Source organism: Streptomyces sp. KM273126, from assembly GCF_004337435.2.
Taxonomy (GTDB): domain Bacteria; phylum Actinomycetota; class Actinomycetes; order Streptomycetales; family Streptomycetaceae; genus Streptomyces; species Streptomyces acidicola.
In genome coordinates this window covers 4015310-4072980 of record NZ_SJXB02000001.1, presented here as the reverse complement: position 1 = coordinate 4072980, position 57671 = coordinate 4015310, and the positions used below count along the sequence as shown (strand labels likewise).

Sequence of the window (57671 nt, the reverse complement as noted above, 5' to 3'; positions counted from 1 at the left end):
CAGGATCGGCGTCATCGCGGAGCGCAGGGCGTGCCGGGTGATGACGACGCGCTCACCGAGGCCCTTGGCGCGGGCGGTGCGGATGTAGTCCTCGCCGAGCACCTCCAGCATGGTGGCGCGGGTGAGGCGGGCGTACATCGCGGCGTTGAGCAGGGCGAGCACGATCCACGGCAGCAGCAGCGTCTCGAACCAGACGCCGACGGGGTCGTCGGTGCTCAGGTTGTCCGTGATCTTCACCCAGCCCAGGCTGTGCACGAAGATGCCCATCGCGACCATGCCGGTGAAGAAGATCGGCAGGGAGACACCGCCGAGCGCGGCGATCATCGCGCCGCGGTCCCAGATGGTGCCCCGCTTGAGCGCGGAGACCACACCGGTGGCGACACCTGCGGCCAGCCACAGGACGCAGGCGCCGGCAGCGAGCGCGCCGGTGACGGGCAGCGCGTCCTTGAGGGTGTTCCACACCGGCTCCTCCGTGACGAAGGAGTAGCCGAAGCAGGGGGCCGGGCACTGGGTCACGTCGTTGCCGTTGGCGAACTCGCGTCCCATGGGGATGCCCTTGACGAACTCCCAGAACTGGAGAAGCAGCGGATCGTCGAGGCCCAGCTTGGTGCGGATGCCCTCGACCTGCTCGGCTCCCGTGGCCTTGCCGGCGAAGAGGACGGCGATGTCCTGTCCCGCCCACCTGGGCAGCATGTAGAAGACGGTGAAGGTCGCGAGCAGTACGACCAGCACCATGATGACGACGGCGATCAGGCGCCGGATGAGATAAGCAAGCACTGTGCGCGGCCCGGCGGCGGCCGGAACTCCTCGTGGGAGTCCCGGCCGCCGCCCGGGGCCATCACCTGCCCTTCGGACTGGCGGGATTCGGCGGCAAGGAAACGGTCGGCTACGGCAGTTCGGCGGTTACTTCGTGACGCCGAGGCTGACGTAGTCGTAGCGGCCGTTGTACGCGGCGGACGAGTAGACGTTCGTCAGCCGCGGGCTGCGCCAGGAGATGTTCTTCTCGTAGATGAAGGGCATCCAGTCGGCGTTGTCGAGGAGGCGCTTGTTCATGTCCTCGTAGATCTTCTTGGCCTCGGCCGGGTCCGTCGACGCGATCGCGTCATCGAACATCTTGTCGATGGCCTTGTCCTTGATCTGCGACTCGTTGTAGTTGCCGTTCGGGAAGATGAAGCGGCTGTCGAACAGCGGCTGACCGTAGCCCTGGCCGGTCGGGAAGTCCGGGCCCCAGCCGGTCATGGTCATGCCGTAGCCGCGCTCCTTCACGACCTTCGGCGAGCCGGTGATGCTGGAGGACTGGGCGCCGTCGATCGGGTCGACCTCGACCTTGATGCCGACCTTGCCCAGCTGCTCCTGGAGCGCCTCGGCCGCGTCGACCTCGCCCGGGTTGTTGGTACGGGCGGTCAGCTTGGTGGAGAAGCCGTTCGGCTGGCCGCACTCCTTCAGCGCCTCCTTGGCCTTCGCGACGTCCGGCTTGCCCTTGCGGGCGAGGACGCCGTACGGGTCGTAGTCGGTGTAGCCCGGGATCGACTTCGGGAAGACCGAGTTGGCGATCTCACCACCGGCCACCTCGCCACCGCGCACCTGCTGCAGGCCCGCGAAGTCCGTGGCGTAGAAGACGGCCTTGCGGCAGTTGGCGTCGTCGAACGGCTTCGCCGTGTGGACGAGGGCCACGTAACGGACGAACGACGTCTGGATGTTGTCGACGCTTTCCTTGTGCTCCTGGACGGCGCTGACGCGGCCCGACTGGGTCATGCCGGTGCCGTTGACGTCGAGGTCGTAGTCGCCTTCCATCAGCCGCTTGTCGTTCTCCTCCAGGTTGGCGGAGATCGTCACGGTGATCTTGTCCGGGAGGGCCGGGCGGAGCGGGTCCGAGGCCTTCTTCCAGTTGGTGTTGCGGACCAGGGTCAGGCTCTTGCCCGCCTGGCGCGACTCGACCTTGTACGGACCGGAGGAGAAGGGCTTGTTGGTGTACTTGGCGCCGGTGTCCTCACTCTGCTTCACCGGGGCGCCGGTGGGCATCGCCAGGAACTGCTCGAAGTCACCGTTGGGCTTGGGCAGCTTGAAGACGATCGTCTGGTCGTCGGGCGTCTCGATGGCCTTCAGACCCAGCTTGTCCTTGGACTTGTCCTTGTACGGGCCGGGGTACTCGCCCTCGGGGTCCAGGGTCTGCTTGATGTAGGCGGGACCACCGGTGATGACGTCCGTCGCCCAGATGCGCTCGATGCCGTACTTGACGTCCTTGGAGGTCAGCGTCGAGCCGTCCTCCCAGGTCAGGCCGTCACGCAGCTTGTACGTGTAGGTCTTGCCGTCGGCGGAGACCTCGGCGGGGCCGGTGGCCAGGTCGCCGACCAGCTTGTTGGAGGCGTCGCCCGGCTTGGTGTCGTACGTGACCAGGGTGCGGGTGAAGAACCGCATGAAGTCCCAGGTCATGCCGTAGTACGTGCGCTGCGGGTCCAGGTTGTCGAAGTCCTGCTTGCCTATGAACTTCAGCGTCCCGCCCTTCTTGGTGGACGCGTTGACGACCTTGTCCAGCGCGGCGTTGTAACCCGCGCCCTTGTCGCTGCCGTTGTCGCTGTCGCTGTCGCCGCCGCCGCACGCCGTGGTGGTCACCAGCGCAGCGACTACGAGGGCCGCACCGGCAGCAAGCCGTCGCTTGGAAAGCATCTCTTCTCTAACCTCCGAGATTCGCGGTCCCGGTCCTGAGCCGGAGAACCATGGGATCAGCCACCTGACGGTGCGGCAGGGGCAAGTCGTGTGCGGGCTCTAGCGGGTGCCCTTGGGGTCCAGCGCATCGCGCAGACCGTCTCCGAAGAGGTTGAACGCGAGGACGGTGACGAAGATGGTCGCGCCTGGGAAGACCATGAACATCGGGTCGTGCTCGTAGGTCTCCAGCGCGTCGCGCAGCATGCCGCCCCAGGACGCCGTCGGCGGCCGCACACCCGCGCCGAGGAAGCTGAGCGCCGCCTCCGTGAGGATGTTGGTGGGGATCATCAGCGTGGCGTAGACGAGGATCGGGGCGACCAGGTTGGGCAGCAGCTCCCGGAAGAGGATGTGCCGCCGGCCGCCGCCGAGGCTGCGCGCGGCCTCGACGTACTCGCGCTCGCGCAGGCTCAGGGTCTGGCCGCGCACGATGCGGCCCACGTACGGCCAGCCGAAGAAGCCGATGACCAGGACGAGTACGGCGATCCGCACGCCCGAACCGGTCAGGCCCAGCAGGTCGTCGGGGAGCACCGAGACGAGGGAGATGATGAAGAGGAGCTGCGGGAAGGAGAGCAGCACGTCCATGGTGCGGCTGATCAGCGCGTCGATCCAGCCGCCGAAGTAGCCCGCGATGATGCCGAACAGGGTGCCGAGCGCCACGGCGACGACGGCGGCGAGGAACGCCACGAGCAGGGAGATCCGGGCGCCGTAGACGATGCGGCTGAACACGTCGCGGCCCTTGTTGGGCTCGACACCGAAGAGGAAGTCGCTGCTCACGCCGCCCCACGCGCCCTGCGGCAGGTTGGTCAGCGGGTCGAGCTTGTCCTGGTTGAACTGGTTCGGCGGGTGGCCGAGCAGACCGACGATCAGCGGGGCGAACACGGCGACCAGGGTCAGGAAGAGCACGAAGGCGCCACCGGCGAGCGCGACCTTGTCCTGCTTGAGACGGTTCCAGGCGATCTGTTTGAGGGACCGGCCCTCGACCTTCGTGGCGCCTGTCTCCGCCGGGTCGGCAGGAGCAGTCGGGGCCGCTTCCGCGGTCGTGTCGTGCAATGGCGCCGTCATCTGGCAGGGACCCCTCTCAACCGGCGGTGACCGGCCCGCGCTTGCCGCTGTAGCGGCCTGATCGTCCGTCGTGGTCAGGGGTTCGGACCCCTGCTCGTACCGAGGGGTATAGACCCCCTGGTGCGGGAGTCTTCAACGCTTCGCCGATCTGTTGCCAGCCTTGACGGCGAATGGATGCCTAAACGTGATGCTGCCCTCGGGTTTCCGTTATCCGGACGTCACACAACGTGAGTCGGACGCGGGGCAGTTGGGACATAAGATGTTGCGGCTTACATTTACCCGCGTAGATTCGGACATGTCCCGTAAAAAAGTCGGGAGCTTCTGTGGGTGTACTGTGAACGGCAGTTGAGGAGCTGTGAAGGGCGTCCGGGGTGCTCAGTACACGCCCGGGTATCCGTATCCGCCCGCCGCGGGAGCCTGGGCCGGGGCCGCGTGGGCCTCGCGGTCGTAGAAGGGGCGGGCGTTGGCACGCAGCCACATCGCCACCGGGTCGTACTCGTCGGACATCGCGACGGTCGAGACGGGCAGCCCGTCCGGGACCGCGCCGATGGACTGCTGCATCATCGCCCGTACGGAGTCCACGGCCGGGGGCGAGGTGTCGTACACGTCGAGCCCGATGGCGAGGTACGGCGCGCCGAGCGCGGGCTGCACCCAGGCGCGGCGCAGTGAGCGGACGGCCGGGGTGCGGTGGGCGTTCTGTGTGAGCAGGGCGTAGAACTGCGAAATCTCGATGCCCGGTTCGGAGAGCCGCAACGGGCCCGCGGGCTGGCGTTCGAGGCCGGTGGCGATCCGGCGCAGGTCCAGCCAGGGGATGCCGACGCCGCCGCCCGGCGCGTGCGGGTTCAGCCAGAGTCCGTAGTGGTCGGGGTACAGGGTGCGGGCCACGTCGAGGCCGTCGACCACTTCGTAACTGCGGTTCCAGCCGCTGGCCGAGAGCTCCTGGGCGGAGGTGACGCACGGGGCGTATCCGTGGCCCTCCACCTCCATGTTCCCGTACTGGGCGTCCGGGGAGCCGGCCTGGCCGTGCCACAGCAGCATCCAGACCTGGCCGGAGGACGGGGTCGCGAGCGCGCGCAGCAACGCCTCGTAGGCGTCGTAACGCCCGGGCGTCACCTGGCGCAGCATGTGGTCGACCTGGCCGGTCGCGGCGGTGCCGCTGGCGCTCACCTTTTACCGCCCCTTCAGTTGGACCCGCGGTATATGAAACCAGCTTAGGCGCTGGGCCGGGATAGCCGGTGGCAGCTCGGGGCCAGGTGTGATCTGTGGACTGCGGGCTCGTCGTGGCTTGTCGCGCCCACGCGGCGGAGCCGCACATCGATACAGCCCCACGCCCCTTACGGAACGCGCCCCTTTCAGGGGCGCGCCCTAGTAACCCTGCTGATGGAACGGCCGCACCTTCTCGCGCATCCACTCGCCCACCGGGTCCTGGGCCACGTCGAGGAAGACCATGTTCACGGCGTACCTGACGGGGGCCTTGGCCAGCGCGCGTCCCAGGGCGTCCAGGGGCAGGGCGCGGTCGGTCTCCCAGGAGGCCAGTTCGACGCCGATGAACATCACCGGGTCGGCGGTCTCGATGGCGGCCAGGCAGCGGCGGGCGCTGAGCACGACGCCGGTCCCGGCGAACTCGGCCGAGGCCGCGGTGAGGAAGTCCACGGGGTCGTCCTGCCAGTCCGGCTCGAACAGCCGTACCCTGGCGCCGCTCGCCGCCCCGTCCAGCGGGGTCCGCCCGGCCCGGCACAGCTCGGCCACGGCGGGCGGCGGCAGCGGTACACCGACCACGCCGTCCGGGTTCACCGCGATGCCGACGTGCGGGGGCAGCCCGCGCGCGAACTCGACGGCGGGCGCGATCGTGTACGACATGTGGTTGCCGACGACCTGGCGGAACTGCTCCTCGGAGCTGAAGACCGGCACATACGCCTGCCCCTCGATCTGCGTCGTCGGCAGGTCGAGGGGGCCACTGTGCGGGCCGCCGCCCTCGGGCAGGGGCACCCACAGGAAGCTGCGGGCGAGCACCTCCACGATCCGTCCGCCCGCGCTCGGCTGGCCGAGGGCCGCCGAGAGCACCTCCTCCAGCTCGTTGCCGGGCCATCCGCCGTGCGGGTGGGGGTGTGCCTGTGCCGGGAAGTCCGCCGGGATATCCATCTGCTGCCTACCGCTTGTTCTCCGAACCGCTGCTGTGACTGAACCCTAATGGGCGCCTCGGGGCCCGCGCCCCTGTGCAAGCCGCGAACAGCCCGAGGCGCGGGGCGCGGCCCCGGGCAGCGCGGCCCCTCACCCCGCGAAGTCGATCCGCTTCAACACGCCCGCCGCTGCCCGGTCCAGCAGCACCGCGCCCCCGCACCCCTCCGGCAGCCGCCCCTTCTCCACCGACCGCAGCAGCCGGGCCGTCGCCGCCCGATGCCGCGCGAAGGCGTAGTGCGACACCCCGCGGCCGCGCTCCCGCTGGCCCTCGCGGGCCTCGTCGGGGGTGACGTCGAGGAGCAGCAGATGCAGCGTGCCGCCCCGGCGGCGGGCCTCACGGGCGAGCCAGCCGCGCACCCAGGCCTGCGTGCCGCAGTCGTGCACGACGACACCGGCGCCGGAGCGCAGGGCGCGGTGCAGTCCGGCGTAGTGGGCGATCCGCACGAAGGGCCGGTAGAGCGCGTACGGCAGGACGCGGGCCAGGCGCGCGTCCCACCGGTCGCGGGTGTCCTGGGAGTCGATGCGCGGGCCGTACACCGTCCGCCGCATGAGGGTCGACTTGCCGCTGCCGGGGAGTCCCGTGACGGCGACGAGGTCTTTCGCACCGAAGGTCAGTCCGTGGGGGCTGCGGCCCGAGCGCTCCCGCAGGTCGCGGACGACCGCCGTCCGGAACGGCCCGCACGCCTCCCCGGCCGGGGCCGTCCGTCGCTCGGGCAGCGCGATGCCATAGGTCGTCGCGTACGCCGTGGTCCTGTTCACCGTGATCGTCCTCCCCATGGGTCTGGAGTCCCATCCCCCTAGAGTGTAAAGAGAAGGTAATGCCCGCTGCCTGCCTTTTCTGTTCTCGTACCGCCACAGCCCTGCTACAGAACGCTGTGCCTCGCCGTGAATCCTGTGCGTCGCCTGTGCGAGGCCTTCCGGCCACCCGTGCGGGCGCCCCTGCCGTGCCGGACCGATGCGTGCAATGATGTGCGCGCCAACTGCATACCGGCCGCTTGAATCCGCGCGGGAGAGTCCCCAGCCGAGTACGACGCGTACTTCTGGGGCGCCGAAGGAGCAAGTCCCTCCCTTGAATCTCTCAGGCCCAGTCACCGCGCGGGCGAGGCACATCTGGAAAGCGGGCCGCCCCGGACTCACGGGCGCGGCTCCACCCAAGGTGCAAGCCGTGACCAACCGGGGCATCCGTGGTCATGGCGAACCTCTCAGGTTCCGATGACAGATGGGGAGGAACGACCTCGCCTTCCCCCGTCTTCCTGGGAGCAGAACCGATGAGCAGCAGCCCTCTCCGCCGCACCGCGCTCGATGCCCTGCATCGCTCGCTCGGCGCGACGATGACCGACTTCGCCGGCTGGGACATGCCCCTGCGGTACGGCTCCGAGCGTGACGAGCACAACGCCGTCCGCACCAGGGCGGGCCTCTTCGACCTCTCGCACATGGGCGAGATCACCGTGACGGGACCACAGGCGGCGGCACTGCTGGACCACGCGCTGGTCGGCAACATCGGGGGCGTACGGGTCGGCCGCGCCCGCTACACCATGATCTGCCGCGAGGACGGCGGCATCCTCGACGACCTGATCGTCTACCGGCTGGCCGAGACCGAGGCCGGGGCCTCTCACTACATGGTCGTCGCCAACGCCTCGAACGCCCAGGTGGTGCTGGACGCGCTCATGGAGCGGTCCGCCGGCTTCGACGCCGAGGTGCGCGACGACCGGGACGCCTACGCCCTGATCGCCGTCCAGGGCCCCGAGTCCCCCGGCATCCTCGCCTCCCTCACCGACGCCGACCTGGAGGGCCTGAAGTACTACGCGGGCCTGCCCGGCACGGTCGCGGGAGTGCCCGCCCTCATCGCCCGCACCGGCTACACCGGTGAGGACGGCTTCGAGCTGTTCGTGAAGCCCGAGCACGCCGTCGAACTGTGGCAGGCGCTGACCAAGGCGGGCGAGGGCGCCGGCCTCGTCCCCTGCGGGCTGTCCTGCCGGGACACCCTGCGCCTGGAGGCGGGCATGCCGCTGTACGGGCACGAGCTGTCGACCTCGCTCACCCCCTTCGACGCGGGCCTCGGTCGGGTCGTGAAGTTCGAGAAGGAGGGCGACTTCGTGGGGCGCAAGGCGCTCACCGAGGCCGCCGCCAGGGCCGGGGCCAACCCGCCGCGCGTCCTCGTCGGCCTGGTCGCCGAGGGCCGTCGCGTCCCGCGTGCCGGGTACGCCGTGGTCGCCGACGGCACGGTGATCGGCGAGGTCACCTCCGGGGCGCCCTCCCCCACCCTCGGCAAGCCGATCGCGATGGCGTACGTCGACGCCGCGCACTCCGCGCCCGGCACGCCCGGTGTCGGCGTGGACATCCGGGGCACCCACGAGCCGTACGAGGTCGTGGCACTGCCGTTCTACAAGCGGCAGAAGTAGCAGAAGTAACAGAAGTAGAAGAAGAAGCGGAGACGCCGAGCGCCACCGCCCCGAGCGTGGCCCCGCGCACACTTCCGCTGTTCACCTACGTTTCCCGTAGTACCCCATTCATCACCGCTCCCCCGCGTACAGGAGAATTCAGGCCATGAGCAACCCCCAGCAGCTGCGCTACAGCAAGGAGCACGAGTGGCTGTCGGCCGCCGAGGACGGCGTCGCGACGGTCGGCATCACGGAGCACGCGGCCAACGCGCTCGGCGATGTCGTCTTCGTCCAGCTTCCCGACGTGGGCTCCGCGGTCGCCGCGGGCGAGACCTGCGGAGAGCTGGAGTCGACCAAGTCCGTCAGCGACCTGTACGCCCCGGTCACCGGTGAGGTCACCGAGATCAACGAGGACGTGGTCAACGACCCGTCACTGGTCAACTCCGCCCCGTTCGAGGGCGGCTGGCTGTTCAAGGTACGTCTCGCGGAGGAGCCGGCCGACCTGCTCTCCGCCGACGAGTACACCGCTTTTTCCGCCGGCTGAGGAGTCCTGCGCCTGATGTCCGTTCTGAACACGCCCCTGCACGAGCTCGACCCGGAGGTCGCCGCCGCGGTCGACGCCGAGCTCGACCGCCAGCAGTCCACCCTGGAGATGATCGCCTCCGAGAACTTCGCTCCGCTCGCGGTCATGGAGGCGCAGGGCTCGGTCCTGACCAACAAGTACGCCGAGGGCTACCCCGGCCGCCGCTACTACGGCGGCTGCGAGCACGTCGACGTCGCCGAGCAGATCGCGATCGACCGGGTCAAGGAGCTGTTCGGCGCCGAGTACGCGAACGTGCAGCCGCACTCGGGCGCCTCCGCGAACCAGGCCGCGCTGTTCGCGCTGGCCCAGCCCGGCGACACCATCCTCGGCCTGGACCTGGCCCACGGCGGCCACCTGACCCACGGGATGCGGCTGAACTTCTCCGGCAAGCAGTTCGACGTGGTCGCCTACCATGTCGACTCCGCGACCGGCCTGGTCGACATGGCCGAGCTGGAGAGGCTCGCCAAGGAGCACCGGCCGAAGGTGATCATCGCGGGCTGGTCGGCATATCCGCGACAGCTGGACTTCGCAGAGTTCCGGCGGATCGCCGACGAGGTCGAGGCCCACCTGTGGGTCGACATGGCGCACTTCGCGGGTCTGGTCGCGGCCGGTCTGCACCCGAACCCCGTTCCGTACGCGGACGTCGTCACGTCCACCACCCACAAGACGCTGGGCGGCCCGCGCGGCGGCATCATCCTCGCCCGCAAGGACTTCGCCAAGAAGCTCAACTCGTCCGTCTTCCCGGGCTTCCAGGGCGGTCCCCTGGAGCACGTGATCGCGGCCAAGGCGGTCTCCTTCAAGGTCGCGGCGAGCGAGGACTTCAAGGAGCGCCAGCGCCGCACGGTCGACGGCGCCAGGATCCTCGCCGAGCGCCTGACCGCCGCCGACGCCCGCGAGGCCGGCGTCGACGTCCTGTCCGGCGGCACGGACGTCCATCTGGTCCTGGTCGACCTGCGCGCCTCAGAGCTGGACGGGCGGCAGGCCGAGGACCGCCTCCACGAGGTCGGCATCACGGTCAACCGCAATGCCGTTCCGAACGACCCGCGCCCCCCGATGGTCACCTCGGGCCTGCGGATCGGCACGCCCGCCCTCGCCACCCGAGGCTTCACCGCCGAGGACTTCGCCGAGGTGGCGGACGTCATCGCGGAGGCGCTCAAGCCGTCCTGCGACACCGAGGCGCTCAAGGCCCGGGTCAAGGCGCTGGCGGACAAGCACCCGCTGTACCCCGGTCTGAACAAGTAGGCCCTGTTCAAGCAGGTCTTGTTCAAGTAGTTCCTTTCCGTGGGGTGTCGCGCGCTCGCAGGTGAGCGGGACACCCCACGGGCCCCCTGCACCACCCGTATTGAGGAGTCACCCGTGGCCATCTCGGTCTTCGACCTGTTCTCGATCGGCATCGGCCCGTCCAGCTCCCACACGGTCGGCCCGATGCGCGCGGCACGCATGTTCGCCCGCCGGCTGCGCAACGAGGAACTGCTCGGCGCGGTCTCCTCGGTCCGCTGCGAGCTGTACGGCTCCCTGGGCGCGACCGGCCACGGCCACGGCACGCCCAAGGCCGTGCTGCTGGGCCTGGAGGGCGCCTCACCACGCTCGGTGGACGTGGAAACGGCGGACGAACGGGTGGAGCAGATCAAGGAGGCGGGGCGGCTGCGTCTCCTCGGCGAGCACGACGTCCGGTTCTCGTTCGACGACGACCTGGTCCTGCACCGCCGCAAGGCACTCCCGTACCACGCCAACGGCATGACCCTGTGGGCGTACGACGCGTCGGGCGCCGAGCTGCTGACGAAGACGTACTACTCGGTGGGCGGCGGCTTCGTGGTCGACGAGGACGCGGTGGGCGCGGACCGCATCAAGCTCGACGACACGCCCCTCAAGTACCCCTTCCGCACGGGCGACGAGCTGCTGCGCCTGACCAAGGAGACGGGCCTGTCCATCTCGTCCCTGATGCTGGAGAACGAGCGGGCCTGGCGCACGGAGGAGGAGATCCGGGCCGGGCTGCTGGAGATCTGGCGGGTGATGCAGGCGTGCGTGGCGCGCGGCATGTCCCGTGAGGGCATCCTGCCGGGCGGCCTGCGGGTGCGCCGCCGCGCGGCGGTCTCGGCACGCCAGCTCCGGGCCGAGGGCGACCCGTCGGCCCGCTCCATGGAGTGGATCACGCTGTACGCGATGGCCGTGAACGAGGAGAACGCTGCGGGCGGGCGTGTGGTGACGGCCCCGACGAACGGTGCGGCCGGCATCATCCCCGCGGTCCTGCACTACTACGTCAACTTCGTGGCGGGTGCGTCCTCCGAGGGCGAGCGGGAGGACGGCGTCGTGCGCTTCCTGCTGGCCGCCGGCGCCATCGGCATGCTCTTCAAGGAGAACGCCTCCATCTCCGGCGCGGAGGTGGGCTGCCAGGGGGAGGTGGGTTCGGCCTGCTCGATGGCGGCGGGCGCCCTGGCGGAGGTCCTGGGCGGCACCCCCGAACAGGTCGAGAACGCCGCCGAGATCGGCATGGAGCACAACCTCGGCCTCACCTGCGACCCGGTGGGCGGTCTGGTCCAGATCCCCTGCATCGAGCGCAACGGCATGGCCGCGGTGAAGGCCGTCACGGCGGCCCGTATGGCGATGCGCGGCGACGGCTCGCACAAGGTGTCCCTGGACAAGGTCATCAAGACGATGAAGGACACCGGCGCGGACATGAGCGTGAAGTACAAGGAGACGGCGCGGGGCGGGCTGGCGGTGAACATCATCGAGTGCTGACAGTGTAGGCCCTGACCAGCGCGTTCGTTTCTTTCAGCACTGTCAGGGCCTCCCCTGTTTACGCGGCGGAAGGTCCCCGGAGTGTCCCTGGGACTGGCTTGAAAGTCCCCGAAAAGTCCCCGGGGTGTCCCCAGACGCAGGTCGCTCATCGAGGCTGGCGCGAACCGCCTTCAGGATCGGTTCGTCACCTTTGGGGCCCTCCCAGCGGGAGTGCAGTTGGTCCATGTCAGGTATTGAGACCTACGCACTACGAGACCGTGAGCGTTCGTGCTGCGTGGTGTCTGGTCGTGGTGCCGAGTTAAATTTTGCCTGATCAGAGCATGTGCGGCGGGTTGGTCTGTGCTACCTCGTGTTACATCATCCACAGGCGTCCGGCCGCCGGCTGGCCACCGGGAAGGGCATCGTCGGCGACAGGAAGCGGGTTCACCCGGGTGTCGGCCTCCCACAGACCTCCTACGATAACCCCGCACTCCCAACGGATCTCTACTACGTGTCGGCGGCCGTGCCACAGGAGCATGGGTGGGGGTTCTCGGCACTTCGGCGGGAGGGCCACATTTCATCGTCAGTCAGACGTAGTCCTTTTTGCCGTTTCGCTCCTCAATCGCAGGCGCCCGGCTGCCTCGACTTCCCCCGAGAATCTTCCCGATTTCAGCCAAATTCTCTTCGTCGAGCAACGAGGGATTCACCTCAAGCATCAGTGTGGCTCTATGCCCTTCGAGCGCGGCAACCAATTCCTGCGAAGCATCTGAAGATACTGATTCAATCAAGGTGGACGACTCAGTGGTGATGGCTTGACTGTCAGCCTTGCGAGTCCGGACAAACCTGGTGCGCGTCGACTTCACGAACGGGCGGGCCTGATAATTCCACCATCTCTTGAGGTGTGGAGCAGCCCTCTCCGCAGCCTTGACGAGAACAACCAGAGCCCCGATTATCTCCTCGGGTTCCAAGCGCTCCCGCGCTCGGGAGCCAGGAATCCCAGCCACCTTCTATAAGTTTCCGGCGAACAGACGGCAGACTCCGTCGCTGCTGAATTAACTACATGGCGGTCGACATCCGGCGATCGTCGCGCACGTGATCGCGCCCGAAGGGGTCCATCACAACGGAAAATGACCTGAAGGATGAGTCAAGCCGAGCCCATGGCGTCGCATGTAATTCAAAAGATGATTCAAAAAGGGGTGGACGTCCGCAGGCGCCCACCCCTCGACCGGCACTGGTCACATTCCGCGATCCGGCCCGTATCGCGTCTCGGGCCGTTCGCCCGGTGCCATGGGCAGGCCCTGCAGGGCCACGGGGCCAGGGTAGAAGGCGCTGCTATTAGGGCCCGCTACGTCTTCACCGACGAGCCATCGGTACAGCCACTCGGCGAATCCCATGGTGTACTCGAAAAACTCTCCCTCGCCGTCCTCGACGAACCACGAGCCGTTCCGCTGTGCGCCTCGTGGGGCATAGAAGAGAGTCTCTCCCCGATCAGTGCTGGCGAGCGGGATCAAGCCCTCTGATGTACCGAACGTCAACTCGTCCACGTCTAGGGAAACACGGGGGTCACCCTCGGGTTCTCCTTCTTCCCAGACCACTTTCGACCAGGATTCGGAGGTTCGCCGGATGGAATCTCCCAGGTTCCATCGCTCCGTGGCGGGATGGCTGAGGTAGAGGTGCCCGTTGACCAGGACAGGAGCGTAAGCATCGACGATTTTCTTGTAGTCCGCCGGCAGAACGACCCCCAGGTCCGCCTCCAGCGCGCTCCAGGCCGCCGCATCCCGATAACGAGCCTGGGGGTCACCGAGCATCTCCAGAACCCGCTGCAGATAGCTCTGGCTCATCTTCGCCATCTCCTCGGACAGCTTGCGCTGCCTGTCGTTGTCCCGCCGGTGGGCGACTGATGGATCACACAGTGTTTTACTGTGCTCTCTTCCGCGACTCCGTAGTTGTACTCGATCGAGGTCGGAATTCCACTGCCATAGTTCCCATAGTGCGGTATGACGGATATCGCCAAGCGCTTCCCCGACTTGATGGCATTCCTGATCTCCTTCTCAACGCCGTGGTTGAGATACGGCGTGTTCGTCTCCTGGTACTCCGCCACCAGGTTTCTCAGGTCAATGCCAGAACCACTCGCTGCCGCAGGAATGAGGTGGCCGTTGGCGGGCACATGTCCCTGGCTTTCGATCTCTCGCATGCCTGGCGGCTGAGTCGAGCTGTTGGTGTTCGTACCCGGGGCCTTTCGCCCCTTGTTGTAGTCACTGCTATCGAGCAGACCGTACACACCCGTGGCCCGGCACTGGTAACTCCGCTCAAAGGTGTCGTAGTAACGCTCACGTGGCAGGTACACGGCGTGCCCGGTCGGGCTCACGCCGGGGCCGTCGTCGCACTTCTCGTCGTCACGTGTGCGGCCGTCGTTCTTCCCGCCGGGGGTGTTCATCGGCACCGGCAGCGTCTCCAGGACGGTACCCGGCACGTGCTGACCGCCATCGGCGAGGTCGAGCATGTTCGCCGCGCCGACGACCATCTCCACGGAGTCGCCGAGCTTCCATGCCTCCTTCTTGGGGTCCCAGTCGACCCTGGGCTTGGAGCGGGCCGGGGCGGGGACCGGGTTCGGCCCGTTGTTGGGGTTCTGGTCGATGGGAGGCTTGGGCGGGATGGTGACGCAGCCGTACACGCAGCCGCCGCCAGGCCCTGTTCCCATGCCCGGACCGACACCCGGGCTCGTGGACGTGCGGGGTCCGGTGCGGACGAGCGCCGACGTACCGCGCGGCTGCTTGACGCTGCCACCGCCACCGCCACCGCCACCGCCGCCACCGCCCGGCGGGCGGCCGGTCGGCGCGTAGGCCGGGGTGTTCCATCCGAACACGTTGAGGAAGACCGCGCTCGGGAGACCCGCGTATCGGAATCCCCACCTGCCGATTCTCCCCAGGGACGAGAGTCCCGACGAGAGGGAGAACCATCCTCCGCCGCTGGGCCGGTACTCGACCTGCCGGTACGGGATGTCCCGCACCTTGACGTCACTGTGCCCCATCGGGTCGATCCCGTTCAGCGGGCTGGCGCTGCCGTAGGTGTACCGGTTGCCCTGTACCGACGGCATCGGGTTCAGCTGCCAGGTGTCGCGGGACTCGAAGGAACCCGTGCCCGGCTGGTACCAGCGCGCCGCCATATTGACGTCGGCGGAGGTGGGGTCGGTGTAGCCGGACTGGTAGCCGACGGCGGGGGTGGTGCCGCTGGTGGCCGTCTCCGTGCCGAAGGGGTCGTAGGCGGTGGAGCCGTTGACCGCGGTGCCGTCAGGGGTGAGGCCGGCGACCAGGTCGGAGTGCTGGTCGGTCAGGGCCCACTGCTTGGTGGTGCCGGTGGCGGTGGAGAGGGGGGAGCCCCCGGGGGTGCGGTTGTACTTACTGGTGCCGTCGGTGGCGAGGTTGTTGGAACCGCCGTCGTAGGCGAAAGTCGTCGAGCCACGCGTCTGGACACGGTCGAGTGAGTCGTAGGAGTAGGTGACGCCGCTGTCGGTGATCTTCCGCTCGAAGGCGTCGGACGTCAGGGTCCGCGTGGTGCCGCCGTCGGTCACGGAGGCGAGGGTGCCGCGCGGGGTGTAGGTGAACGTCTTCGCGCCGTTCGTCAGTTGGCGGTTGCGGGCGTCGAAGGTCGCGGAGATCGAGTCGGCCTTGGTGCGGTTGCCGGAGTCGTCCCACTCGTAGGCCGTGGCAGTGGAGCCGTTCGCCCAGGACGTCAGGCGGCCTGCGTCGTCGTAGCCGTAGGAGTTGGTGGCCGCACCAGCGGTACCGGTGGTCTTCTTGGTCTTCAGCTGGTCGTCGAGGTCGTAGGCGTATTCGATCGCAGCGATGGTGCCGGTGCCGTCCGGCTGGGTGACCTTGTCGCTCTTGAGACGGCCGAGGTCGTCGTACTCGTAGGTGCGGCGCGTCGACTCGGTCCAGGTCGTGGAGCCGGTGGGCTTGATCGCGTAGCGCTCCAGCTTCGGGCGTCCGGCGGGGTCGAAGTCGTACCAAATGTCGTTGCCGGTGAGGGAGTCCCAGGCCCAGTCGAGGCGTCCGGCGCTGTCGTAGCCGTAGTCGGTGCTGCCGGCGGCGGTCTCGCGGTACGTCATGTTGCCGTCGGTGTCGTAGCGGAAGGTGGAGGACCCGCCGACGCCGGCAGCGGTGAGCAGTTGGCCCCGGTCGTTGTAGGTGTACGTGTTCTGCACGGCACCGCCGGCCGTGCCGACGAGCACGATCCGCCCGGCCAGGTTGTACTCCAGGGTGCGGGAGGTGGTGGCCGACTCCGCACCGGTGCCGGTCTCACCGGTCAGCCTGCCCAGGCCGTCGTAGGTGCTCTCCCGCTTGGCCCCGCCCGGCAGCAACTCGGTCACGGGCTGTCCGGCCTTGTCGTAGACCGTGGTCCAGGTGCGGTCCGCCGCGTTCGGGGTGGCCGTCGTGGCGGGTTCGATCGTGGACTCGGGCAGGCCCCAGCTGTTGAAGGTGTAGATCGTCGCGTTGGTGCGGCCGTCGGTGAGACGGGTGCGATTGCCCGCCGCGTCGTGGCCGAACGTCGTGGTGATCGACTTGGTGGACGTGACCGGCTCCACCTGCTTGGTCATCCGGCCGAGCGCGTCGTACGTGAACGTCGTACGCGTCTGCTTCTCGGCGGAGACCAGCGCGGTGCGGTTGCCGTCGGCGTCATACTCCTGGCCGACCGTGCGCAGGGCGGCGCTGCCCGTGCTGTAGTCGGTGGTGGCGGTGACGGCGCCGAGGGCGTTGTACGCGGTTGCCGTCCGGCGCTGGGTGGCGTCGGTGAACTCGGTCTGCCGGCCGAGGCCGTCGTAGCCGAAGGACGAGGTGCCCACCGCATTGGTCACGGTCCTGATCTCGCCCGCCGCGTTGTACGTCGCGGTCGTGGTCCGGCCCTCAGGGGTCCGGTACATGGTCGGGTTGCCGGCGTCGTCCCAGGTGTATTGGGTGGTCAGGTACTGCGTATCGGGATAGCGCTCGACGGTCGTCGCGGTCAGTTGCCGGCCGAGTTCGTCGTATGTGGCCTCGGTGCGGGCGCCGGTCGGGTCGGTCGCCGACAGCTGAAGGCCTGTGGGCGACCAGGTGTAGGCGGTGATCCCACCGCCGTTGGCGGCGGTCTGCGGGCCTACCAAGATCTCGGGGTTGTCCTGGTCCAGCAGTGCGGCGGTGGCGTTGGCCGGTGGGTCGGTCTTGCTGATCAGCTGACCGAATTGGTCGTACGCGTAGCTGGTGACACGGCCCAGCGGATCGGTGACCGACTCCTCGAGGCCGAGCGGGTTGTACGTGGTGCGGGTGGTCGCGGTGAGCTTCGTGCCGCCCGGCGGGGTGTAGTCGGGCAGTGTGACCGCGGTTGTACGGCCGAGCCGGTCGACCTCGGAGCGCGTGACCTGGCTCCGGGCGTCCTTAACCTCGGTAGCCTCGCCGAAGGCGTTGTAGCCGGTGCGTGTCACCGGCTGCACCGCCGTGGCGGAGCCACCATTCTCCTCGGCCTGGACCTGCGGCGCGGTCTCCTGGACCAGGCGGCCCAGCTCGTCGTACCGGTAGGTGGTCGTGTACGCGGAAGCGGTCGCACCGGACACGTTGCCGCGCGGGCTGACCGAGGCCAGCGGCAGACCCCGCCTGTCATACGTGTGGGTGGTGGTGTGGGTACTCGTGCCGTCGGTGACGGTCTGCTTCTTCACGTTGCCGGCCGGGTCGTACTCGGCCGTCGTCGTGAGCTTGTTGTCCCCGCCGATGGTCTGCGTCTGCTGCTCGACCCGGCCGTCATCGTCATAGGCGAGGGTCGTGACGCGGTCCAGGCCGCCGGGGTCCAGCACACTGCGCTCGGTCCGGCCCAGCGCGTCGACGGTGAAGGTCTGCGTGGTCTTGCCGCTGCCGGTGACCTGCTTGGTCAGGTTGCCCGCTGGGTCGTAGGCGTTGCTCTCCAGGACGATGTCGTGCTTGGTGCCGTCGGTCTGGGTGATCTGCTTGGCCGTGGTGGTGGCCGCCAGGCCGTCGTCGTAGTAGGTGTACGCGGTGGTCGCGCCCATCGCGTCCGTGGTGGAGGCGAGGCGGCCGGCCGGGTCGTACGCGTTGGAGACCACAACAAGGTCGCGGACAGTGCCGGAAGGGTCACCCCGCCAGTCGTCAAGGATCGTCTCGGCGTGCTGGCCGCGCGGAGTGTAGGTGTAGGTGAAGTGCGAGTAGGCGGCGTCGGTCATGCCGTCGACGCGGCCCAGTTCGTCGTGCTCGAACAGGGTCGTGTTCTGCTCGGCGTCGGTGACGCTGTCGTTCAGACCGTGCTCGTCGTAGTGGTATGCGGTGGCGCGTTCGGTGTCGCCGCCGGTGGTGTCCTTGGTCGTCTCGGACAGCAGGTTGCCGTCCTCGTCGTAGGAGCGGGTGATCTGCGCGCTGTGGGTGGTGTCGGTGATCTCGTTCTTCACGCCCGCGCCGGTCTCTGTGACGACGTGGGATGCCTTGTCATAGGCGTAGGTGGTGGTCACCCCGCTCGGGTAGGTGTCGGAGACCTGGGTCTCGGACAGCTTCCGGCCCAGTCCGTCGTACGTGTACTTGGTGACCAGCCCGGACGGGGAGGTCACCTCGGCCAGGTCGCCGCCTGCGTAGTAGCGGTTGGAGGTGACCGCGCCGCCGGGGGTGGTCTGCTTGTCGACCAGGCCCGCCGGGACGGTGCCGCCGCCGACCGCGGTCTCGGTACCGGCCGTGTAGGTCGTCGAGGAGCTGCTGCTGTCGGGGCGGACCGTGCTGGTGGGCAGGCCCAGGGAGTTGTAGGTGTACGAGGTGCGGTAGCGGTCGTCCTTGCGGTCCTTGGACCGCTGGTCGCGGACGGTCAGCGGCTTGTCGTTGCGCAGGTCGAGCGGGTTGGCCTCGTCGACGTAGTACGAGCGGAACGACGTCCAGCAGGAGCCGGCGTCCCGGCAGGTGGTGGTCGAGACGGCGTTGCCGCGCTTGTCGTGCCCGGTGACCGTGACGTGGCCGTTCGGGTCGGTGACGGTGTGCAGGTTGCCGCCGGTGTCGTAGGCGTAACTGGTCACCGCTCCGGTCGCATCGGTCCGCGAGATCACGCGCTGGCCACGCAGCGCGTCATAGATGGCCGTGCTGGTCTTCTGCTTCGGGTCGGTCACCTTCACCGTGGTGGCCAGCGCGGAGTCGGCCGGTTCTGCCTGCGCCCGGTAGTGGGCGGAGACCTGCTCGGCGGTGAGCGGGTGGCGGTACAGGGCGATCTCGTCGAGCTTGCCCTGGTAGTAGTACGGGTCCGGGTCCACGCCCATCCAGCTGTCGCTGGCGTATCCAGCCCCCAGGTAGGCGTACGGACGCGACTGATCGGAGACCGCGCCGGTGATCGAACCGACCTTGACGCCGTCCAGGTACAGGGTCTGGGCGGTGGCGTCCGCGCTGAGCACCACGTGGTGCCACTGGCCGTCCGTCACCGCCTGGGTAGAGGTGACGGGCCCGGTCGCGCCGGTCACGCCCGCCTTGCGGAACTCGCCGCGCAGCTTTCCGGCCTCGTCGATGTTGAGGACCGGGCGCCACGAGGTGGGGACCTGGTTGATCGGAGCGTCCTGGAAGCCGAGCAGGACGCCGGTGGGCGTGGACGTGTTGAACCACAGTTCCACGGCGAGCTCGGTGGTGCCCGCGAGAAGCGATCCGGGCAGTTCGGTGTAGGTCGTGCCGTCGGCGCTCAGCGCGCCGTCGCCGGACGGGCCGAAGACGCCGTCCACGTCCAGCCCCGTGTCCACCGCAGTGGTGTCCGGGTTGAAGGTCGCGGTCGCGTCGGACCCGCCGAGCTCGCTGGCAAGCGCGGTCCCGGACGTCTCACCCAGCCGCCAGTAGGCGGCGGGGGTGTCGGCGGTGGCCACGCCCTGGTACTGGGTGTCGCTTCCGCTTGCCAGGTCCTTACGGGCCTGGAAGTGCGCGGCGGGGGCGGTCGATCGCGAGCTGCTCGGGACCCAGTTGCTCCCGGACAGGGTGAACGTGACGATCGCCTTGTCGTAGAAGGCGACTTCGTCGATCTGCCCGGTGAAGTTGCGGTACCCGCTCGCCTGACCGTCCCAGCCGGTCGACGCGTAGCCACCGCCGACGAGGACGTGGGGGTGGCGCAGCGTCGGCACACCGAACTGGTTGTACGCCTGCCGCTTTCCGTCCAGATAGAGGCCCTGGGCCCCGGAGTTCCCAGTCAGGGTGACGTGGTGCCACTGGCCGTCGGTGACAGTTTTCGTGGAGATCAGACTGGTGGCGTCGGGGGAGAACTTGCCCCGCAGCTTGCCGTCGGCGTCGATCAGCAGCATGGGCCGCCAACCGGTGGGCATCTCGCCGAGCTCAGCGTTCTGCATGGTAGCCAGGACGCCCGGTTCGGCAGTCTTGAACCACAGTTCCACCGACATCGCGGTCTCGGTGCCCAGCGACTCAGTGGGCACCTCCACGGCGCCGCTGCCGTCGAACTCTGCGGACGTGTCGTCACCGTTGGTGAAGATGCCTGGGCTGCCGGGTCGTGCGCCGTCGAGATAGCTGCCGTTGAGTTCTTCGCTGAGCGGGCTGGTGGCCTCGGCGCCGCTGCGCTCGCCGAGCCGCCAGTAGCCGGTCGCTCCAGAGCTCTGGATGGTCTGCGCGTAGGAGGACGAGGTGTTGGAGTACGAGGGTGCCGAGACCGTCCAGGTGCCGCCGTTGGCATCGGTGTGCTTGCTCAGGCGTCCGGTGACCGGGTCGTACGTGGCCGTCGCGTGGATACGTCCCGACGGCAGGGTGACCTTCGTGACCTGGCCGACGACGGTGCGGGCCGCGTAGTGCTCGGCAACCGTCGCGGCGTTCAAGGAGTGTGCGTAAAAGGCGACTTCGTCCATCTGCCCGGTGAAGCGGTACTCACCCGTGGCCACGCCCATCCAGCTGTCGCTGGCGTATCCGGCACCCAGGTAGGCGTAGTCGCGGGACTGATCGGCGACGGCGCCAGTGATCGAACCGACCTTCTTGCCGTCCAGGTACATCGTCTGCGCGGTCGCGGAGGCGGTGAGCACGACGTGGTGCCAGGCATTGTCGGTGACGGCGGCGGAAGTGGTGATCGGTCCGCTTGCGCCGGTGACGCCGACCCGGCGGAACTCGCCGCGCAGCTTTCCGGCCGCGTCGATGTTGAGGACCGGACGGTAGGAGGTCGGCTTGTCACCGAGTTCCTCATTCTGGAAGCCGACCAGCACGCCGTTGGCCGTGGCCGTCTTGAACCACAGCTCGATCGTCGGGTACGCCGTCGACTTCAGGGAGTCGGCGGGCAGTTCGACTGCGGAGTCGATGCCGTCGAAGCCTCCGGAGGTGTCCGAGGTACCGGCAACAGCCGATGCGCCGCCGAACTGGACGTCCCGGTACGCCGCGTTGTTGATCCCGGTGCGTGACGGTGCCTCACTGACCGCCTCGGAACCCTCGCTCTCACCCAGCCGCCAGTACGAGGTCGGGGTCGCGTCCAGGACGCCGCTGCGGTACACCGAGCCGTCACCGTAGGCGTACTGCGTGCACTTGGTGGTCGAGGACGGAGGGCACACCTTGGTCAGACGGTCCCCGTCGTAGGAGTACGACCAGGTCAGGCCGGGCGTGCCGGGGCCGATCGCGCTCGTCGTCACGGAGTCGACGTGCTTGCCGGACCAAGTGAAGTCCAGGGAACGCCCGGAGAGCTCGTCGACCACCTTGGTCACCGGGCCGCCGTCCTCGGACTGGTGCTGCACCTTCTGGCCGCGCCCGGCGGAGTCCACGATCCGGGCGAGGACGCCGCTGGGCATGAAGTGGTAGACGGTCCCCGACTTCTCGCGCAGCTGCCACGCCTCGTTCTGGTGCTGGAGGGTGAGTGCGCCCCCGGGCGGGCCCGCGTACGTGCCGTCGGCGTTCTTGCCGAACCGCACCTGGGAGCCACCGGCGAGCGTGACCAGGACCATCCCGGTCTCGGTCTCCTCGCGCAGCACCATGTCCCAGCGGGTGGACCAGCCCGACCCGAACGCCCCGCCGGAGCGCGGGTCGAGGGAGTTGTAGGTACGGGTGACGGCCAGCTCCGGGCCCACGGTCGTGATCGCCGCGTCCGTGGCGGCGGTGACATAGTTGCCTGCTCGGGTGCCGATCTCCTTGCCACTGTCGGCACCGCCCAGATGGCTGGTCACCGCCGGCTGCGGTACCTCGGTCACCAGCAGGGCGGCACCCGGCCGGGCCGAGGTCTCGTCCCCGTCGTACACATACGCGTACCAGGCGTAGGTCTTGCCCCAGGACAGCCAGCCGGACGGCACCGTCCACTGAGTCTCGTCGCTGCGCGTCCCCTTCTTACAGTTCTTGCGGACGTCACTGCCCTCCACCTCACACACCTCGAAGGTGTACTGCAGCGTGGCCTTGGGGTAGCCGTCGGTGTCACTGCCCTTCGCCCACAGTGTCGGCGTCAAGGTATCCACGACCGCGCCGCTGCCCGGCGACTCGGCGGTCAGCTGCGGCGGGATGTTCACCGCAGAGAACTTGACGGCAGGGCCAGGGACACCTGCAGTGGTGAAACGGCTGACCCCGTAGTCGGTCATCGTCCACTGCAGGGTGTACGTGGCGGGCGCCAAGGGCGCAATCTTCGCGTCGACGGTCACACTCTCGCCGGGCGAGACCGCCTTCGGCATCTCCGTGTACGCGATCTTGTCGCTGTCGGTGATCTCTGCGCCCTTGGAGTCGTACAGGTTGTAGCGCAGCTTGTAGTCGCCGCCCGCGGGCCACGTCTCCTGGCCCTGGTTCTTGATCGTGAGCTTCTGCACGCCCTGGGAGGTGGCCGTCACCGGAGCCGTGAAGTCGCCCATCGTGTACGTGGCGCCGTACTTCGTCCACGTCACGTCCAGGCTGGGCTTGCCGTTCGGGTAGTCGTCGGAGCCGAACTGCTTCCAGCCCTTGGAGTCACTGGTGGACGCCTTGACGGCGAGGCCGTAGTTCTTCCTGCGGGCGTGCGTCCAGTCATCGACCAGCTTGCGGCCGGCCGAACCGAGCTTGATGGTCTCCCAAGCCGGGCCGCACGACCATGACTCCGTGCCCGTCGGCCGCCAGCCGTGCGCGAAACTCTTCGATGCCAGCGACGAACCCGTCGACGGGCCCGGGTACTTGGTGGTCGTGGACTCCGACCAGTTCGAGGTGATGGGGTGCACCGTCACCGGCCGCGCCGTGCACGACTGCGACCAGGTGTTGTAGAGCGCGAGATTGGCATTGAGCACCCAGGCGTTCTTCAGCGTGCTCTCCACACCGGTGAACCGCATGAACGCTGCGGCCTTGTGGTCGCCACCGTCGTATGTGCCGACCTTGAGCACGGTGTCGCTGGAGAAGTTCTGGTTGTACGGGGACTGCACGTAAGTGCCGGAGGTGGAGTCGAACGACTTGACCGACGGGTCGACACGGACGGGGAAGACCCGCTCCGGGGCCGTCAGCCAGTCCTCGTCAAGCTTCACGACGAGGACCTGACGGCCCCTCTCCTCGTCCAGACCGTAGGTGACACCTGAGGATATGGCGCCCTCGTTGGCGTCCTTCGCCAGGTTCGAGTCCTGCATCCATCCGGCGGGCGTCCAGGCATGCTGGTTGCCGTCGGCGTCGGCGAACACCACACTGCCGTGATCGTCGATCCGTGCGGTCAGTCCCTGGAGTTCTAGTGGGAAGCGCCAGGTAGTGGGCGCCGTCGCGTCCTTGAGGACCAGGGTCTCCTTCACCGAGTCGCTGCCCGCTATGAGCTCCAGGTCGGAGTCACCACGTACATGCGGGTAGGTGATGACACTGCCGTCGACCTGTCCAACAGAGGCGCTCGCCCCCTCGACGGCATACCCGATGGACAGACCGTCACCGACCTGCATGCGCACCAGGGGATCGGCGTCGGCCGAGCCGGCGAACTCGATTGGCGCCTTGGTGGAGTGGGTCTCCCAGTCCACCTCCTCGGCGCTCATCGTCCGCGCGCCCGACTCCTCCTGGGGCACCAGCGTGGTGTCTACGGTCTTCCAGCCGCCGTTCTCTGCACGGAAATTGACGGGCTCGTTGTAGAAGCGGGTGGTGTAGCTGCCGTCCTCGTTCAAGAACGTGCGCTCCCGCTCCTTGCGCTTGCCCTTGACCTCCTTGCTGCGCTCGGCATCGAAGCCGACGACCGCAGGTGCGCTGGGTGCCGCCGCCTCACGGACCGGCCCCGGCTCAGGCAGCTTCGGCGTACCGCCCAGCACAGTCGTACCGGGCTCATCCTCGACCGAAAGTTCGCCGCGCCCCCTCAGCGGACCGTCGTTCCCTCCCTTGGCGGCAGCATCCGTCGCCTTCGTGGACGCGGTGTGCCCAAGCCCGTTCGCGGATCCCCACCGCTGGTCCGGGGCGTCTCCGGTGGAACCGCCCGTCAAACGGTCGTCGGCCAGGGCGACATGTTCGGTCCCGGCCAGCACGGCCAGCACGAAGGCGACAGCAACGACAAACGGACGTGCCGGGCGCACGGGACCCCCCACCTCAATGATCAAAAGTAGAAGGCTTTATAGACATGTCCACAGAGCACACACAAGAGGATCACTCGGCACCCCAAGCGCGAAGTGATAATGAACACGTCACAAATCGGGCAAGGCGGTACGCCGGGCACTCGATGCTTCCGTTGGCCACCCGCATCCGCCCCTCAGCCCAGGACACCCAGGTAGCGGCCATCCGCGTGGGCCGGGCCTGTGAACTTGCTCCGCGGGGATCGTGATCGCCGCCCCAGCCGGGTGCTCGCAATGGCCTTTCCCAAGGCGTCAGCGCGCTTGGGTTGACCGCCGAAGGCCCGCCCCCTTCGACGGGCGAGAGGTGCTGAGGGTCCGCCAGGACTTCGGCCGGGGGAAGTCGCTCTGGTCCAGGTACGCCTGGAAAGCGGTCGATGGTCGGGTTGAGCTGACTTCGTCCGCAGGGTCCCGGCCACTGAGCCCTGATCCACAGGTCGGCGATCGCGGGTGGTCGGGGGCCGGAACGCAGAAGTGCCTTGTGACCTGGATGATGGGAGTTCTTGAGGCTTCCGGCACACACGATCAGCACGGCACTTCCGAGATGCAAGTGCGACACAAGGTCGCGTCGTTCGAGTGGACATCATCGAGAGGGGGTCGGCGGATGCCAACGTGATGGCCCGGGTCAGTGTCCGATGGCCTGTCCCCGCTCTGACGTACATCGCTGGTAACGGCGGGTGCGGAGCTCGGAGAAGAAGCCCAAGAGCACCCGTTCCATCCGGGAGCCCACAGGCAAGGGGAAGACTGGATGGGTGAACGCGAGTGAACCCTTGATGACGCCCCGTGACGCGAAAGCCCCGTCGATGGGATGTGGGAGTGGAGTGCAGGGCAGGCCGCTGCGATGCGGCAGGTGCCGTGCGGATGTTGCATGCCGCGCGGGAGGACACCACCGCCCCGGGGTAATTGAAGTACAAGGAGACGGCCCGCGGCGGGCTGGCGGTGAACATCATCGAGTGCTGAGAGACGACTGAGGGTGGGCCCTGACCAGTGCGCTCGTGTCTTTCAGCGCTGTCGGGGCCTCCCCCGTTCACGCGCTGGAGTGTCCCTGGAGACCCGCTGGGACTCAACTTCCCGCAAGGCCGGAGATGTTGCGGGCATGTCAATGCGTACCTAAAGTTTACGCGCGTCAACCCATGTTGTACGCGGAGGAGTTGCCGCCAGGCCCTCGCCTGCCGACCGCTCCACCGCGACCGGCTCTCACCCACGGCTCGCTGTTCCAACCCCCCACTGCCGACCGCCGATCGCCGCACCACGGCGGCCCTGGTTTACGCGCGTAGCAGCATCCCTCCACACACCTCTGGGAGCACCATGCCTGCAGCCACCCTCTCGCGGTTCAGAACCGGTGACACCCGTACCGGATCCGGCCGGACGCTCGCATGGACGGCCGGGCTGCTGTCCGCCGTCCTGACTCTGCTGCTCATGCCCGGCGCCGGCACGGCGACGGCCGACGACGGCCGCGGGATCCCGGTGCGCATGACGCACCCGGAGCAGGACCACGCCGGAGCGGGACTCCAGCGCCTGCGCGCGGGATCATCGTCGGCGACGGCGGCGCCGCTCGCCATCAGCACGGGCCCGGCCGGCCTCGACGTCAGCAGCCACCAGGGCAACGTCGACTGGACGTCCGTCAAGAACAAGGGCGCCGCCTTCGCCTACGTCAAGGCGACCGAAGGCACCACGTACAAGAACCCGAACTACTCCCAGCAGTACAACGGCGCCTACAACGTAGGGCTGATCCGCGGCGCCTACCACTTCGCGCTGCCGAGCAATTCGAGCGGTACCACGCAGGCCGACTACTTCGTCAACAACGGCGGCGGCTGGACCGGCGACGGCAAGACGCTGCCGCCCGCCCTGGACATCGAGTACAACCCCTACGGCGCCACCTGCTACGGGATGAGCCAGAGCGCGATGGTCTCGTGGATCCGGGAGTTCAGTAACCGGGTCCAGGCCAGGACCGGGCGCTACCCGACGATCTACACCACCACCGACTGGTGGAGCGCCTGCACCGGCAACAACAGCAGCTTCGGGGCCACCAACCCGCTGTGGATCGCCCGTTACGCCAGCAGCCCCGGCACGCTGCCCGCCGGCTGGTCGGCCCAGACGATCTGGCAGTACTCCGACTCCGGAACCTTCCCCGGCGACCAGAACACCTTCAACGGCACCCTCGCCGACCTCCAGGCCTTCGCCAAGGGAAGCTACAACCCGCCGCCGACCAGCAGTTGGCCCACCGTGCAGCAGGGAGCGAGCGGGGAGCGGGTCAAGACCCTCCAGTACCTGCTCAAGGCACACGGTTCCACGCTGACGGTGGACGGCGCGTTCGGGCCCGGGACCGACTCCGCGGTGCGTTCGTTCCAGTCCGCGAACGGCCTCGCCGTGGACGGCATCGTCGGACCCGCCACCTGGCAGGCCCTCATCGTCACCGTGCGACAGGGATCGTCGGGCCCCTCGGTCCAAGCGGTGCAGAGCCAGCTCAACTCGCGCGGTTACGCGTTGACGGTGGACGGCGCGTTCGGGCCAGCGACCGACTCCGCGGTGCGTTCGTTCCAGTCCGCGCGCCGCCTCACCGTGGACGGCATCGTCGGTTCCAACACCTGGCAGGCCCTGGTCGCCTGACGTTCGGCGCGTCATCCCCATAACGCCTCATCCTCATAACGCCTCATCCCCAGAAGAGGAGACTTCCATGAAACCGGCACGACACTCGGGTTCCGGTATCGACCGCCGCGGCCTGTTCCGGGGAGCGGCGGGGGTCACGGCCGCGCTCGGCCTGGCGGCGACCGTCAACCTCACCACGGCGGGCAGGGCCTCGGCCTACAGCTGGACCCGCACCCTTCAGCAGGGTGTCTCCGGCGCCGACGTGGTGGAACTGCAGATCCGGGTCGGCGGCTGGGCCGCGTCCAGCGCCCAGCAGACCTACGTCGCCTGGGACGGCGCCTTCGGCCCGGGCACGGCCGCCGCCGTCAAGCGCTTCCAGTCCGCCTACGGCCTGGCCGCGGACGGCGTCGTCGGCCCGGCGACCCAGAGCGTGCTCAACAGCCTGGAGAGCGGCGACGGTTCGACCGCGCACTTCGAGTGGAGCGAGTTCCACTCCAAGGACGGCGCCGGTTTCGGCGGCGGCAAGGTCGGGGCCACGACGGTCAAGGAGAACGTGCGCCGGACGATGTACAAGCTGGAAGCCCTGCGCAAGAAGGCCGGGAACAGCGCGATCACGGTCAACTCCGGCTTCCGCAGCGTCTCCCACAACGCCTCGGTGGGCGGCGCGTCCAACAGCATGCACGTCTACGGCGTCGCCGCGGACATCGTGGTGTCAGGGCACAGCACGCTCCAGGTGTACCGGATCGCCGAGACCTGCGGCTTCTCCGGGCTTGAGGCGTACACCAACTCCTGGCAGCACGTCGACAGCCGCGTCCAGTACCCCTCGTACGGCTCCGGCTCGTGGTGGTGGGAGAGCGGCGTGGTGTGATCCGCGCCCGCTCCGGCACACCGGGCCCGTCCGCGCCGCCTTGGCACGGACGGGCCCACGCCGTCCCCGCGACGCCCACGAAACCATGGGGGAGCCGCAGGGCCCGGGGCGGTCGAAGACCGATTCACGTACAACGCCTGGCTGACAGCCCATCACCTTTCGCGCAGCCAGGTCGACCAGTACTGCATTCTGTATACTGTTCACCACCAATGGCCCCGGCTCGGAGGCGACATGGAAGATCTGGATCCCGAGGTGGTGCTGGGAATGGCCGCCCAGGCGCCCGACGGCATAATGATCATCGACGGCGAAGGACTGATCCGCTATTGGAACCGGGGTGCGGAGCGCATCTTCGGGTTCTCGGCGGCCGACGTGGCCGGTCGCAGTCTGGACGTCATCATCCCCGAGAAGCACAGGAAGCGTCACTGGGACGGCTTCCGTGAGGCCATGGACCGAGGGAGTACCAAGTACGGAGAAGCGGACCTCCTGGCTGTTCCCGCGCTGGCCGCGGACGGCAGGAAGCTGTCCATCGAGTTCAGCGTGGTTCTGCTGCCCGCTCCCGACGGCGGCCCCTACGTGGGGGCGGTGGTCCGGGATGTCACCGCGCGACGGGCGAAGGAGCGGGAGATGATGCGGCGGCGGGCCGAAACCGCCGCGGACCGTACAACGGTCTGAGACGCGCTGTACGCCGGAGGCGGTCGCGGCCCTCGGGCCGCGACCGCCTCCGGCGTACAGCGGCACGTCAGGGACGCAACCGTGCCCCGCGCACGAGGACCGTACGCGGGGCGCCCTGGGCCGTACGGGTCAGGCGACGACCTTGCCGTCGTGCAACTTGCGGATGGCGTCCGCGTCGTAGCCGAGGTCCGCGAGTACGTCGTCGGTGTGCTCGCCGAGCAGCGGCGCACCCTGGATGTCGGGCTTCCAGCCGGAGAACTTGATCGGGCTGCCCACGGTCAGGTAGGTGCCGCGCTCCTTCTGCTCGACCTCGACGATCGTGCCGCTCGCGCGCATGTCGGGGTCCTCGGCGAGCTCCTTCATGCTGAGCACGGGGGCGCAGGGCACCTCCCACTCGCGCAGGATGTCGACCGCCTCGTACTTGGTCTTGTCGGCCAGCCACTTCTCGATCTCGCCGAAGATCTCCATGATGCGCGGCTGGCGGGCCCTGGCGGTGGTGTAGTCCGGGTCCTCCTTCCACTCGGGGTGGCCGATGGCCTCGCAGGTGCGGGCCCAGTTCTGCTCCTGGACCGTGAAGTAGATGTAGGCGTTGGGGTCGGTCTCCCAGCCCTTGCACTTCAGGATCCAGCCCGGCTGGCCGCCGCCACCGGCGTTGCCGCCGCGGGGCACCGCGTCCCCGAACTCGCCGTGCGGGTACTGCGGGTACTCCTCCAGGTAGCCGACCTTGTCCAGGCGCTGCTGGTCACGGAGCTTGACGCGGGTCAGGTTGAGGCAGGCGTCCTGCATGGACACCGAGACCTTCTGGCCCACACCGGTCTGGTCGCGCTGGATGATCGCCGTGAGGAGGCCGATCATCAGGTGCATACCGGTGTTGCTGTCACCGAGGGCCGAGCCGCTGATGGTGGGCGGGCCGTCCCAGAAGCCGGTCGTCGACGCGGCGCCGCCGGCGGCCTGGGCGACGTTCTCGTAGACCTTGAGGTCGTTCCACTTGGAATGGTCGTTGAAGCCCTTGACGGAACCGAAGATCAGACGCGGGTTCAGCTCGTGGATGTAGTCCCACCCGAGACCCATGCGGTCCATGGCGCCCGGCGCGAAGTTCTCGACCAGGATGTCCGACTCACGGATCAGCTTCTCCATGACCTCCTTGCCCTCGGGGGTCTTGGTGTTGATGGCCAACGAGCGCTTGTTGCTGTTCAGCATGGTGAAGTAGAGGGCGTCGAGGTCCTCGATGTCCCGCAGTTGCTGGCGGGTCACATCGCCGCCGTTGATGCGCTCGACCTTGATGACGTCGGCGCCGAACCAGGCGAGCATCTGGGTGCACGCGGGACCGGCCTGGACCCCGGTGAAGTCGATCACCTTGATTCCGGCGAGCGGCTTTTCACTCATGTTGGCTTCCTTTTCGTGAATGATCGTGTGCGAGGCGGCAGTTCGGGGGGGCGTGGAGGCGCTCACTTCTTCGCCGGCGTGATGTTGCCGACGGTGATGCCCTTGGGGTTGAGGTGTGAGATGTGGCCGCTCTCGGTACCGGCCGAGGGGTCGATCACGCAGTCGATGAGCGCCGGGCCGCCCGAGGCCAGTGCCTCGGTGAGGGCCGCGGTGACCTCGGCGGGCGTGGTGGCGCGGTATCCCTTGCCGCCGAACGCCTCGATCAGCAGGTCATGGCGGGCCGCCGACATGAGGGTTGTGGGAGAGGGTGCGTCGTCGTACGGGTTGACGTCGTCGCCGCGGTAGACACCGCCGTTGTTCATGATCACCGTGACGACAGGCAGCTTGTAGCGGCAGATCGTCTCGATCTCGATGCCGCTGAACCCGAACGCGCTGTCGCCTTCGATGGCCACGACCGGAGCGCCGCTCTCGACGGCGGCGGCGATCGCGTAGCCCATGCCGATGCCCATGACGCCCCAGGTACCGCTGTCGAGGCGGTGGCGCGGCACATGCATGTCGATCACGTTGCGCGCGATGTCCAGAGCGTTGGCGCCCTCGTTGACGATGTACGTCTCGGGGTGCTCGTGCACGACGTCGCGTACGGCCTTCAGGGCGCCCATGAACTGCATGGGGTGCGGGTCGGCCTCAAGGCGCTTCGCCATCTTGGCGACGTTCTGCGCCGAGCGCGCCTTCAGCTCGTCCCGCCAGGCAGCGGGGGTCGCGATCTGGCCGGGCTTGGTCCGCTCGGCGAGCGCGTCGAGCACCGACTCCATGTCACCGACGAGCGGGGCGGCAATCGGCTGGTTGCTGTCCATCTCCTTGGGCTCGATGTCCACCTGGATGAACTTGGCGTCGGGGTTCCACTGCGGTGCCTCGCCGTGGCCCAGCAGCCAGTTGAGGCGGGCACCGACGAGCATCACGACGTCGGCCTTCTTCAGCGCCAGGGAACGGGCGGTGGCCGCCGACTGCGGGTGGTCGTCGGGCAGCAGGCCCTTCGCCATCGACATCGGTACGTACGGGATGCCGGTGGACTCGATGAACTCGCGGATCTTCGCGTCCGCCTGCGCGTACGCGGCGCCCTTGCCGAGCACCACCAACGGCCGCTCGGCGCCCGCCAGGAGCTCGATCGCCCGGTCCACCGCCTCGGGTGCGGGCAGCTGACGCGGGGCGGGGTCGACGAGACGGCTCAGCGTCCTGGCGCCCGCCTCCTTGTCCATGATGGCGCCGAGCACCGCGGCGGGGATGTCGAGGTAGACCCCGCCGGGGCGCCCGGAGATCGCGGTGCGCAGCGCACGGGCGATGCCCCGGCCGATGTCCTCCACGCGGCTCACCCGGTACGCGGCCTTGACGAACGGCTGCGCGGCGGCGAGCTGGTCCATCTCCTCGTAGTCGCCCTGCTTGAGGTCGACGAGGTGGCGCTCGCTGGAGCCGGAGATCTGGACCATCGGGAAGCAGTTCGTGGTCGCGTTCGCCAGCGCGACCAGGCCGTTGAGGAAGCCCGGGGCCGACACCGTCAGCGCCACGCCCGGCTTCTTGTTGAGGTAGCCGGCGATGGCCGCCGCGTGTCCGGCGTTGCTCTCGTGCCGGAAGCCGACGTAGCGGATGCCCTGTGCCTGGGCGAGGCGGGCCAGGTCGGTGATCGGGATGCCGACCACCCCGTAGATGGTGTCGACGTCATTCATCTTGAGCGCGTCGACGACCAGGTGGTACCCGTCGGTGAGCTCGGTCGGAACGTCGGGTGCTGCCGCGGTCTCCATTGGCGAGGGGTCGGTCATGGTCCGAGATCCTCCTTGGGCAGGTCCTGCCGGAGCGGCTGTTCCTCTCACCATCCGCAGCACGCGCCCCCACGTCCAAGACCCATCGGCGACCAGCCGATAAACAACATCTATCGACCGAGTGCGGAGGCCCCTGACCTGGCCCTGCAACTCCCTTGATAGACGCCCGCTATTGGTCGTTCGCCAGTGCGTATTGGACGCGAACCCAGGACCGTCGCAGGCTCGCAGAGGACTGCTTCATCAGACTCGGTACGGGGAGGCGGAGTCATGGCCGTTCCGGCCGCAGCATCCGTGCGCGACAGGGACCAGTACCGGCCCCCGGGAATCACGGGCCTCGTCGGCCTCCTCGACCGGCCGGTGCGCGATCGTCCCCGCGCCAGAGCCCTCGTCGTCACCGGGGACCGGATACACCTGTCCTACCGCGCCCTCGCCGCCCTGGTCGACGACATCGCCACCCGCCTCGGCTCCACGGCGTTGCGCCGCGGCGACGCGGTGGGTCTCGTCTGCGCCAACACCGCCGAGTTCGTCGTCGCCCTGCTGGGCGCGGCGCGAGCCGGCCTCGTGGTCGCTCCGATCGATCCGGCCCTGCCCGAGCCCCAGCTGTCCGCCCGGCTCGAAGCGCTGGGCGCGCAGGCGGTCCTGGTCGGGCCCTGTGCGGCCGGCGCCCCGCCGGTCCCGCACCTCCGTGTTCCGGCCTGGCCGCTGCGCGTGCACGCCTCCCCTGCCGGTACGGCGACAGCGACACTCGATACCGGCGTGCGCGCGGTACGGGACGCCCGGGGCGCGGCACACGAGCTGTCGAGCCACGACGCCCTCGTCATGTTCACGGCTGGAACCACCGACCGGGCCAAGATGGTTCCGCTGACCCATGCCAATGTGGCCGCCTCCGTGCAGGGCATCTGCGCCACCTACGAGCTGGGCCCCGGCGACGCGACCGTCGCGGTGATGCCCTTCTTCCACAGCCACGGGCTGTTGGCGGCGCTGCTGGCGTCCCTGGCCAGCGGGGGATGCGTACTGCTGCCCGAACAGGGACGGTTCTCGGCGCACACGTTCTGGGACGACATGCGAGCCGCGGCCGCCACCTGGTTCACGGCGTCCCCGGCCATCCACGAGATCCTCCTGAACCGGTCGGCCACCGAGTACCCGGGCCCGCAAGCCCCGCCCCTGAAGTTCGTACGCAGCTGCAGTGCCCCCCTCAACCCGGCCACGCAACGGGCACTGGAGCGCACGCTCGGTGCACCGCTGCTCTCCGCGTACGGGATGACCGAGGCCACGCACCAGGCGACCAGCGAACCGCTGCCGCAGCAGGAGCCCCTGAAGCAAGGGTCCGTGGGCCGACCGACCGGGGTGGAGCTGCGGGTCGTCGACCAGAACGGGCGCCCGTGCCCGATCGGCACCGAGGGCGAGGTGTGGGTGCACGGTCCCACCGTCGCACGCGGCTATCTCGGCAACCCGGCCGAGACGGCGCACAGCTTCGCCGACGGCTGGCTCCGCACCGGTGACCTCGGCTCACTGGACAAGAACGGATACCTGACCCTCACCGGGCGTCTCAAGAACCTCATCAACCGCGGCGGCGAGAAGATCTCGCCCGAGCACGTCGAGGACATCCTCGCCGGCTGTCCCGGAGTCGCCGAAGCGGCCGTGTTCGCCATCCCCGACGCGACGTACGGTCAACGGGTCGGCGCCGCCGTGGTCGTGAGCGACGGCATCGGGTCCGAGGAGATCCTGGAGTACGCCCGTGACCGGCTTGCCCCCTTCGAAGTGCCCGACCGGCTCGTACTCGTCACCGATCTGCCGCACACCGCCAAGGGAGGGCTGGACCGGCCGGCGGTGGAGGCCCGGTACGTGCCGTGACGGCCCGTCTCACCGCACGCGATGCTCGGTCGTCAGCGGCTGGTCGAAGAAGTCGTCGAGCGACAGGCCCGTTGCCGCCTTCACGAACGCCCGGGCGGCGATCGAACCGGGAGTCGCCGCGTGGATCGCCACCGAGACCCCGGCCCTGACGTCCGGGTCGACCAGGCGCACGGCTCTGGTCCTGCCGATGACCGGCATCGCTCGCAACCACGAGTGCGGCACGATGCTCGCCCACTCGCCGCCGCCGACGTGCGCGTAGAGGGAGGCGATCGAGTCCGTCTCCACCTGCGGGGTCACGACGACCCCCTTCTCCGCGAACACGCTGTCGATGAGCTCCCGGATCCGGTGGTCGGGCGTCAGCAGCGCGAGCGGCAGCTGGGCCGCCTCCGTCCAGGTCATGGTGCTGGTCTGTGGCATCAGCTGGTCGCCCGAGACCAGCAGCACATATCGCTCCTCGTACAGCGGCATCACCTGTAGGTTCTCCCGGTCGCCGGGGGCGAAGTGGGCGATCGCGGCATCCAGTTCGAACTCACGCAGCTGACGGAGGAGTTCCTTCGTGGACAGCCGGGAGCGGACCTGCACCTTGGCCAGGGGGTGCTCCGAGCAGAACGCGGCCACGGGAAGCGCCAGGGTCGTCGAGGCCGTGGGTTCCGTTCCCAGCCGCAGCGTCCCCGTGATGCCCGACTGCATGGCGGCCACCTCGGCCTTGAACGCGTCCTGCTCGGCGAGGATCCTCTTGGCCCACACGACGAGCCGTTCGCCCTCCGGGGTGAGGCCCTGGTAGTTGTGCCCGCGGTTGATCAGCGTGACGTTCAGCTCCCGCTCCAGCTTGGCGATCGCCGCCGAGAGCGCGGGCTGGGACACGTAGCAGGATTCCGCCGCCCTGGCGAAGTGCCGCTCCCGCGCCACCGCCACGAAGTACTCCAGCTGCCGGAACAGCATGAACGACTCCTCTCTCCCCGGGGCCGCGCCGGCAGTGCAGACGGTCGAGCCGGATGCCGTGTGATCCGCCAGAGCCTATCGAGCACGGCAAGCCGGGCACTTGCCGGCCGGGGAGGAGGTCGGAGAGTAAGGCAGTACCCCAGGGCTCCAGGGCCTGTGTCGAAGAGTTCCGGACAGGGCGGCGGCGCGTGTGCGGGTGCCCGCACGCCCGGAGACGGGTGCCCCCGCGCGAGCTCGGGTTCGAGCGTGGAAGACCCGGCAGGCGCCGCTTTCGGCACGGGCTCCGCGACCGCTGCGCATGGTGCACGTCGCGCAGCGGTCGGGTACGCGGGTCAGCGCATGAGCTTCACGGCTGCGACCACCAAGGGGTCCAGCCCGTTCGCTCCGGCGTCGACGAACTCGTACAGCCGCGTGCGCATGCGCGGGTCCCAGAACCTGCCGATGTGTCCCGCGACCGCCTCGGCGGCCTGCTCCCCCGGCAGGTGTCCGAGGTTCGCGGCGATGTCGTTCGCCATCCTGCGTTCCGGTGGCACGGTGGCTGTCATCTCAGTCCACCACCGTGACCAGATCGTCCTCGGCGCGTTCCGTGTCGTCGTGCCTGAGCGGACGCGCGAGCCCGACCTGCACGGCGGTCACCTTGTACTCCGGGCAGTTGGTCGCCCAGTCGGAGTTCTCCGTGGTCACCACGTTGGCACCGGTCACAGGGTGGTGGAAGGTGGTGTACACGACGCCGGTCGGCATACGGTCGGAGATCTCCGCGCGCAGCGTCGTCTGCCCGACGCGGCTGGCCAGGGTGACCATGTCACCGTCGGTGATGCCACGGACCTCGGCGTCGTGGGGGTGCAGTTCCAGTATGTCCTCGGGGTGCCAGGCGACGTTGCCGGTACGGCGGGTCTGCGCGCCGACGTTGTACTGGCTGAGGATCCGCCCCGTGGTCAGGACCAGCGGGAAGCGCCGGGTGCTGCGCTCGTTCGTGGGGACGTAGGAGGTGACCACGAACTTGCCCTTGCCGCGGACGAACTCGTCCACGTGCATGATGGGCGTTCCCTCCGGAGCCGACTCGTTGCACGGCCACTGGACGCTGCCGAGCTTGTCCAGCACCTCGAAGGACACACCCGTGAAGGTCGGTGTGACCGAGGCGATCTCGTCCATGATCTGGCTCGGGTGGTCGTACGACATCGGGTACCCCATGGCGGTGGCGATCTCGCTCACGATCTGCCACTCGTGCTTGCCCGTCTTCGGCTTCATCACCGCGCGCACCCGGTTGATCCGGCGTTCGGCGTTGGTGAACGTGCCGTCCTTCTCCAGGAACGACGCCCCGGGCAGGAAGACATGTGCGAACTTGGCCGTCTCGTTGAGGAACAGGTCCTGTACGACCACCAGTTCCATGGCTTCGAGCGCGGCGGTGACATGCCCCAGGTTCGGGTCGGACTGGGCGATGTCCTCGCCGTGGACGAACAGGCCGCGGAAGGTCCCGTCGATCGCCGCGTCGAACATGTTCGGGATGCGCAGTCCGGGCTCGGCGAGGAGGGTGCCGCCCCAGAGGTTCTCGAACACGGTGCGCACCGCGTCGTCGGAGACGTGCCGGTAGCCGGGCAGTTCGTGCGGGAACGAGCCCATGTCGCACGAGCCCTGCACGTTGTTCTGACCGCGCAGCGGGTTCACGCCGACGCCGTCACGGCCGATGTTGCCGCACGCCATCGCGAGGTTGGCCATCCCCATGACCATGGTCGAACCCTGGCTGTGCTCGGTGACGCCTAGCCCGTAGTAGATGGCCCCGTTCGGGGCGGTCGCGTACAGCCGTGCGGCGGCCCGCAGCTCCTCGGCCGGCACACCGGTGATCGGTTCGGCGGCCTCCGGGCTGTTCTCCGGGCGGGCGATGAACTCGGCCCACTCGTCGAACCCCTCGCACCGCTGGTCCACGAAGGACCGGTCGACCAGGCCCTCGGTGACCACCACGTGCGCCATGGCGTTGACCACGGCGACGTTGGTGCTCGGCCTGAGCTGGAGGTGGTGCTGGGCCTCGATGTGCGGCGAGCGCACCAGATCGATACGGCGCGGGTCGACGACGATGAGCTTCGCGCCCTCGCGCAGCCGGCGCTTCATCCGGGAGGCGAACACCGGGTGCCCGTCCGTGGGGTTCGCTCCGATCACCACGATCACATCGGCCTGCGCCACCGAGCGGAAGTCCTGGGTGCCGGCCGACTCGCCGAAGGTCTGCTTGAGCCCGTAGCCCGTCGGGGAGTGGCAGACCCGCGCGCAGGTGTCCACGTTGTTGTTGCCGAAGGCCGCGCGCACCATCTTCTGTACGACGTAGACCTCTTCGTTGGTGCACCTCGACGAGGTGATGCCGCCGACCGCACTCGAACCGTACCGGTCCTGGATCTCCCGCATCCGCCGGGCGACCGTGCCGATCGCCTCGTCCCACTCGACCTCGCGCCACGGATCGGTGATCCTGTCCCGCACCATGGGCTTCAGCACGCGGTCGGGGTGGGTGGCGTAGCCGAAGGCGAACCGGCCCTTCACACAGGAGTGGCCCTCGTTCGCCCCACCGTCCTTGTGGGGAACCATGCGCACCAGCTCGTCGCCGCGCAGCTCGGCCTTGAACGAGCAGCCGACACCACAGTACGCGCAGGTGGTGACCACCGACCGGGTCGGCATCCCGAGTTCGACGACCGAGCGCTCCTGCAGCGTCGACGTCGGGCAGGCCTGCACGCAGGCCCCGCAGGAGACGCACTCGGAATCCATGAAGGTCTCGCCGGCGCCCGGCGAGACCTTGGACTCAAAGCCACGCCCCTCGATGGTGAGCGCGAACGTGCCCTGCACCTCACCGCAGGCCCGCACGCAGCGGGAGCAGGCGATGCACTTGGACGGGTCGAAGTCGAAGTAGGGGTTGGACGTGTCCTTCTCGGCGTCGAGGTGGTTCTCGCCCTCGTAGCCGTAGCGGACCTGCCTGAGCCCCACCACACCGGCCATGTCCTGCAGTTCGCAGTCGCCGTTGGCCGGGCAGGTGAGGCAGTCCAGCGGATGGTCGGAGATGTAGAGCTCCATGACGCCCTGGCGGAGCTTCTCCACCTTCGGCGTCTGTGTGCTCACCTTCATCCCGTCGGCGCACGGTGTGGTGCAGGACGCCGGGGTGCCGCGCCGGCCGTCGATCTCCACCACACACAGCCGGCAGGAGCCGAACGCCTCCAGGCTGTCGGTGGCGCACAGTTTGGGTATGTCGACGCCGGCCTGCGCGGCGGCGCGCATCACCGAGGTGCCCTCCGGGACGGTCACGGGCAGGCCGTCCACCTCCACCGACACCGTCGCCGGGCCGGGCCTTTCCGGGGTTCCGAAGTCGGGTTCCTTGAGGAGTGTCATGCCGTGCCCTCCGTCCTCACACCAGTCGCTCGTACGGGTTGGATCTCCAGGAGCCGACGGCCGCCCAGGAAGTCGTCGGGGAAGTGCGTGAGGGCGCTGCGTACGGGCATCGGGGTCAGCCCGCCCATCGCGCACAGCGAACCGTCGGTCATCAGGTCGCACAGATCTTCCAGCAGGGCCAGGTTCTCGTCCCGGTGCTGACCGGCGACGATCTTGTCGATCACCTCGACGCCCCGCACCGCACCGACCCGGCACGGTGTGCACTTGCCGCAGGACTCCTCGGCGCAGAACTCCATGGCGAAGCGCGCCTGGGCGGCCATGTCGACGGTGTCGTCGAACACCACGATGCCGCCGTGTCCGATCAGCGCGCCGGCCGCCGCGAACCCTTCGTAGTCCATCGGCAGGTCGAACATCGACGTCGGCAGATAGGCGCCGAGCGGGCCGCCGACCTGCACCGTACGCACCGGGCGCCCGGAGAAGGTTCCGCCGCCGTAATCCTCGACCAGTTCGCGCAGGGTGATGCCGAAGGCGGTCTCCACGATGCCGCCGTGGGCGATGTTGCCGCCGAGCTGGAACACCTGGGTGCCGCGGGAGCGTTCTACGCCGAGCTCCTGGTACGCCTTCGCCCCCTCGGCGAGGACGACGGGGACGGTGGCCAGCGTGAGGACGTTGTTCACCACGGTGGGTTTGCCGAACAGGCCCTCGATCGCCGGGATCGGCGGCTTCGCACGGACCATGCCCCGCTTGCCCTCCAGGCTCTCCAGCATGGAGGTCTCCTCGCCGCAGATGTACGCGCCCGCTCCGACGCGTACATGCAGGTCGAAGTCGAGCGCGGAACCGAGGATGCCCTTGCCGAGCCAGCCGTGCTCGCGCGCGATCGCGATCGCCGAGCGCATCGTGGCCACCGCGTCGGGGTATTCGGAGCGGATGTATATGTAGCCCTCGCTCGCGCCGACCGCGTGTGCGGCGATGGTCATGCCCTCGATGAGCATGAACGGGTCGCCTTCCATGACCATGCGGTCGGCGAAGGTCCCGCTGTCGCCCTCGTCGGCGTTGCAGCAGACGAACTTCAGCTCGTCGGCGCAGTCGAGCACGGTCTTCCACTTGATGCCGGCCGGGAATCCGGCGCCGCCGCGGCCACGCAGCCCGGATGCGGTGACCTCCGCGACCACGTCCGCGGGGGCGAGCTCCAGGGCGGCGCGCAGCCCGGCGAGGCCGCCGTGCGCCACGTAGTCCTCCGTCGACAGGGGGTCGGTCACCCCGACTCTGGCGAAGGTGACGCGGTTCTGGCGTGCCAGCCAGGGCAGTTCGTCCACGATGCCGAGCCGCAGCGGATGGTCCGCCCCGTCGAGCAGGCCGGCGGCCAGGAGCCCGTCCACGTCCGAGGGGGCCACGGGCCCGTAGCCGACGCGGCCCTGCGAGGTCACCACCTCGACCATCGGCTCCAGCCACAGCATGCCGCGCGATCCGTTGCGTACGACTTCGATGGCGAAGTCCCCGCGATCGGCGGCACGTTGCAGGGCGCCCGCAACCTCGTCCGCGCCGACGGACCTGGCCGCCGAGTCGCGGGGGACGTAGACCGTCGCCGCGGAGTGCGAAGAGTTGTTCATGAAGAGACCGTCCCGTTGAGGATCGAGCCCAGCTGGGCGGGGCCCACTCGTCCGTACAGCCGGCCGTTCGCCTCCACCGACGGCCCGAGTGCGCAGTTGCCGAGGCAGAAGACCTGCTCGACGGTCACCGAACCGTCCGCCGTCGTCTCCCCCAGGGTCAGTCCGGCCTCGCGCGCATAGCCCACCAGGCTGTCGGCGCCCAGGGCCTGGCATGCCTCGGCGCGGCAGATGCGCACCGTGGTGCGGCCTGCGGGCTCGCGGCGGAAGTCGTGGTAGAAGGTCACCACTCCGTGGACGTCCGCCCGGGAGAGGTTGAGTTCGTCGGCGAGGACCGGAATCGCCTCTTGCGGCACATGGCCCAACTCGGCCTGAACGGCGTGCAGTACAGGCAGCAGCGCACCGCGCTGGCCCCGGTGACCGGCCACCACCCTCCGGACCACGCTCTCGACCGTCACGTCACTCCCGCTGGTCGTCATGATCGCTCCGCCTTCCGTCACACGGGTCCCCGGCGAGGATGCAGGAGACTCAGACGATACCCCATACAGGCTTCTGTATACAGAAGCCCAGCAAAGAATGTGGCCCAACCTCGGTCGCGAGGGCGCCGGAAGCCGCGCGACCACGGGACCCGCCGACCAGGACTCCGGCCGTGCTCCGTCAGTGCTCCGACAGAGCTCCGACCAGGGCTGCACCACCCACAGCTCACACCATCTTGCATACCAAAACCTGTACGCTGAAGCCGTCGTCGGCAACCCTTTCGGCGGCCACCACTTGGCAAAGCCGTCGGCCCCCGCGGGCCTTCTCGTCAGAACGGGGCAACCATGCGCGAGGCACTCACGGCCGCGGCGTCCCGGCGCGTCTCCCGCCCGGCACCGCTGCGCCAGGCCGTGTACGACGCCCTGACCGAACTGATCGTCAGCGGCTCCCTCAAGCCCGGCCAGCACCTCGTCGAGGCCGAACTCGCCGAACACCTCGGTGTCAGCCGTCAACCGGTCCGCGAGGCCCTGCAGCGGATGCAGAGCGCCGGGTGGGTCGACCTGCGCCCCGCCCAGGGTGCCTTCGTCCACTCCCCCACGGAAGAAGAGGCCGCCCAGCTCCTCGGGGTCCGCTCGGTACTGGAAACCTATTCGGCCCAGCTCGCGGCCCAGCACGCGAAGCCCCAGGACATCGAACGCCTCTGGGAGTTGCAGCAGGAGGGGATCGACGCACTCGCCGAGGGCGACGTCGAACGCCTGGTCACGGCCAACAGCGCCCTGCACACCTTCATCACCGCCGTGGCCGACAATGCCGTACTGGCCGAACTGATCTCACAGGTCGGCCAGAAGGTGCGCTGGTACTACACGCCCATCGCCAAACCCCGCGGCAAGGCGGCCTGGAACGAGCACGCGCTGCTCATCAAGGCCATCGCCAAGGGCGACGCGGACCGCGCCGGCGAGGTCATGCGCAAGCACACCGAGCGCACAACCGACTTCTACCGCAAGCAGATCGCCGCCGGAACGGGCCAGGAATGACCGAGGGCGCCGCCCGGAGAGGTCAGGACGACGCGAGGGAACCGGCGGGGCGGCGAGCGGAGCTGAGGGAGACGTCGACGGCCGCGGAGCAAAAGGTCTCGGCGCCGGCGGCGGCCCGCAGTTCGAGCAGCCAGGGCAGGACGGTACGCAGCACGATGTCGAGCCCGCCGCCGTCCGCGCCGAGCATCGCGTCGGCGGGAACGAGAACCGGGTCGGCGAACACCGTGGACGTCGCGCTGCCGTGCGGCTCCACTCCGCCGGGCCGGGCCGGAACGAACAGGTCCGGGGCGTGCGCCGGCACCATCCACAGGCTCAGGCCCTCCGGCGCGCCGAGCGGCCGGGAGGACCAGACGTAACTGTCAGCCTCCCCCGCCGCGACCACCTGGTGCTTACGGGCACGCAGCGCGACCACGCCACCGGAGCGGGCGGCAGCGGTGCGCGGCGTGCCGAGTTGAGCCTCCACCCCCTGCTCGCCGGTGCCGTCCTCCGACAGAGCGAGGCTGCCGAGGTGTCGTCCCGCGGCGACCTCGCCGCGCACCCAGGGGCTTCCGTACGACTCGATGACGGCGACCGCCGTGTAGTGAGACTGGAGCACGGCCGCCGTGGCCGGGCAGACGCGCGCGGTCCGCGCCACCACCTCGACGGCTTCCGGCAGCCCCATACCGCCGCCGCCGAACTCAGTGGAGACGGTGAGTCCCAGCAGTCCGGCACGGCCGAGAGCCGTCACGGCACGGCGGGGGAATCTGCCCTCCAGGGCGGTCTCTTCGGCGGAGAGCGCGATGACGCTGTTCAGGACCTCTGAGAGAGCGGCGCGGTACGGCACAGGGTGACCCCCTCGGGGCGGTTTCTGGTCCACTGTCAGGCAGCGGGATGATTGCATACAGTATTCTTCATCCCGTTCCAGACGCCAGAGGTGGGGCCGATCAATTTCCGCAACTTCGCAACACAACCGCACCCAGGACTGGCTATTGCATACTAAACTCAGTATCCCGGGACTCCAGTGGTTTGGCGTCAGCAGTCGAACAAGGGAGAGGGCCATGCCTGAGACACCCACCGCGACAGTCCGCGGCCCCATCAGACGGCCCGCCCCGCTACGCCAGGCCGTCTACGAGGCCCTCACCGAAATGATCATCAACGGCTCCCTCAAGCCCGGCCAGCACCTCGTCGAGGCCGAACTCGCCGAAAGCCTCGGCGTCAGCCGCCAGCCGATACGCGAGGCCCTGCAGCGGCTGCAGACCGCCGGCTGGGTCGACCTGCGCCCCGCCCAGGGAGCCTTCGTCCACTCCCCCACCAAGGAGGAATGCGCCCAGCTCCTCAGCGTCCGGGCCCTCCTCGAAACCCACTCCGCACACGGCGCCGCCCAGCACGCCACTCCCCACGACGTCGCCCGGCTGTGGGAACTGCAGCAGACCGGCCTCACCGCCCTCGCGGCCGGCGACGCCCGGGCCATCGTGGAGGCCAACGCCGCTCTCCACGCCCACATCACCCATCTCTCCCGCAACGCGGTCCTCGCCGAACTCATACCTCAGGTCGACCGACGCGTGCGCTGGTACTACATGCCCATCGCCAAACCCCGCGGCAAGGACGCCTGGAGCGAGCACGCCCGGATCATCGAGGCCATCGCCGACCGCGATGCCGACCGCGCCGAGGAGCTCATGCGCCGGCACACGCGGAACACCACGGACTTCTACTGCAAGCAGATCGCCGCTGTCGCCGACCACAGCGCCTGACGGCAGGGCGGGGCAACGGGGCAGAGGCGAGGCGGGGGGCCGGACAGAGTACTCAGGACCGCGGGTCGATCTCCCGCAGCAGCCCCGTCGACACGTCGAAGACGAAGCCCCGGACGTCATCGGTGTGCGGCAGGAACGGCGAGGTGCGCACCCGTTGCATCGACTGCCGTACGTCCTGGTCGACGTCCCGGAACGCCTCCACCGCCCAGGCCGGCCGCTGCCCGACCTCCATCTCCAGGTCGTGCCGGAACTCCTCGGTCAGGCTCTGCAGACCGCAGCCGGTGTGGTGGATGAGTATGACGCTGCGGGTGCCCAGCGCACGCTGACTGATCGTCAGGGAGCGGATCGTGTCGTCGGTGACCACACCGCCCGCGTTGCGGACGGTGTGGCAGTCGCCGAGCTCCAGGCCGAGCGCGGCGTGCAGGTCGATGCGAGCATCCATGCAGGCCACGACGGCCACGCGCAGGACCGGCCGGGCATCCATACCGGGGTCGACGAATCCGGCGGCGTAGGCACGGTTGGACTCCACGAGCCGGTCGATGACCGTCTCGGTGCCGGATGCGCTGCGGGTGGGCCGGGCGAAACGGGGTGCTGATGTCGACACGCTGGGCTACCTCACTCACGTCGGGTTCGAATAGTGCAGGGCGAGGGCCGTCCCGGGCGCGGCGGTGGACGCCTGGGGCCTGTCCCGCGGATCAGGTCGCGATCCGCCGGACAAGCCCTGGGCCGGGACGGAGGGGAAGTGCAGGCGCGGCATCAGCCGTCGTCGATCAGATCACTCCGTTCGCCTTGAGGAGCGGCAGCTCCTCGTGGTCGAGGCCGAGTTCGGCGATGTAGATCTCTTCGTTGTGCTCGCCGAGCAGCGGCGAACTGGTCACGTCCACGGGGGAGTCGGAGAGCTTCAGCGGGTTGCCCACGGTCAGGTACTCGCCTCGCTCGGGGTGCGGGACCTTGACGACCATCTCGTTGTCGGCCAGTGACGGGTCCTCGATGATCTCCTTGGTGGACAGGACAGGGCCGCAGGGGATGTTGTGGGCGTTGAGCTTCTCCAGCACCTGCCACTTGGGGAGGGTGCTGGTCCATTCCTCGATGAGCTGGAACATCTTGTTCAGCTTCGGCAGCCGGGCCTCGGGGGTCGACCACTCGGGGTCGTCGGCCAGTTCGGGCCGGCCGATGAGCTCGGTGACCGGCTTCCAGCCGACGGGCTGCACGATGACGTACACGTAGTCGTTCGGGCCGCCCGGCGCGCACTTGACCGCCCAGCCGGGCTGGCCGCCACCGGAGGCGTTTCCCGAGCGGGGTACTTCCGTGCCGAAGTCCTCGTTGGGATATTCAGCGAGCGGGCCATGGGCCAGGCGCTGCTGATCGCGCAGCTTCACCCGGCAGAGGTTGAGCACGGCGTGCTGCATGGCCACATTGACCCGCTGACCCCGCCCGGTGTTCTCCCGCTGGAACAGCGCCGCGAGAATCCCCGCCACGGCGTGGATGCCCGTGCCCGAGTCCCCGATCTGGGCCCCTGTCGCCAGCGGCGGCCCGTCCTCGAACCCGGTGGTCGACATCGACCCGCCCATGGCCTGCGCGACGACCTCGTACGCCTTGAAGTTGGTGTACGGGCCTTCACCGAACCCCTTGATGGAGGCATAGACGATCCGCGGATTGATCTCCTGGATGCGGTCCCAGGTGAACCCCATGCGGTCGACCGCGCCCGGTCCGAAGTTCTCGACCATGACGTCGGAACGCCGGATCAGCTCGGTGAGGAGTTCCTTGCCGCGCTCGGTCTTGGTGTTGAGGGTGATGCTCCGCTTGTTGGAGTTGAGCATCGTGAAGTAGAGGGAGTCGACGTCCGGGAGGTCACGCAGCTGCTTGCGCGTGATGTCACCGGTCGGCGCTTCCAGCTTCACGACGTCCGCGCCGAGCCACGCGAGCAGCTGGGTCGCGGACGGCCCGGACTGGACATGCGTCATGTCCAGGACACGGATGCCCTCAAGAGCTTTCGTCATGATCGCCACCTCACTTGTACGTCGTCGTGTGTACGTCGCCATCCATCGAGCCCCCGTCGGGCAGCGCCCCGATTCGGGCGCCGCCCGACCGCACCTCACGGCATGAGGTGGTGTTCCGGGAAGTTCCCGGGCAGCCGCTCCCCCGCCGGCCCCTGCGTCACCGCACGTATCAGCAGTTCCCCGCCCACGAACGCACCGCGCCAGGACGCGCCGAACCCGCCGAACAGCTCGTCACGGTCGCCCCGGGAGCGGGGCTTGCCGTGGCCGACCTTGAACGCGCGGATCTGCGGGGCTAGTCGGTCAAAGGTCGCCTGGTCGTCCGTGGACAGTGTGGCGACCAGGGCGCCGTTCGACGCGTTCATGGCGGCGAGCAACTCGGCCTCGGTGTCGACCAGGACGATGGTGTCGACCGGGCCGAAGGGCTCGGCATGGTGCAGTGGCGAGGACGGCGGCGGGTTGAGGAGCGTGACCGGCTGGACATACGCCGCCATGTCCTGGCCGGACAGGAAGCGGGCTTCGCTCAGCTCGCCGCGGTGCAGCGGGACGGCCCCTCGGTCGATGGCCTCGGCGACCTGGTCGCGCAGCTCCTTGGCCTTCGCCGCGTTGATCAGCGGCCCGAAGTCGAGTGTCGGGTACGGGTCGTCGGGGTGCTCGACCGCGAGCGGGTGGCCGACCCGAAGGGAGCGGACCGCCGGCAGGTACGCGGCCAGGAACTCGTCGAACAGCGAGCGCTGGACGACGAAGCGCGGGTAGGCCGTGCAGCGCTGCTTGCCGTAGTCGAAGAGCTTGGGGATGACTGCCGTCAGGGCGTCCCAGTCGGTGTGGTTCCAGATGCCCCAGGTATTGAGCCCTTCTTGTTCGAGTACATGCCGCTTACCCAGGTCGGCGACGGCTGTGGCCACCGCCGCGCCGGTGTCGCGGCCCCCGACGAAGGAGACGCAGCCGATCTCGGGTGCCCGCACCAGCGCCTCGGACAGCTCGCCTCCGCTGCCGCTGACGAGGGTGACGGGGACCCCCTCACGCGCGGCGAGCGCGCAGGCCAGGGTGAGGCAGGCGACACCGCCGTCGGTCGGGGTCTTGGCGATGACCGCGTTGCCGGCCAGCGCCTGCACCAGCATCGCGTGGACGAGCACGCTCATCGGGTAGTTCCAGCTCGCGATGTTGGACACGGGTCCGTCGAGCGGAGCCCTGCCTTCCACCATGGGCTCGACGCCGTCGACGTACCAGCGCACGCCGTCGATCGCCCGGTCCACGTCGGCCTGCGCGAGCCGCCAGGGCTTGCCGATCTCCCAGACCAGAAGGAGGGCGAGCAGTTCGCGGTGCTCGGTGAGCGCGTCCAGGGTCGCCGCCACACGCGCACGGCGTTCCTCCAGGGGCAGATGGCGCCAGGCGCGGTGCTGGTCGAGCGAGGCCCGCACCGCCTGCTGAGCCGTGGCACCGTCCAGGCGGGGCGGGCCCGCGATCGGGCTGCCGTCGACCGGGCTGGTCGCGGGCAGGGCCCGGCCGTCCGCCTGCCAGGCAGCGCCCCAGAGGTTCAGGACACGGTCTTCGCGGAACGCCTCAGGAGCAGCGGTGAGGCATCGCTGCCATGCGTCGTTCCAGGACGTGCCGGACTTCAGCACGAGTGGGGTGGGGTTGAGGGTGGTTGCCATTCGGTGTCTCCGCTCTCGGTGCACAGTCGGGGGCGGGAGGCCTGGCATCTGCTGAACCGCAGAATGCGTGCCGGCGCGACCAAGGGCCGCGTACACAGGGAGGAGCGAGGTGAGGCTGGACTGTTTGCAGCAGTCACGCCGCGTCAACCCTGCGACGTCACGTTCCGGTCCCGGCTGATGAGTTGGTAGGCGAGCGTGCCGGATGTGGAGACCTGTGCTCGCACAGGCCCAGGATTCGGCTCCCCGTCTTAAAAGTGCTGCACGCCCCCTGGACATCCACCCATCGGATGCGGGATAACCATCTTCATACAGTATTCGTCGACTGTATGCAATGTGTCAGGGCCCACGCACAGCACCGCCAGAACGTTCAGAGCAACGGACAAGTGAGGTGAGCCCGGTGACATCCGAGTTCGTGGGCACCCCGCTGAAACTGTCCGACTCCCCTGCCGAGATCGAGCGGTCCCCGCTGCTCGGCGACCGGCGAGACCTGCTATCAGCCGGTGAACTCGGCTTCCACAGCGAGGAGTTGCCGCTCCTCAAAGGCAAGAGAGTGATCTGACTCAACGACAGAGGAGCGGGCGAGGAGCCGACGACCGGCGAGACCTGCCACTACCCGGCGAACGAGGGGTCGTGGCTTGCCCGTACAGGACCGAGAAGCCAGTGGCCGGGCTCGGCGCGCAGTACCGCCGGACCCGTGCCGCAGGGCTGTTGGGCGGTGCTTCATGAGATGAGTGGGTGAGGAGTCGGCCGACGGTGCGCGTCGGCCGGCCCCGGGACCCGCGTGCGCACGAAAGGCATGGGACAGGGGGCGCTGGCCAGATCTTTCGACGCAAGGAGTTGCAACACAACATGACAACGACCGACCTCCCCACATCAGTTCCCTACCGTGAGGTGACCGACGCGAACGGACGCGTCTTCCGCGTCGGTGAGACCGACATCGACATCATGGGGCGCAAACGCAAGTGGATGGTCATCCTGCCGTGGGTCGGCATGATGGGCATCAGCTCGGCCGAGTACGCGTTCGCGTCGGCCGAGGACACGCTGCATACGGCGCACAGCTGGAGCAGCGCGCACATCTTCTGGATGCTGGGCGTCTGGGTCTTCTTCCAGGCGGCGGTGGCCTTCCCCGCGGGCAAGCTGCGCGAGAGCGGCAAACTTCCGGCCCGCTGGGCGATGATGTTCGGCGCGCTCGGCACGCTACTGGGTTACCTCTCGCTGGCGTACGCGCCGCATGTGGTCGTCGCGTACATCGGCTTCGGCATGTTCAGCGGCATGGGCGCGGGCATGGTCTACGCGACCTGCGTGAACATGGTCGCCAAGTGGTATCCGGAGCGCAAGGGCGGCAAGACGGGCTTCGTGAACGGCGGTTTCGCCTACGGCTCCGTACCCTTCGTCTTCCTCTTCACCGGTTACATGGACCTCACCAACTTCCGCTGGGTGCTGGTCTCCGTGGGCCTCTTCCTGGCCGCGGTCGTCGCGGTGGCGGGCCACTTCTTCCAGGACCCGCCGAAGAACTGGTGGCCGGCCGACGTCGACCCGCTGAAGAAGCCCGACGACGCACGTGCCCGGCGCGCGCTGGAGAAGAACCCGCCGGCCGTGCACCAGTACACCCCCAAGGAGGCGTGGCAGACCGGCCGCGTGGCCCTCATGTGGTTCTGCCTGCTCTGTACCTCGGGTGTGAACATCTTCGGCATAGCCTTCCAGGTGCCCTTCGGGGACGAGGCGGGCTTCGCGGGCGGCATCGTGGCGACCGCGATGTCCCTGAAGGCGATCGTGAACGGCACGGGCCGCGGCGTGATCGGCTGGCTCTCCGACCGCTACGGCCGCAAGCAGTGCCTGATCTTCGTCTGCATCGTCCTCGGACTGTCGCAGTACGGCATCCTGTTCTCCGGGAACATCGGCAACCTGCCTCTCTTCCTGCTCTTCTCGTCGATCTCCGGCTTCGGCGGCGGCGCCATCTTCCCCATGTTCGCCGCCATGACCGCCGACTACTTCGGTGAGAACAACAACGCCTCCAACTACGGCCTGGTGTACTCGTCGAAGCTGGTCTCCGGCCTGCTCGGCTCCGGCATGGGCGCCGTCGTGGTCGGTGCCTGGGACTACTCCGGCGCGTTCATCCTGGCCGGCTCGATCTCCCTCTTCGCCGGCTTCGTCGCCCTGTTCCTGCACCCGCCCGGACGTCCCAAGGCACAGCGCATCGCGACCGACCAGCACAAGCCAGGCGAGGAGATGGCGTGACATGACGGCTGCCCCCGTCGTGCAGAACAGCTCGACAGCACCCCGACGCCGCGAACCGTCCCCACCGTGAAGTGACCGACTCCCGCGGCCGCGTCCACCGCGTCGGCGAGACCGACCGGGACATCTTCGGTCACCCCCGCAAGCTCATGGTGTATCTGCCGTGTACGTCGGCGGGGTCATGTGCATCGCCGGGTTCCTCGCCCTGTCGCATCTGAGCAACGTATGGCTCGCAATCCTCGGATTCGGCGTCGTCGGCGGCGTCGGGGCCGGCCTCGTCTACACGACCTGCATCAACATGGTCGGCAAGTGGTTCCCCGAGCGGCGCGGCGCCAAGACCGGCTTCGTCAACGGCGGGTTCGCCTACGGATCGCTGCCGTTCATCGCACGGCTGCTGCGGCAGCCGGGGCGGCCCCGAGGCGCCACGTCGGTACCGCAGCAGCAAGCGGCCTGAGCAAGGGAGCCCGGACATCGGGCGGCCTTTCCCCACGACGGGCGTCGTGGGGAAAGGCCGCCCGATCCGTGGCGCACGTGGTGAAGGCCAGGAGGACAGTACAACCCGTGGTTTCCCACGCGCCCGCGGCGTTCTGGCGACCTGTCACCGAGTGCTGGAACGTGTTCTCGTGAGCGAGCCCGGCCGCCCTCCTACTTCTCGCGCTCGTGGTACATCTTCCGCGTGTGTTCCGTGTGGGCACGCATGATCGCCGTGGCGCGCCGCTCGTCGCGGGCCGCGATCGCCGCGATCAGCTCACGGTGTTCGGTCCAGGACTGCTGTCCGCGCTGCCGGGCGACCGGCGTGTAGTACCAGCGGACACGCCGGTCGACGCGCGCGGCCAACTCGGCGAGGACCTCGTTGCCCGCGAGTTCCATGATCTTCGCGTGGAGCCGGGCATTCATCGCGACCGCGCCGTCCACGTCGTCGGCGGCGACCGCGCGCTCGCCCTCCGTGCACAACTCCTCCAGCGCGATGACGGCCTCGGCCCTCGCATGGGCGGCGGCGAGCCGGGCGGCCTCGGCCTCCAGGAGGGTACGCACCGTGAGGAGCTGGTCCGCCTCCGCCTCGGTCGGTTCGTGCACGAACGCGCCCTGGGCGGGCCGCAGATCGACCCAGTTCTCGGTACTGAGGCGCTGCAGCGCCTCACGCACAGGCTGCCGGGACACCCCGAGATGCCCGGCGAGTTCGCTCTCGACAAGGTGCTGGCCCGGCTGGAGGGCGCGGGTGGTGATGAGTTCGAGCAGAGCCTCGTAGACACGGTCGCGCAGCGGACCGGGCCGTTCGAGCTTGGGCACCGCACCCTGCGGCAGTCCTGTCGTCGGCAACATCGCGGTCCCTCCTGGGCAGCGTCGCTGCAAGATGAAGGCCAATTATGATGTGTCTTTTGCCTACAGTCCACGGCGCACAAAACACCAGGAGACGCGGGAGCCGGACTCGTCACGCCGGGGCGTACGGGCAGCTCACGGACAGCGGAGGACCCGTCCCGCGCACGACCGCCCGTCCGCGTTTCTCTCACGCAAGGCGTTCGAGTGCTGTCCTAACTCTTGCTGGCCGCATCTCCATCCTGTAGACAATATTCCGTCGACAAGAGTTCGGCAGTTCCTCGGTACCCTCGACCGAACGGAGCTCCACACAGTGAAAGTTGCAGTTCTCGGCGCCGGTGCGATCGGCGCCTACGTCGGCGCCGCTCTCCACCGCGCAGGCGCGGATGTGCATCTCGTCGCCCGTGGACCGCATCTGGCGGCCATGAGGCAGCACGGCGTCAGAGTCCTCAGCCCGCGCGGCGACTTCACCGCGCGCGCCCATGCCACCGACGACCCGGCTGAGATCGGCCCGGTCGACTTCGTCTTCCTGGGCCTGAAGGCCAACTCGTACGCGGCGTGCGGGCCGCTGATCGAGCCCCTGCTCCATGAGACGACGGCGGTCGTGGCCGCCCAGAACGGCATCCCCTGGTGGTACTTCCACCGGCACGGCGGCCCCCACGACGGGCACCGTGTCGAGAGCGTGGACCCGGACGGCGCGGTCAGTGCGGTGCTCGCGCCCGAACGGGCCATCGGGTGTGTCGTCTACGCCGCAACCGAGCTGGAGGGCCCGGGGGTCGTACGACACCTCGAAGGCACGCGGTTCTCCATCGGCGAGCCCGACCGCAGTGTCTCGACCCGCTGTCTGGCACTCAGCGAGGCCATGCAGGCAGGCGGGCTCAAGTGTCCGGTCGAGCCCGACCTGCGCAACGACATCTGGCTCAAGCTGCTCGGCAACATCTCCTTCAACCCGATCAGCGCGCTGGCCCGCGCCACCATGCGGCAGATGTGCCTGCACGGCGGCACCCGCCAGGTCATCGAGATCATGATGAAAGAAACGCTCGCCGTCGCCGAGGCCCTCGGCTGCGAGGTCGGCGTCTCCATCGAGCGCCGTCTCGCGGGCGCCGAGCGCGTCGGCGACCACCGCACCTCCACGCTCCAGGACCTGGAGCGCGGTAAACCGCTCGAACTCGACGTACTCCTCGCGGCCGTCGTCGAGCTGGCGGAGATCACCGAGGTTCCGGTGCCGACGCTCCGTACCGTCCACGCCATCTCGGATCTGCTCGCGCTGCGGACCGCGGCGTGAGCGGACACGGCCTGATGGCCCACGCCCGGCTCACCCGGCCGCTGGTCCGGGACTCGCGCGACGAGCCCTTTCGGCAGGTCGACTGGGACGACGCGCTGACCCGCGTCGCCCAGGGGCTGAGCCGGGCGTGCGGCGCCTCCGGAGTGCTCTCCTGCGCCCGCGCGCCCCGTGGAATGAACGGCGTGGCGCAGAAGTTCGCGCGTGTCGTCATGGGCACGGACAACGTGGCCTCCTGCAACGGCACCTGTCACACGCCGACCGCCGAGCGGACGGAGGCCCGGGTGAGGCCGAACTCCGGCACCGACATCCCCATGGCTCACGCGATCGGCCGGGAGATCATCCGAGCGGGCCTCGCCGACCACGCCTTCATCGAACGGGCGACGACCGGCTTCGAGGAGTACCGGCAGCTCGTCGAGGACTGGACGCTGTCGCTCGCGGAGAAGGTGACGGGCGTACCGGCCTCCGCCATAAGGGAGTTGGCGCACGCCTACGCCCGCGGCGAGCACGGTCGGCTGGGCCGGCCGCGGGGCATCAAAGAGCACCACAACGCCTCGGACAGCGTACGCGCGCTGATCAATCTGTCCCTGCTGGTCGGCCACGTGGGCCGCTACGGTTCCGGACTCCAGCCCCTGCGCGGGCAGGACGACGTGCACCACGGGCTGACGCTGACGGAGATGTTCGAGGCCATGGAGGAGGGCACGCTCAAGGCCGTTTACTGCATCGGTGAGGACCTGGCGCAGTCAGCGGCCGACGGCGAGCAGGCGGTGCGGCGGCTGCGCGCCCTCGACTTCCTCGTCGTGCAGGACACCTTCCTGACGGAGACAGCGGAGCTGGCGGACGTCGTGCTGCCCTCGACCGCTGGGCCGGCGGAGGCGGATGGCGCAACCACCGGCAGCGAGCAGCGAGTTCCACCAGTCCACGGGGCGGTCACCGTGCCGGGCGAGGCCCGCGACGGCATCGACATCCTCTGCGACGTCGCCGTGCGCCTCGGTCACGACTGGGACCACACGTATGCCGAGACCGTCCGGAACGAGTCGAGGTCGGTGTCGTCGGCCGAGCGGGATCTGCGCGTGCCCTTCGGACTCGTCCCGTACGACCCGCCCGTGGACCTGACGGACGAGCGGTACCCGATCCGGCTCACCACGGGGCGCCGCCTCGACGAGTCGTACAACACCAGTGCGCAGGCCGGCAGTTTCGCGTCGCCGCTGCGGCGTGGTGAGTACGTCGAGCTGTGCCCGGAGGACGCCGAGCACTACGGCGTGGTGGTCGGTGAGGAGGTCCGGATCGCCACACGGCGCGGCTCGATGGTGGCACCGGTGTGGGTGGACACGGCGTTACGGCCCGGGCTGGCGTTCATGACCATGCGCCTTCCGGCCGAGGTGGACGCCGGCCGGCTGACGCGGAAGGCCAGTTGTCCGATCGCGGGGACCGCGGAGTTCAAGGCCTCGGCGATCCGGATCGAGAAGCTGCCGATCGCGGCGGTACTCGGTCCACCGGCTTCGGAGCGGGAGGACCCGGTGGCCCACGGCAACCTCCGCGTCAAGGGCCGCTTCGGCCACCAGCACGTACAGAACCGGGACTGATCGGGGCTGATGGGGACATGGGACGAGTGACGGAACGACGCAAGGTGATCCGCATCCGGGACGGCGCGGTCTCCGCCCGCCCGGACACGCTCGTCGCCGAGGAACCCCTGGAGATCCGGCTCAACGGCAAGCCCCTCGCGATCACCATGCGCACCCCGGGCGACGACTTCGCGCTGGCGGCGGGCTTCCTGGTGAGCGAGGGGGTGCTGGGCGCGGCGGACGAACTGCAGAACATCGTGTACTGCGCGGGCGCCACGGTGGACGGTTCGAACACGTACAACATCGTGGATGTGAAGACGGCTCCCGGCGTCGTCATCCCGGACATCACGCTCGAACGGAACGTGTACACGACGTCGTCCTGCGGGCTGTGCGGAAAGGCGAGCCTGGACGCGGTCCGTACGACGACCCGCTGGTCGATCGACGAAACGGAGGGCAACAGTACTCCCCCGGTGCGGTTGGAACCCGAGCTGCTCGCGAGCCTCCCCGACCGGCTGCGCGCGGCCCAGCGGATTTTCGACCGGACCGGGGGCCTGCACGCGGCGGCCCTGTTCACCGAGGACGGCGAGCTCCTCGACATACGTGAGGACGTGGGCCGCCACAACGCGGTGGACAAGTTGGTGGGGCGCGCGCTGCAAAGCGGCGCGCTCCCGCTGTCCCGGACGGTCCTGTTGGTCTCGGGACGGGCGTCCTTCGAGCTGGCGCAGAAGGCGGTGATGGCCGGCATCCCGGTGCTCGCGGCGGTCTCGGCCCCTTCGTCCCTGGCGGTCGACCTGGCCGCGGAGACGGGCCTGACCCTGGTCGGCTTCCTGCGCGGCGCCTCCATGAACGTGTACGCGGGTGAGCACCGCATCGCCCTGCGGGCCGCGGCCCCCCAGGGCTGACCGGCTCCCCGCGACACGGCGGCGGGGCCCCGACGGCGGGGAGCGCCCCCTGCGCCGGAGGGGCCCCGCCTCAGCCCGGCCGCGCACGAGGAGACGGTGCGGGGCGGGCCGGCGGTGCCTCGGGCCCGGCCGTCAGGGTTCGTTCGTCTCCGCCGTCGGGTCGGGCTGCGCCGGGCGGAAGCCCCACTCGGCGGCCTTGGCGACCGCCTCCAGCTGGGACCGTGCGTCCAGCTTCTCCAGGATTCCGCGTACGTGGGTGCGTACGGTGGCGTAGCTGATGGTCAGACGGTCGGCGATGGCACGGTTGTCGACGCCCTGGGTCATCAGGGCGAGGATCTCCTGTTCCCGGCTGGTGAGGCTCTCCAGCCGTTCCGTCTGCTGGGCGAAGACCCTGGTGCTCTCGCGGTGCCGGGCGAGGACCTCCATGAGGGTTCGGGCGGGGATGAGGGTTTCGCCCGCGGCTGCCGCGCGGATGGCGGAGGCGATCTCGTCTCCGCCCGCCGACTTGAGCAGGTATCCGCTCGCGCCCGCCTCGACCGCGGCCAGGAGGGCGGCGTCGCTGGTGTCGGCGCTGAGAAAGACGACCGCGACGGTGGGGTCGAGGGCGCGGATGCGGTCCGCCGCCTCGGCGCCCGTGCCGTCGGGGAGCCGGTAGTCGATCAGCGCCACCTCCGGGTCGAGCTGCTCCGTCATGGGCACCGCCTCGGCGACCGAGTCGGCCCAGCCGACCACGGTCAGGTCGTCGTACTCGTCGAGCAGGGCCCACAGCCCCTCCGCCACGACGCGGTGGTCCTCGACGAGCAGCACCTTGGTGAGGACGGGCGCGTTCTTCATGGCTCCGTATGCCGTTCCGGGGGGCCGCTGTTCTCGCCGGCACGGTATCCCGGGGGAGGCAACGGAGCCTCGGCGAGCGGCACCCAGAACTCGACGGTCGTGCCGGCCCCCGGCTGGCTCTCCACGCGGCTCCAGCCGCCCGCCATCTGCGCCCGCTCATGGATGAGGGTGAGGCCCAGGTGGCCGGGGCGGGACTCCACCTCCATCGGGTCGTAGCCCACGCCGTCGTCGACGATCCGCATCAGGCAGCCGTCGTCGACGCCCAGCAACTGCACGCGGACGGTCTTCGCCCGCGCGTGCTTGGTCACGTTCATCAGGGCTTCCTGGGCGGTCCGGTAGATCAGCACCATCGTCTCCACGGGCAGCACGGCCTGCAGCCGGTCCTCGAACTTGTAGTGGGTGCCGGTCTCGGCGCTCATCCGGTCCAGATACGTCTGCAGGGCCGTGGCCAGGCTGCCGTGCTCCAGGCTGGAGGGCCGCAGGTCGAAGATCAGTTGCCGCAGGCGGCTGAGCGACAGTTTCAGGGTCTCGTCCAGCCTGTCCATCACCTGCACGTCCTTGGGGTCCGTCAGTCGCCCGCGCAACTGCTGGAGGCGCAGGCCCACGGCGGTGATGACCTGGATGGTGTCGTCGTGGATGTCGGCGGCTATGCGCCTGCGTTCCTCCTCCTGGGCGTGGATGAGATGGCTGAGCAGGGCCTGCCGGTCACGGCCGGTTCCCTCCATGAGTTCCAGACTGCGTTCCAGGACGAACTGGGCACGCTGCACCTCGGTGATGTCCCGGACGGTCAGCACGGTGAACACGCCGTCCGGGGTGCGCAGCGGGCTGACGCTCACATCGGCCGGGAACTGCTTGGTGTCCTGTCGTCGGCCGACCAGTTCCACGCTGTGGCCCGCCCGTTCCTGCCAGGGCTCGGTCCAGTCCCGCAACGAGACGGTCAGCGGCTGGTCGGGCAGCAGCGTCTCGACGAGCATGCCGAGCAACTGTTCCCGGGTGTACCCGAACAGGGTCTCGGCCCGGGGGCTGGCCTGGCGGACACGGCCCTCGGCGTCCAGGAGCAGCATGGCGTCCGGTGAGGAGTCGACGAGCTGGCGCAGCCGGTCCCCGCTCGCACCGGCCTCGCTGAGGTCCGTCACGTACACCACGTACCGCGGGCGACCGTTCCGCAGCCGGCCGCCGACGATCCGCGCGGGAAACTCGGTGCCGTCCCGGCGCAGCCCCGGTGTCGCCGACGTGGGTGCGATCAGCTGTCCGGCGGCCGTCGCGGCACCCGGGTGCTCGGGCAGCAGGTCACGCAGCCGCTTGCCGCGCATCTCGGCGCCGCTGTAGCCGAACATGTGCCGGGCCTGGGCGTTGGCGAGTTCGACGCGGTCCTGGGCCCCGGTGACGAGCACGCCGCACGGGGCCTGTTCGAGCAGGTCCAGGCACGCCTTCTCGTCGACGCGCGGGGCCGCGGTTCTCACGCCGGGGCCGGACAACGGCCTCGGCTGCCGCTTCAGCGGTTCCAGGCAGGCCTCGACGAGCTTGGCCGACATGCTGAACTGGCCGCGGGCGGCACGGGTGATCGCCTCCAGGATCTCCTCCGCGGGCGCGCCCTTGACCAGGTAGCCGACGGCTCCGGCGGCCAGGACCTGCAGCACGGTCTCGCTGTCCGCGTAGGCGGACAGGGCCAGGATCCTCGTGTCCGGTGCGCGGTCGCGCAGGGTCCGTATGGTGCCCGCGGCGTCGCCCTCGGGCATCTGCACGTCCAGGACCAGGACCCTCGGGTGCGTCCGGCCCACCGCCGACACGGTCTGCTCGTGGTCGGCGGCCAGGCCGACGAGTTCGAAGGCCGGGTACGACCCGATCAGGTCCGCGAGCGCATCCCGGACCTCGGCGTCGTTGTCGGCCACCATGACGGGGATTCGGTGGTTCATGGCCGGCGGCTCCCCCCGAGTACGGCGTCCGGCAGGTGGTGGGTGCCGAGCTGGTCACGTCGGCACACGCCCAGGAACGGCATGACGGAGGCGACCGGGGCGATCAGGGTGTCGTAGTGGCCGCCGATCCGGTCGCAGACGGCGATCGCCATCACCGCGTCCCAGACCGCCGCCCAGAAGGCCCAGTCGTGCCGTTGGTGGCTCTGCGCCGTGTCCAGGGCGGCCCGGCGGGCCACGGACGCCGCCACGAGGATGCGGTAGCGCTCCTCGTCGGTGGTGGTGTGCCGGACCTCTGCCCATGCCTCGGCACGGGTCTGGCTGGAGGTCTGACGCCACACGCCGGCCACGCGGTCGATCTCCTGGGGCGACAGGTCCTCGATGTGGGTGAGGAACTGTAGGACTCTTCGGGAATTTGGCCCAAAAATGGTAGTCATGGTGCACTCCATGATGTTTCTACCCACAACTATGGAACACCGGGTTGCCTGACGGGCCGCCTCGGGAGCTTGCAGTTCGGGCATCTCCGGCGAGGCAGCCCACAGGCCCTGGGCTACTGGCCTTGAGTGCCCTGGTCCCCTTGGTTTCCGCCTTGGTTTCCGCCCTGGTCCCCGCCTTGGTTTCCGCCCTGGTCCCCGCCTTGGTTTCCGCCCTGATCTCCGCCCTGATCTCCGCCTTGATCCCCGCCCTGGTCTCCGCCTTGGTCGCCGCCCCCGCCTTGGTCACCGCCCTGGTCTCCGCCGCCCCCGCCGCCGCCCCCGCCGTCACCCTGGCCCTTGGAGTTGTTGATTCCCGCCTGGGCGGTGCTGCCGCTCTTCAGACCGACGAGCTTGAAGGTCACGCCGCTCTCGTCCGCCGCGGTGAGCCGGTAGGAGCCCGCGGGGCCTGCCTTGCCCCGGCTGTCCACCTGGAAGGTCGCGATCTTCCGTCCGCCGCCGCTTTCGTTGCCGCCGACGTACAGGGCCACCTCTTCGTTCGGGGCGAAGCCGCTGACGTAGAAGCTCAGCGTGGTGCCCGCGCGTCCGCCGTAGGTGCTGGGCTCCGCGGACGGGGTGTACGGCATCACGCGGAACGCGGAGTTCGCCTTGGCCCGCGACTGCTCACCGACCAGGAGGAGGCTCTGCTTGCCCTTCAGACCGAACGGCACCTCGAACGCGACATCCTGGATCCGGCCCCGCCCGTCGGCGTTGGAGGTGAAGGCCGGGACGCCTGAGGCGCTGTTGATGTAGATGAGCACGCGTTCGTCCGGTGCGAACCCCCGCGCGCTCACGGTCAGTTTCTGCGCGGCCTTGACGGCCCACGGCGTGGACTTGACCGTGGGGTACAGCCCCAGCATCTGGAACGGGGCCGTTGCCGTGATCTTGCTCTTCTGGCCGACCAGCACCAGGGTGCTGGGGCCCACCGGGGCCACCCCCACCTTGATGCTCGCCTGGCCTATGCCGCCCGACGAGTCGGCCCGCAGCGTGGTGACGGGTTCGCCGCTGACGCGCCCCCAGTACACCGCGATCGACTCCCCGGCAGTG

At 69.0% G+C, this 57671-nt stretch carries 41 protein-coding genes, 2 pseudogenes and 1 riboswitch (2 of these 44 running past the window's edge); of the genes and pseudogenes, 18 read left to right on the top strand and 25 right to left on the bottom strand.

Features of this window, described 5'->3' with window-relative positions; genetic code table 11:
- The 6 genes from E0500_RS17550 to E0500_RS17525 form a co-directional block, all read right to left on the bottom strand.
- Positions 1 to 777, bottom strand: the 5' portion of a protein-coding gene (locus E0500_RS17550; protein WP_131559943.1) for an ABC transporter permease. It extends 225 nt beyond the left edge of the window; the window shows 777 of its 1002 coding nt (coding positions 1–777); its start codon is at positions 775 to 777; its stop codon lies beyond the left edge, outside the window.
- Positions 778 to 903: 126 nt separating this feature from the next.
- Positions 904 to 2667 (bottom strand): ABC transporter substrate-binding protein, encoded by a 1764-nt coding sequence (locus E0500_RS17545; protein WP_131559941.1) that lies wholly within the window; start codon positions 2665 to 2667, stop codon positions 904 to 906.
- A 99-nt stretch (positions 2668 to 2766) separates the two neighbouring features.
- Positions 2767 to 3768: an ABC transporter permease gene (locus E0500_RS17540; RefSeq protein ID WP_131559939.1), complete on the bottom strand. Its 1002-nt coding sequence runs from the start codon at positions 3766 to 3768 to the stop codon at positions 2767 to 2769.
- A 375-nt stretch (positions 3769 to 4143) separates the two neighbouring features.
- A complete protein-coding gene (locus E0500_RS17535) occupies positions 4144 to 4935 on the bottom strand; it encodes an enhanced serine sensitivity protein SseB C-terminal domain-containing protein (RefSeq protein WP_131559937.1) in 792 nt (263 codons plus the stop codon).
- 198 nt (positions 4936 to 5133) lie between these two features.
- A complete protein-coding gene (locus E0500_RS17530) occupies positions 5134 to 5910 on the bottom strand; it encodes an enhanced serine sensitivity protein SseB (protein ID WP_131559935.1) in 777 nt (258 codons plus the stop codon).
- Between the two features lie 129 nt (positions 5911 to 6039).
- Positions 6040 to 6726 carry an AAA family ATPase gene (locus E0500_RS17525; protein WP_181587037.1) on the bottom strand — a complete coding sequence of 229 codons (687 nt, stop codon included), beginning with the start codon at positions 6724 to 6726 and terminating at the stop codon, positions 6040 to 6042.
- A gap of 219 nt (positions 6727 to 6945) precedes the next feature.
- Positions 6946 to 7053: riboswitch (glycine riboswitch) on the top strand.
- A gap of 164 nt (positions 7054 to 7217) precedes the next feature.
- Between E0500_RS17525 and gcvT the strand changes: the two genes are divergently transcribed.
- The 4 genes from gcvT (at position 7218) to E0500_RS17505 (ending at position 11652) form a co-directional block, all read left to right on the top strand.
- Positions 7218 to 8351 (top strand): glycine cleavage system aminomethyltransferase GcvT, encoded by a 1134-nt coding sequence (gene gcvT, locus E0500_RS17520; RefSeq protein ID WP_131559931.1) that lies wholly within the window; start codon positions 7218 to 7220, stop codon positions 8349 to 8351.
- Positions 8352 to 8496: 145 nt separating this feature from the next.
- Positions 8497 to 8874, top strand: a complete 378-nt coding sequence (gene gcvH, locus E0500_RS17515) for a glycine cleavage system protein GcvH (protein WP_131559929.1) — start codon at positions 8497 to 8499, stop codon at positions 8872 to 8874.
- Between the two features lie 15 nt (positions 8875 to 8889).
- Entirely contained in the window at positions 8890 to 10155 is a 1266-nt protein-coding gene (gene glyA / locus E0500_RS17510) for a serine hydroxymethyltransferase (RefSeq protein WP_131559928.1), read from the top strand.
- 114 nt (positions 10156 to 10269) lie between these two features.
- Complete coding sequence (locus E0500_RS17505; protein WP_131559926.1) at positions 10270 to 11652, top strand: L-serine ammonia-lyase; 1383 nt, start codon at positions 10270 to 10272, stop codon at positions 11650 to 11652.
- 566 nt (positions 11653 to 12218) lie between these two features.
- Here E0500_RS17505 and E0500_RS17500 read toward each other — a convergent pair.
- The 3 genes from E0500_RS17500 to E0500_RS17490 form a co-directional block, all read right to left on the bottom strand.
- Positions 12219 to 12599 (bottom strand): hypothetical protein, encoded by a 381-nt coding sequence (locus E0500_RS17500; RefSeq protein WP_131559924.1) that lies wholly within the window; start codon positions 12597 to 12599, stop codon positions 12219 to 12221.
- A gap of 267 nt (positions 12600 to 12866) precedes the next feature.
- Positions 12867 to 13472, bottom strand: a complete 606-nt coding sequence (locus tag E0500_RS17495) for an SMI1/KNR4 family protein (protein ID WP_258572831.1) — start codon at positions 13470 to 13472, stop codon at positions 12867 to 12869.
- Positions 13469 to 24082, bottom strand: coding sequence for a LamG-like jellyroll fold domain-containing protein (locus tag E0500_RS17490; RefSeq protein ID WP_165934874.1), 10614 nt, complete (start codon positions 24080 to 24082; stop codon positions 13469 to 13471). The genes E0500_RS17495 and E0500_RS17490 overlap by 4 nt, the downstream gene beginning before the upstream one ends.
- Before the next feature lie 1341 nt (positions 24083 to 25423).
- On the opposite strand from E0500_RS17490, the pseudogene E0500_RS43885 reads away from it, so the two are divergent.
- From E0500_RS43885 to E0500_RS17475, 4 genes and pseudogenes are all read left to right on the top strand, one after another.
- Positions 25424 to 26305, top strand: a pseudogene (locus tag E0500_RS43885) (lysozyme); the annotation flags it as partial.
- 36 nt (positions 26306 to 26341) lie between these two features.
- Positions 26342 to 26725 carry a peptidoglycan-binding protein gene (locus E0500_RS43880; RefSeq protein ID WP_309505228.1) on the top strand — a complete coding sequence of 128 codons (384 nt, stop codon included), beginning with the start codon at positions 26342 to 26344 and terminating at the stop codon, positions 26723 to 26725.
- Between the two features lie 67 nt (positions 26726 to 26792).
- Positions 26793 to 27572: a D-Ala-D-Ala carboxypeptidase family metallohydrolase gene (locus E0500_RS17480; RefSeq protein ID WP_131559918.1), complete on the top strand. Its 780-nt coding sequence runs from the start codon at positions 26793 to 26795 to the stop codon at positions 27570 to 27572.
- A gap of 231 nt (positions 27573 to 27803) precedes the next feature.
- A complete protein-coding gene (locus E0500_RS17475; protein WP_131559916.1) occupies positions 27804 to 28244 on the top strand; it encodes a PAS domain S-box protein in 441 nt (146 codons plus the stop codon).
- 129 nt (positions 28245 to 28373) lie between these two features.
- On the opposite strand, the gene frc (E0500_RS17470) is transcribed toward E0500_RS17475, so the two are convergent.
- Positions 28374 to 29630, bottom strand: a complete 1257-nt coding sequence (gene frc / locus E0500_RS17470) for a formyl-CoA transferase (protein WP_131559914.1) — start codon at positions 29628 to 29630, stop codon at positions 28374 to 28376.
- 62 nt (positions 29631 to 29692) lie between these two features.
- A complete protein-coding gene (gene oxc, locus E0500_RS17465; RefSeq protein WP_131559912.1) occupies positions 29693 to 31444 on the bottom strand; it encodes an oxalyl-CoA decarboxylase in 1752 nt (583 codons plus the stop codon).
- A 267-nt stretch (positions 31445 to 31711) separates the two neighbouring features.
- Between oxc and E0500_RS17460 the strand changes: the two genes are divergently transcribed.
- On the top strand, positions 31712 to 33298 hold the full coding sequence (locus E0500_RS17460) for a FadD7 family fatty acid--CoA ligase (RefSeq protein WP_131559911.1): 1587 nt from the start codon (positions 31712 to 31714) through the stop codon (positions 33296 to 33298).
- Between the two features lie 9 nt (positions 33299 to 33307).
- Here the strand turns inward: E0500_RS17460 and E0500_RS17455 are convergent, their stop codons facing one another.
- The 5 genes from E0500_RS17455 to E0500_RS17435 form a co-directional block, all read right to left on the bottom strand.
- Positions 33308 to 34240 (bottom strand): LysR family transcriptional regulator, encoded by a 933-nt coding sequence (locus tag E0500_RS17455; RefSeq protein WP_131559909.1) that lies wholly within the window; start codon positions 34238 to 34240, stop codon positions 33308 to 33310.
- A 332-nt stretch (positions 34241 to 34572) separates the two neighbouring features.
- Positions 34573 to 34785 (bottom strand): formate dehydrogenase subunit delta, encoded by a 213-nt coding sequence (locus tag E0500_RS17450; protein ID WP_258572829.1) that lies wholly within the window; start codon positions 34783 to 34785, stop codon positions 34573 to 34575.
- 1 nt (position 34786) lies between these two features.
- Positions 34787 to 37603 (bottom strand): formate dehydrogenase subunit alpha, encoded by a 2817-nt coding sequence (gene fdhF / locus E0500_RS17445; RefSeq protein WP_131559907.1) that lies wholly within the window; start codon positions 37601 to 37603, stop codon positions 34787 to 34789.
- Entirely contained in the window at positions 37600 to 39213 is a 1614-nt protein-coding gene (locus E0500_RS17440) for an NADH-quinone oxidoreductase subunit NuoF (protein ID WP_131559905.1), read from the bottom strand. Before E0500_RS17440 ends, fdhF begins: the two co-directional genes overlap by 4 nt.
- On the bottom strand, positions 39210 to 39689 hold the full coding sequence (locus E0500_RS17435) for an NAD(P)H-dependent oxidoreductase subunit E (RefSeq protein ID WP_131559903.1): 480 nt from the start codon (positions 39687 to 39689) through the stop codon (positions 39210 to 39212). Before E0500_RS17435 ends, E0500_RS17440 begins: the two co-directional genes overlap by 4 nt.
- Positions 39690 to 40031: 342 nt before the next feature.
- Here E0500_RS17435 and E0500_RS17430 point away from each other — a divergent pair, with 342 nt between their 5' ends.
- Complete coding sequence (locus E0500_RS17430; RefSeq protein ID WP_131559901.1) at positions 40032 to 40721, top strand: GntR family transcriptional regulator; 690 nt, start codon at positions 40032 to 40034, stop codon at positions 40719 to 40721.
- Positions 40722 to 40743: 22 nt separating this feature from the next.
- Here E0500_RS17430 and E0500_RS17425 read toward each other — a convergent pair whose 3' ends face one another.
- A complete protein-coding gene (locus E0500_RS17425; protein ID WP_131559899.1) occupies positions 40744 to 41544 on the bottom strand; it encodes an acyl-CoA dehydrogenase family protein in 801 nt (266 codons plus the stop codon).
- A 214-nt stretch (positions 41545 to 41758) separates the two neighbouring features.
- Here E0500_RS17425 and E0500_RS17420 point away from each other — a divergent pair, with 214 nt between their 5' ends.
- Positions 41759 to 42451 carry a GntR family transcriptional regulator gene (locus E0500_RS17420; RefSeq protein ID WP_131559897.1) on the top strand — a complete coding sequence of 231 codons (693 nt, stop codon included), beginning with the start codon at positions 41759 to 41761 and terminating at the stop codon, positions 42449 to 42451.
- A 52-nt stretch (positions 42452 to 42503) separates the two neighbouring features.
- On the opposite strand, the gene E0500_RS17415 is transcribed toward E0500_RS17420, so the two are convergent.
- From E0500_RS17415 to E0500_RS17405, 3 genes are all read right to left on the bottom strand, one after another.
- Positions 42504 to 43055 carry a carbonic anhydrase gene (locus tag E0500_RS17415; protein WP_131559895.1) on the bottom strand — a complete coding sequence of 184 codons (552 nt, stop codon included), beginning with the start codon at positions 43053 to 43055 and terminating at the stop codon, positions 42504 to 42506.
- A 166-nt stretch (positions 43056 to 43221) separates the two neighbouring features.
- Positions 43222 to 44451, bottom strand: a complete 1230-nt coding sequence (frc, locus tag E0500_RS17410; protein ID WP_181587036.1) for a formyl-CoA transferase — start codon at positions 44449 to 44451, stop codon at positions 43222 to 43224.
- A gap of 95 nt (positions 44452 to 44546) precedes the next feature.
- The gene (locus E0500_RS17405) at positions 44547 to 46103 is read right to left on the bottom strand and encodes an aldehyde dehydrogenase family protein (protein WP_131571426.1); all 1557 of its coding nucleotides are present in this window, start codon (positions 46101 to 46103) and stop codon (positions 44547 to 44549) included.
- A gap of 397 nt (positions 46104 to 46500) precedes the next feature.
- Between E0500_RS17405 and E0500_RS17400 the strand changes: the two genes are divergently transcribed.
- From E0500_RS17400 to E0500_RS17390, 4 genes and pseudogenes are all read left to right on the top strand, one after another.
- Positions 46501 to 46662 carry a hypothetical protein gene (locus tag E0500_RS17400; protein ID WP_165935235.1) on the top strand — a complete coding sequence of 54 codons (162 nt, stop codon included), beginning with the start codon at positions 46501 to 46503 and terminating at the stop codon, positions 46660 to 46662.
- Positions 46663 to 46733: 71 nt separating this feature from the next.
- Positions 46734 to 46829: a hypothetical protein gene (locus tag E0500_RS45425; protein WP_220140533.1), complete on the top strand. Its 96-nt coding sequence runs from the start codon at positions 46734 to 46736 to the stop codon at positions 46827 to 46829.
- A 123-nt stretch (positions 46830 to 46952) separates the two neighbouring features.
- The gene (locus E0500_RS17395) at positions 46953 to 48341 is read left to right on the top strand and encodes an OFA family MFS transporter (protein ID WP_131571428.1); all 1389 of its coding nucleotides are present in this window, start codon (positions 46953 to 46955) and stop codon (positions 48339 to 48341) included.
- A gap of 1 nt (position 48342) precedes the next feature.
- Positions 48343 to 48723 (top strand): annotated as a pseudogene (locus E0500_RS17390) (MFS transporter); the annotation flags it as partial.
- 260 nt (positions 48724 to 48983) lie between these two features.
- Here the strand turns inward: E0500_RS17390 and E0500_RS17385 are convergent.
- Positions 48984 to 49658 carry a GntR family transcriptional regulator gene (locus E0500_RS17385; protein ID WP_131571435.1) on the bottom strand — a complete coding sequence of 225 codons (675 nt, stop codon included), beginning with the start codon at positions 49656 to 49658 and terminating at the stop codon, positions 48984 to 48986.
- A gap of 310 nt (positions 49659 to 49968) precedes the next feature.
- Here E0500_RS17385 and E0500_RS17380 point away from each other — a divergent pair, with 310 nt between their 5' ends.
- The 3 genes from E0500_RS17380 to fdhD are packed head-to-tail and all read left to right on the top strand — an operon-like array spanning position 49969 to position 53404.
- Complete coding sequence (locus E0500_RS17380) at positions 49969 to 50940, top strand: 2-dehydropantoate 2-reductase (RefSeq protein WP_131571431.1); 972 nt, start codon at positions 49969 to 49971, stop codon at positions 50938 to 50940.
- Between the two features lie 14 nt (positions 50941 to 50954).
- Entirely contained in the window at positions 50955 to 52523 is a 1569-nt protein-coding gene (locus tag E0500_RS17375) for a molybdopterin oxidoreductase family protein (RefSeq protein WP_131571437.1), read from the top strand.
- Between the two features lie 17 nt (positions 52524 to 52540).
- The gene (gene fdhD, locus E0500_RS17370) at positions 52541 to 53404 is read left to right on the top strand and encodes a formate dehydrogenase accessory sulfurtransferase FdhD (RefSeq protein ID WP_181587034.1); all 864 of its coding nucleotides are present in this window, start codon (positions 52541 to 52543) and stop codon (positions 53402 to 53404) included.
- A 132-nt stretch (positions 53405 to 53536) separates the two neighbouring features.
- On the opposite strand, the gene E0500_RS17365 is transcribed toward fdhD, so the two are convergent.
- The 4 genes from E0500_RS17365 to E0500_RS17350 form a co-directional block, all read right to left on the bottom strand.
- Positions 53537 to 54238 (bottom strand): response regulator transcription factor, encoded by a 702-nt coding sequence (locus E0500_RS17365; protein ID WP_131566033.1) that lies wholly within the window; start codon positions 54236 to 54238, stop codon positions 53537 to 53539.
- Positions 54235 to 56154, bottom strand: a complete 1920-nt coding sequence (locus E0500_RS17360; protein WP_131566035.1) for a PAS domain S-box protein — start codon at positions 56152 to 56154, stop codon at positions 54235 to 54237. The genes E0500_RS17365 and E0500_RS17360 overlap by 4 nt, the downstream gene beginning before the upstream one ends.
- Entirely contained in the window at positions 56151 to 56588 is a 438-nt protein-coding gene (locus E0500_RS17355; protein WP_131566038.1) for a hypothetical protein, read from the bottom strand. Before E0500_RS17355 ends, E0500_RS17360 begins: the two co-directional genes overlap by 4 nt.
- Before the next feature lie 113 nt (positions 56589 to 56701).
- Positions 56702 to 57671, bottom strand: partial view of a hypothetical protein gene (locus E0500_RS17350; protein WP_181587033.1) — the 3' portion only. 647 nt of this gene lie beyond the right edge of the window; the window shows 970 of its 1617 coding nt (coding positions 648–1617); its start codon lies off the right edge, out of view — the gene reads right to left on this strand; its stop codon occupies positions 56702 to 56704.

Coding starts and splice junctions, on each gene's coding strand:
- E0500_RS17545 (WP_131559941.1), bottom strand. CDS start 2,667: ATGCTTTCCAAGCGACGGCTTGCTGCCGGTGCGGCCCTCGTAGTCGCT.
- E0500_RS17540 (WP_131559939.1), bottom strand. CDS start 3,768: ATGACGGCGCCATTGCACGACACGACCGCGGAAGCGGCCCCGACTGCT.
- E0500_RS17530 (WP_131559935.1), bottom strand. CDS start 5,910: ATGGATATCCCGGCGGACTTCCCGGCACAGGCACACCCCCACCCGCAC.
- E0500_RS17525 (WP_181587037.1), bottom strand. CDS start 6,726: ATGGGGAGGACGATCACGGTGAACAGGACCACGGCGTACGCGACGACC.
- gcvT (WP_131559931.1), top strand. CDS start 7,218: ATGAGCAGCAGCCCTCTCCGCCGCACCGCGCTCGATGCCCTGCATCGC.
- gcvH (WP_131559929.1), top strand. CDS start 8,497: ATGAGCAACCCCCAGCAGCTGCGCTACAGCAAGGAGCACGAGTGGCTG.
- glyA (WP_131559928.1), top strand. CDS start 8,890: ATGTCCGTTCTGAACACGCCCCTGCACGAGCTCGACCCGGAGGTCGCC.
- E0500_RS17495 (WP_258572831.1), bottom strand. CDS start 13,472: ATGAGCCAGAGCTATCTGCAGCGGGTTCTGGAGATGCTCGGTGACCCC.
- E0500_RS17480 (WP_131559918.1), top strand. CDS start 26,793: ATGAAACCGGCACGACACTCGGGTTCCGGTATCGACCGCCGCGGCCTG.
- E0500_RS17475 (WP_131559916.1), top strand. CDS start 27,804: ATGGAAGATCTGGATCCCGAGGTGGTGCTGGGAATGGCCGCCCAGGCG.
- frc (WP_131559914.1), bottom strand. CDS start 29,630: ATGAGTGAAAAGCCGCTCGCCGGAATCAAGGTGATCGACTTCACCGGG.
- oxc (WP_131559912.1), bottom strand. CDS start 31,444: ATGACCGACCCCTCGCCAATGGAGACCGCGGCAGCACCCGACGTTCCG.
- E0500_RS17460 (WP_131559911.1), top strand. CDS start 31,712: ATGGCCGTTCCGGCCGCAGCATCCGTGCGCGACAGGGACCAGTACCGG.
- E0500_RS17455 (WP_131559909.1), bottom strand. CDS start 34,240: ATGCTGTTCCGGCAGCTGGAGTACTTCGTGGCGGTGGCGCGGGAGCGG.
- E0500_RS17450 (WP_258572829.1), bottom strand. CDS start 34,785: ATGACAGCCACCGTGCCACCGGAACGCAGGATGGCGAACGACATCGCC.
- fdhF (WP_131559907.1), bottom strand. CDS start 37,603: ATGACACTCCTCAAGGAACCCGACTTCGGAACCCCGGAAAGGCCCGGC.
- E0500_RS17440 (WP_131559905.1), bottom strand. CDS start 39,213: ATGAACAACTCTTCGCACTCCGCGGCGACGGTCTACGTCCCCCGCGAC.
- E0500_RS17435 (WP_131559903.1), bottom strand. CDS start 39,689: ATGACGACCAGCGGGAGTGACGTGACGGTCGAGAGCGTGGTCCGGAGG.
- E0500_RS17430 (WP_131559901.1), top strand. CDS start 40,032: ATGCGCGAGGCACTCACGGCCGCGGCGTCCCGGCGCGTCTCCCGCCCG.
- E0500_RS17420 (WP_131559897.1), top strand. CDS start 41,759: ATGCCTGAGACACCCACCGCGACAGTCCGCGGCCCCATCAGACGGCCC.
- frc (WP_181587036.1), bottom strand. CDS start 44,451: ATGACGAAAGCTCTTGAGGGCATCCGTGTCCTGGACATGACGCATGTC.
- E0500_RS17405 (WP_131571426.1), bottom strand. CDS start 46,103: ATGGCAACCACCCTCAACCCCACCCCACTCGTGCTGAAGTCCGGCACG.
- E0500_RS17395 (WP_131571428.1), top strand. CDS start 46,953: ATGACAACGACCGACCTCCCCACATCAGTTCCCTACCGTGAGGTGACC.
- E0500_RS17375 (WP_131571437.1), top strand. CDS start 50,955: ATGGCCCACGCCCGGCTCACCCGGCCGCTGGTCCGGGACTCGCGCGAC.
- fdhD (WP_181587034.1), top strand. CDS start 52,541: ATGGGACGAGTGACGGAACGACGCAAGGTGATCCGCATCCGGGACGGC.
- E0500_RS17365 (WP_131566033.1), bottom strand. CDS start 54,238: ATGAAGAACGCGCCCGTCCTCACCAAGGTGCTGCTCGTCGAGGACCAC.
- E0500_RS17360 (WP_131566035.1), bottom strand. CDS start 56,154: ATGAACCACCGAATCCCCGTCATGGTGGCCGACAACGACGCCGAGGTC.
- E0500_RS17355 (WP_131566038.1), bottom strand. CDS start 56,588: ATGACTACCATTTTTGGGCCAAATTCCCGAAGAGTCCTACAGTTCCTC.